Genomic DNA, 54,808 nt, shown 5'->3' with positions numbered 1-54,808 from the left:
GTCGCAGATCCTGCGTCCGTCCTCGATCTGCTTCGCGGTGACGTTGCTGAGGCCGATGTGACGGATCAAGCCCTGCTGCTGCAGTTCGGCCAGCACGGTCAGCGGCTCTTCAACCGAGCCTTCGGCCGGACCGTGGATATCGAACATGGCGCGCAGATTGACGACGTCGATCGTCTCCAGCCCCAGATTGCGCAGGTTGTCATGCACCGCCTGCGTCAGCTCGTCCCGCGAGAAGGCCGGGTTCCAGGAACCGTCGTCGCCGCGCATGGCGCCGATCTTGGTGACGATCGTCAGGTCGTCCGAATAGGGATGCAGGGCCTCGCGGATGATCTGGTTGGTGATGTGCGGGCCATAGAAATCGCTGGTATCGATATGGTCGACGCCCGCTTCGACTGCGGCGCGCAGGACGGCGATTGCCGCATCGCGGTCCTTTGGCGGCCCGAAGACGCCGGGCCCGGCCAGCTGCATGGCGCCGTAGCCGAGGCGTTTGACGGAGCGACCGCCAAGTTGGAAGGTGCCCGATTTCTGAATGTCGGTCATGCTGTCTCTCCTTTTGAAGATCCCGGTGAAGTGGTGGTGACCGCGGAGATAGCCCCTGTTCTTTCTTTCGATAATCCCGTACAGTCTGCACGGCTTGTGCGGAAAGGCGAACAATGGCGATTGATCTTGGAGATCTGAATGCTTTCGTCATCGTCGCGCGTGCGAAAGGATTTCGGGAAGGTGCGCGGGCAAGCGGCGCCAGTCCGTCGGCGCTGAGCGAAGCCGTGCGACGCCTGGAGACGCAGCTCGGCGTCCGGCTTCTCAACCGCACGACCCGCAGCGTGGCGCCAACCGAGGCGGGCGAGAGCCTGCTGTTGCGGCTGACGCCGGCGCTCAGCGAGGTGGAAGCGGCGCTCGATGTCGTCAACGGCTTCCGGGACCGGCCGGCGGGGACCTTGCGGCTGAACGTTCCCGCCAGCGCGGCGCGCCTCGTGCTGCCGCAAATCGTGCCTGCGTTTCTGGCCGCCTATCCCGACATCCGGCTGGAGATCATGACCGACGAGAGCTTCGTCGACGTGCTCGCCGCCGGCTGCGATGCGGGCATCCGCTATGGAGAGCGACTGGAGCAGGACATGATCGCCGTACCGATCGGACCACGGACACAAAGCTATGCCTTTGCGGCGGCGCCCGCCTATCTCGATCGCCATGGCCGCCCTGAACATCCTCGTGATCTCCTTGAGCACGCCTGCATCCGCCACCGCTTTCCCAGCGGCCGCGTGCCGGAATGGGAGCTCGAACGTGACGGCGAGGTGATCTTCGTCGATCCAAAGGGGCCGCTGATCGTTCAGGCGGGTGGTGCCATCGATCTGGCCGTGGACGCGGCGGTTGCGGGCACCGGCATCATCGGCCTGTTCGAAGACTGGCTGCTGCCTCACCTTGAAAGCGGCGCACTGGAGCCGGTGCTGAAACCCTGGTGGCAGCGATTTCCCGGGCCCTTCCTCTATTATCCCGGCCGCCGACTGGTGCCCGCGCCGCTTCGCGCATTCCTCGATTTTGTCAGGTCCAACCCCTTCGACCGATGACGGGCTCGTGATCGGCGAGGCAAAGACATGTTTATCCACGCAAACCTGCTTTACGTACCTCAGAATCTTGTTTAGCCTGAAATCGGGAGGAAGTTCAGGTGCATCGATCACAGACAAGGGAGACCTGCGTCTTCAGCGCAGGCATGGCTTCAACAGCCTCGGCAACGGGTGTTTGTCGATGATCGGCGCGTCTTCCGGCACGATAGCTGGCGATCCGGCGCCTGCGCTTCTCGAGGCCCGCGGCCTTTCCAAGAGTTTCGGCCCCGTCGAGGTCCTGCATGATGTCGGCCTGACCGTGCGGCCGGGCGAGGTTCACGCCATCATCGGCGAGAACGGCGCCGGCAAGTCGACGCTGATGAAGATCCTCGCCGGCAACCATGCGCCGACGCGCGGCGAGATTCTGATCGACGGCGAGCCCGTGCAGTTTTCCGGTCCTGTCGACGCCGAGCATCGCGGCATCGTTCTCGTGCACCAGGAGATCCTGCTCGCGCCGGACCTGACGGTGGCGCAGAACATCTATCTCGGCCGCGAGCTCCCGAAGGGGCTGACGGTGGACGACCGGGCGATGAACGAGGGGGCGGCGCGGGCTCTTGCCGACCTCGGCTCCGAGATCGATCCGAAGGCGATCGTCGGGCGGCTGTCGATCGCGCAGCGCCAGCTGGTGCAGATCGCCCGCGTGCTGCTGGTGCCCCACCGCGTCGTCATCTTCGACGAGCCGACGGCCTCGCTGACGCCGTTCGAGACCGAGGCGCTGCTGAAGGTCATCACCGATATCCGCGCCAAGGGCGTCGGCATCCTCTATATCTCCCACCGGCTGCCTGAGGTGAAGGAGATCGCCGACCGGGTCACGGTGTTGCGCGACGGTCATGTCGTCGCCACCCATGATGTGTCCGAAATCGAGCCGGCCGACATGGCGCGGCTGATGGTCGGCCGCGACGTCAGCAAGCTCTATCCGGACCGGCAGGCCGCGGCGGTGCAGGACAAGGTCCTGGAGGTCGAGGATTTCACTGTTCCGGGCTATGCGAGACATGCAAGCTTTCACCTGCGCAAGGGCGAGATCCTCGGCTTTGCCGGTCTCGTCGGCGCCGGTCGCACGGAACTGATGGAGGGCGTGGTGGGGCTTCGCCGCGGCAGCGGGACGGTTCGCCACCTCGGTCAATCGGTGCGGTTTGCCGATGCGCAGGCAAGCCTGAAAGCCGGCATCGCCTATCTGTCGGAGGACCGCAAGGGCAAGGGTCTGCTGCTTCTGAAGGATCTCGCGACGAACCTGACGCTCGCCTCGATCGGCACCTTCGTGCGCGGCCTGCAGATCGACCGCAAGCGCGAAAGCGAGGCGCTCGACGCGGCCATCGCCGAATTCGACATCCGCACCGGCCGCAAGGATCTGCTGGCCGGCCAGCTGTCGGGCGGCAACCAGCAGAAGCTTCTGATCGCCAAGATGATGCTGCTCGATCCGTCCATCGTCATCATCGACGAGCCGACGCGCGGCATCGACATCGGCACCAAGGAGCAGATCTACAAATTCATTGCCCGGCTGGCGGAGGAGGGACGGTCGATCATCGTCGTCTCCTCCGAAATGCCGGAGCTGATCGGCATCTGCGACCGCATTCTGGTGATGCGCTCGGGGGAGATTGTCGGCGAGGTGACGGGAGAGCGCATGACCGAGAATGACATCGTGGTGCTGGCGACCGGGGTAAACCCCGGAATGACGTCCGGGGAGGCAGCCTGAGCCATGAACACTGCCGCATCCGATACGGCCAAGCCGAAGACGTCGCGCGACTGGGACCTGCGGGCCGTGGCGCCCTTCATCGCGCTCGCCCTGCTGCTGGTGCTCGGCGCACTGGCCAACGACAACTTCATCTCCGTCGCCAACATCTCCAACGTCATCACCCGCAGCGCCTTCATCGCCATCATTGCGCTCGGCGCGACCTATGTGATCTCCTCGGGCGGGCTCGACCTGTCGGTCGGGGCGATGGTCGCCTTCGTCGCCAGCCTGATGATCCTGTTCATGAATTCAGGGGTGATCGCCGATCCGCTGCTGATGCTGATTGCCGGCATGGCGCTGGCGCTGGCCATCGGCGCGGCCTGCGGTCTCTTCAACGGCCTGATCACCACCGTCGGCGAGATCGAGCCCTTCATCGCCACACTCGGCACCATGGGCATCTACCGGGGGCTCACCACCTGGCTCAGCCAGGGCGGTGCGATCACGCTGCGCGACCGCGAGCTGCAGGCGCTCTACCGGCCGGTCTATTTCGGCGAGGTGCTGGGCGTGCCCGTGCCGATCATCGCGATCTTCGTGACAGCCGCGATCGCCGCCTTCGTGCTCTACCGCACCCGCTACGGCCGCCACCTGATCGCCGTCGGTTCCAACGAGGACGTGGCGCGCTATTCCGGCATCTCGGTCAAGCGCGTGCGCACCATCGCCTACGTGGTGCAGGGTCTCTGCGTGGCGATCGCCGTGCTCCTCTACGTGCCGCGCCTCGGTTCGACCTCGGCCACCACCGGCATCCTCTGGGAACTGCAGGCGATCACCGCCGTCGTCGTCGGCGGCACGGCGCTCAGGGGCGGCGTCGGGCGCATCTGGGGCACGGTCTGCGGCGCCTTCATCCTGGAGATCGTCGGCAACATCATGATCCTGTCGAACTTCGTCAGCGAATATCTGATCGGCGCCATCCAGGGTGCCATCATCATCATCGCCATGCTCGTGCAGCGTTCGCTGTCACGACGGTCGTGAGAAACAGCCGGGCGTCAAGGGTCGTGTCCGGCTGGGAGGAAAGACCCGAACTTGGGAGAGAGAAACATGCGCAGAAGAACATTCGGGCTTGCCGTTGCAGCACTTGCGGCTTCGGTCGCCATGGGTCCCAGCCTCGGCTGGACGCAGGAGGAAAAGAAGGTCACCATCGGGGTCTCGATCCCCGCAGCCGACCACGGCTGGACGGCGGGCGTCGTCTATCACGCCGAGCGCGTCGCCAAGCTCCTGATGGAGGAGCATCCGGGGCTGACCGTGTTGGTCAAGACATCCGCTGATCCGGCAACCCAGGCGAACGCCGTGCAGGATCTTGCCGTGCAGGGTATCGACGCACTGGTGATCCTGCCGACCGATCCGGATCCGCTCGTCAACGCCATCCAGCAGGTCAAGGATGCCGGCACCTTCGTCGCGCTCGTGGACCGGGCGCCGTCCAACAACGACAACGGCGTGCGTGATCTCTATGTCGCCGGCAACAACCCGGCGCTCGGCCGCGTCGCCGGCGAATACATCGCCGAAACGACGCCGGACGCCAAGGTCGCCATCATCCGCGGCCTGCCGATCCCGATCGACCAGCAGCGCCAGGACGGCTTCGACCAGGGCATCGAAGGCTCCAACGTCGAGATCCTGGAACGCCAGTACGGCAACTGGAACCGCGACGACGCCTTCCGCGTCACCCAGGACTATCTGACGAAATATCCGGAGATCGACGTGATCTGGGCGCAGGACGACGACATGGTCGTCGGCGTTCTGGAAGCCATCGAACAGGCCGGCCGCACCGACATCCAGTATGTCGTCGGCGGTGCGGGCTCCAAGGACATGGTCAAGCGCGTCATGGACGGCGACAAGATGGTGCCGGTCGACGTGCTCTATCCGCCGGCAATGATCGCCACCGCGATGCAGCTGACGGCCGACAGCCTCTACGACCAGATCCCGGTCAGCGGCGAGTATATCCTGGATGCGACGCTCGTCACCAAGGACAATGCCGAGCAGTTCTACTTCCCGGATTCGCCGTTCTGATCAGTCGGGCTGATAATGGGAACCCCCCTCATCCGGTCCTTCGGACCACCTTCTCCCTACGGGGAGAAGGATAATCTCCGCGACCAGGCGAAGCGGAGGCAGGTGAGGGGGCTTCCTGCCAAACAAACTTTTCAAGGAGCAAGCTCATGAAGACGATCAAGGGACCGGCCATTTTCCTCGGCCAGTTCGCGGGCGACGAAGCGCCGTTCGATTCCTGGGACGGGATCACCAAATGGGCCGCCGAGAAGGGTTACATCGGCGTGCAGGTCCCGACCTGGGCCTCCCAGCTCATCGACCTGAAGAAGGCCTCTGAATCCAAGGATTACTGCGACGAGTTTGCGGGCGTCGCACGCCAGAACGGCATCGAGGTCACCGAGCTCTCCACCCACCTTCAGGGGCAGCTGGTCGCCGTCCATCCGGCCTATGACGAAGCCTTCGACGGGTTTGCGGTACCGGAAGTGCGTGGCAACCCGAAGGCCCGCCAGGCATGGGCCGTCGAACAGGTGAAGATGGCGCTGTCGGCCTCCAGACACCTCGGCATCAAGGCGCATGCGACGTTTTCCGGCGCACTCGCCTGGCCCTATATCTACCCCTGGCCGCAGCGTCCCGCCGGCCTCGTGGAAACTGCCTTCGACGAACTCGCGCGCCGCTGGACGCCGATCCTCGACCACGCCGACTCGTGCGGCGTCGATGTCTGCTACGAGATCCATCCGGGCGAGGACCTGCATGACGGCGTCACCTTCGAGATGTTCCTGGAGCGGGTGAAGAACCACCCGCGCGCCAACATGCTCTACGACCCCTCGCACTACGTCCTGCAGTGCCTCGACTACCTGGAGAACATCGACATCTACAAGGACCGGATCAAGATGTTCCACGTCAAGGACGCGGAGTTCAATCCGACCGGCCGGCAGGGCGTCTATGGCGGCTACCAGGGCTGGGTCGGCCGCGCCGGCCGCTTCCGGTCGCTCGGCGACGGTCAGGTGGATTTCGGCGCCGTCTTCTCCAAGCTCACGGCCAACGACTTCGACGGCTGGGCCGTGGTCGAGTGGGAATGCGCGCTGAAGAACTCCGAGGACGGGGCGCGCGAAGGCGCCGAGTTCGTCAAGCACCACATCATCCGCGTGACGGAGAAGGCGTTCGACGATTTCGCCGCCGGCGGCACGGACGATGCGGCCAACCGGCGGATGCTGGGGATCTGAAACGGTACGGTGCGGTACCCCCCTCTGCCCTGCCGGGCATCTCCCCCACAAGGGGGGAGATCGGATGGAGCACAGCTTCGCCCCGATCGTCTTTTTGAGGCACGGCATCTGCGGTTGATCTCCCCCCTTGTGGGGGAGATGTCACGAGAGTGACAGAGGGGGGTGGAGCGCCGCCATTAAATTAAGGAGAATCTGTATGGCGATCGAAGGCAAGGACGAACAGGCGCGCGAGCCGAAGATCCGGCTCGGTATGGTGGGCGGTGGCGCAGGCGCCTTTATCGGCGCGGTGCACCGCATGGCGGCCCGGCTGGACGACCAGTTCGATCTGGTGGCCGGGGCGCTGTCCTCGACGCCGGACAAGGCGATGGCCTCGGGCCGTGACCTCGGCCTCGACCCGGAGCGCACCTATGGCTCCTATCAGGAGATGGCGGAGAAGGAATCGGCGCGTCCCGATGGTATCGAGGCGGTGTCGATCGTGACGCCGAACCACGTGCATTTCGAGGCCGCCAAGGCCTTTCTCGAAAAGGGCATTCACGTCATCTGCGACAAGCCGCTGACCTCCAATCTGGAGGATGCAAAGGCCCTGAAAGAGGTTGCCGACAAGGCGAAGGCGCTCTTCATCCTGACCCACAACTACACCGGCTATCCGATGGTTCGCCAGGCGCGCGAAATGGTCGAGAACGGTGATCTCGGCACGCTGCGCCTCGTGCAGGTGGAATATCCGCAGGACTGGCTGACGGAGGCGGTCGAGCAGACCGGCGCCAAGCAGGCGGTCTGGCGCACCGATCCGGCTCAATCGGGCGCCGGCGGTTCGACCGGCGATATCGGCACCCATGCCTATAACCTCGCCTGCTTCATCACCGGCCTAACGCTCGACAGTCTCGCAGCCGATCTCGACAGCTTCGTCGAAGGCCGCCGGCTGGATGACAATGCCCATGTCATGCTGCGCTTTGCCGCCAAGGGCAGTGAAAAGCCGGCCAAGGGCATGCTCTGGTGCAGCCAGGTGGCGCCCGGCCACGAGAACGGTCTGAAGATCCGCGTCTACGGCACCAGGGGCGGCATCGAATGGGTGCAGGCCGACCCCAACTATCTGTGGTTTACGCCTTTCGGGGAATCGAAGCGTCTGATCACCCGCAACGGCGCCGGTGCAGGTGCAGCCGCCGGCCGCGTCAGCCGCATCCCGTCCGGTCATCCTGAAGGTTATCTGGAAGCCTTCGCGACGATTTACACGGAAGCCGCCCACGCCATCAACGCCGCGAAAAAGGGCGTGTCGCTCGACAAGGCGGTCATCTACCCGACCGTCGACGACGGCGTGAAGGGCGTCACCTTCGTCGAGGCCTGCGTCGCCTCGTCGAAGCAAAACGGCGCCTGGGTAAAGCTGTAAATCGTGTTTGTCTCTTGTGAGGAGCCCGGTCCGGGGCTCCTCACGTCTTCCTTTGCGCTCCCCCCAAATGTCGCTATTGCCGAACGAACGACGGAGCACTAGCTAGCCGTCGATTTTATCGCATCAAAGGCGGCAGGGAATGAACAACAGAAGTGGCCTCTACATGATCATCGGGGCGCTCGTCGTCGCCGTGATCGGGCTCGGCATCTATGTCTACCAGGAAGAATCCGAGCCCTCGGGCGTCGAGATCAAGATCGGCGAAGGCGGCGTCTCCGTCGAAGAAAACTAAGAGTTTTTGCAGGCCGTCATCGGATTGCCGATGCCGGCCTGATTGCCCGCGGTCCGGGTGAACGGCCGTAGACGACAGCCTGTCCTTTTCCCAAACGACACGGGTCCCTCCATGACCGACACCAAGATCCTCGCCAGCCGCTTTCCCGCCGACTTCACCTTCGGCGTCGCGACCGCCGCCTTCCAGATCGAAGGGGCGACGAAGGAGGATGGCCGCAAGCCGTCCATCTGGGACGCCTTTTCCAACATGCCCGGGCGCGTCTTCGGCCGCCACAATGGCGATGTCGCCTGCGATCACTACCATCGGCTGGAAGACGACCTCGATCTGATCAAGGAGATGGGCGTCTCCGCCTATCGCTTCTCCATCGCCTGGCCGCGGATCATTCCCGAAGGCACGGGGCGGGTGAACGAGCCTGGGCTCGATTTCTACGACCGGCTGGTCGACGGCTGCAAGGCGCGCGGCATCAAGACGTTTGCGACGCTCTACCACTGGGACCTGCCGCTGGCGCTGATGGGCGACGGCGGGTGGACGGCCCGTTCCACGGCTTATGCCTTCCAGCGCTATGCCAAGGTGGTGATGGACCGGCTCGGCGACCGGCTGGATTCGGTGGCGACCTTCAACGAGCCCTGGTGCTCCGTCTGGCTGAGCCACCTCTACGGCGTCCATGCGCCGGGTGAACGCAACATGGATGCGGCGCTGCATGCCATGCACTACACCAATCTCGCCCACGGACTGGCCGTCGAGGCGATCCGCGACGTCAGCCCCAGGGTGCTGGTCGGGCTGGTACTGAACGCCCATTCCGTCATCGCCGGCTCCGACAGCGAAAAGGACAAGGCCGCGGCCGAGCGCGCCTTCGATTTCCACAATGGCGCCTTCTTCGGCCCGGTCTTCAAGGGCCAGTATCCGGCTTCCTTGCTGGATGCGCTCGGCGACCGGATGCCGAAGGTGGAGGAGGGCGATCTTGCCACCATCAGCCAGAAGCTCGACTGGTGGGGTCTCAACTACTACACGCCGATGCGCGTTGCTGCCGATGCCGCCGACGACGCGGAATTTCCCGCCACCAAGCCGGCGCCCTTCGTCGGCGAGACGGTGACGGACATCGGCTGGGAGGTCTGGCCGGCGGCGATGAAATCGCTCGTCGTCGACCTCTACGACCGCTACGACCTGCCGGAAATGTATGTCACCGAGAATGGTGCCTGCTACAACATAGGCATCGAGAACGGCGAGATCGACGATCAACCGCGCCTCGACTACTACGCCGACCACATCTCGGTCTGCGCCGACCTCGTCGATGAGGGCTATCCGCTGCGCGGCTATTTCGCCTGGAGCCTGATGGACAATTTCGAATGGGCGGAAGGCTATCGCATGCGCTTCGGCCTCGTGCATGTGGATTACGAGACGCAGGTGCGGACGGTGAAGAAGAGCGGCCAATGGTACCGCGATCTGGCGCTCGAATTCCCCAATGGCAATTCTACGGCCGACTGAGAGGGCAGGGCGTCATGCCCTGCTTATCGACCTGGACCTTATCCGAGCTTGACCAGCTTGATGCCGGCATCGGCTTCCTGGCGGCTGTCGAATTCCACACGGGCCGACTGGATGTGCTCATGGTGGGTGAAGACCCAGCCGCCCAGCGCCCGGATCGGTTCACCGAAAGAGCGGCCGAGATCAGTCAGTGCATATTCCACCTTGGGCGGCACGGTTGGATGCACCGTGCGCTCGACGATGCCGTCTCGTTCCAGCGCCCTGAGCGTCAGAGTCAGCATGCGCTGGGATATGCCGACCACCGATCGTTTCAGATCGGAGAAGCGCTTCGGCGTGTCGCCGAGCATCATGATCACCAGAACCGTCCATTTGTCGCCCAGCCTCGCCAGCATCTCGCTGACGGTCTGGCATTTCATCGGGTCATAGCTGTCGCACATGGTGGTCCAATCGTTCACTCGGTGTTACCTAGTATTGAAAATGTGCCTTCTTGCACAAAACATGCGGTTACGTATCTAGGCCTGGTTATTAATCGATACCAGACCCTGCCGAGCGTGCCAACTGTCATGGTGGCTTGCCGGTCCAACCAGGAGCGAGACCATGTCCGCACTCATTGAAAAGCTGAACTGGCGTTATGCGACCAAAAAGATGGACCCGTCGAAGGTCGTTTCCGAGGAGAAGGTCGAGCGCATTGTCGAGGCGGCGCGTCTTGCTCCCACCTCCAGCGGGTTGCAGCCCTTCGAGGTGATCGTCGTGACCAATCCGGAGGTCCGCGCCCGTATCCAGGAAATTGCCTGGAACCAGGCTCAGGTGACTGAAGGATCGCATCTGCTCGTTTTTGCCGCCTGGGACAATTACACTGTCGAACGCATCAACCACATGTTCGACCTCGTCAATGACGAGCGGGGCTTCAAGAACGAGGGCTGGGAAAACTACCGCCAGATGATCCTCAACCTCTACCCGCCGCGTGATGCCGAAACGAACTTCCAGCATGCCGCACGCCAGGCCTACATTGGCTTTGGCATGTCGGTCGCCGCCGCCGCCTTCGAGGGTGTCGATGCGACCCCGATGGAAGGCTTCGATGCCGACAAGCTCGACGCGATACTCGGTCTCCGCGACAAGGGTCTGCGCTCGGTCACGATCCTGCCGCTTGGTTACCGCGCCGCTGAAGGCGATTGGCTCGCGCCGCTGAAGAAGGTGCGCCGTCCGAACGAACAGTTTGTTTCCGTCGTCGCCTGACGATCCGGAAACCTGTGCCGGTGCCTCCAGGCCGGCCGCAGACAGGCCTCGTGAAACCGGGGCCTGTCTGCGATCAGATCCATCCGGAAGTTGGCTCTGCGGTTTTTGCATAACTGCTAAAACAGGCCTCTCGCCGACGACGGATTTTTAACACCCTCCTGTGCATAATCGATCCTCTATCTAAGGAAAGGTTTGCGGAATGACGTGCGCAGGATGCCGGGACGGTGAAGCCTTCGATCTCCCCTTCTCCATGGCTTTTCAGCCGATCGTCGACATGGGCACCGGTCAGGCCTTCGCCTACGAGGCGCTGGTGCGCGGTCTGAACGGGGAGGGTGCCGGAACCATTCTTTCGCAGGTCACCGATGCCAACCGCTATGCCTTCGACCAGCGCTGCCGGACCAAGGCCATCGAGCTTGCGGCAGTGCTGCGCCAGAACCCGGCGACGAACCTGTCGATCAACTTCATGCCCAATGCCGTCTACGAACCGCGTGCCTGCATCCGCATGACGCTTGCTGCGGCCGCGCGTGTCGGCTTCCCGCTCAACCGCATCATCTTCGAGTTTACCGAAAGCGAGAAGGTCGACAGCAAGCATCTTCTGAACATTCTCCAGACCTACAAGGACATGGGCTTCAAGACCGCCATCGACGATTTCGGTGCCGGATACGCTGGCCTCAACCTGCTGGCCCAGTTCCAGCCGGACATCGTCAAGCTCGACATGGACCTGATCCGCGGCATCGACACCGATCCGGCGAAGCAGACGGTGGTCAGACACACGCTGGCGATGCTGTCCGACTTCGGGATCACCGTGGTGTGCGAAGGGATCGAGACGACTGCCGAAATGGCTGTCCTGCGGGACATGGGCGTCAACCTCATCCAGGGCTACCTGCTGGGCCGCCCGGCGTTCGAGCAGTTCGCGCCACCTCTGCTGCAGGCTGCCTGACGGCGCCTGCGCATATATTTTTCCTTTTTGCGGAAATCATGGGAAACTGATGCCTCGGAATGGCGCCTGGACTGGTGCCATATGGGCCGACAATGGAAAGTCGTTCGCGCCAATGGGGTTTGAAAAGTTGAAAGCAAAGATGCTAGAGCGGTCCCGCACCGTCCGAATGTGTATGTGAGCCTGACGCTTCACGACGCATTTCGTCTTCCGCACCTTGCGGGCTTTCACTGAAGAGAATCCCATGCACCACCTATCCAGAGCCCGTGACGCCTCCCCGGGAGGCCTTCGATGACCAGCGCGGAGACGACGCTCTCGCAGACATCAGACAGCATGGTTGCGTTCGAATCCGTCACCAAGCGCTTCGGCGGAGCCAACGGCCAGCCGGCCTTCACCGCGCTCGACGGCGTCGACCTAAGGGTCGCGCGCGGCGGCATCACCGGCATAATCGGCCGCTCCGGCGCCGGCAAGTCGACGCTGATCCGCCTCGTCAACGGGCTGGAGAAGGCGAGCTCCGGCCGTGTCGTCGTCGATGGCATCGAGGTCGGGACGCTTGCCGAGACCGGCCTTCGCGACCTGCGCCGCCAGGTCGGCATGATCTTCCAGCACTTCAATCTTCTCTCCTCGCGCACCGCCTTCGACAACATCGCGCTGCCGCTCGAGATCGCCGGCATGGACCGCAAGGCGATCCGCGACCGGGTGGCGCCACTCGTCGACCTGGTCGGCCTCGGCGACAAGGCCGACCGCTATCCGGCGGAACTCTCCGGCGGCCAGAAGCAGCGCATCGGCATTGCCCGTGCACTCGCCACCGAGCCGAAGCTGCTGCTCTCGGACGAGGCGACCTCGGCGCTCGACCCGGAAACGACGCAGTCGATCCTCGAGCTCCTGAAGGACATCAACCGCGATCTCGGCCTGACCGTGCTCCTCATCACCCACGAGATGGAGGTGGTGAAGACGATCGCCTCGCAGGTGGCGGTGATCGACAAGGGCCGGATCGTCGAGAGCGGCCGCACCTTCGATATCTTTACGGCGCCGCAGCACGAGACGACCCAGTCGCTCCTGTCGGCCGCCATCGGCGCCAAGCTGCCGGAGTGGATCCGTGCGGACCTGAAACCGCAGCCGGCGCCGGGCGACCGCGCCCTGGTGCGGCTGGTCTTCTTCGGCGAGACCGCCTTCCAGCCGCTGACGGCACGGCTTGTTGCCGAAATCGGCCCGGACCTCAACATCCTTGCCGGCGCGATCGACGAGATTGCCGGCGAACCCTTCGGATCGCTGGTCGTCTCCTATGCGGCCGATCCCGGAACCCTGGAGCGGGCCGCCCGCTTCTATCAGCAGACCGGCCTGACGACGGAGGTGCTCGGCTATGGCGCCTGACATGCTCATTTCGCTTCTCTGGACGGCGCTCCTGCAGACCGTCCACATGGTGGCCGTCGCCGGCGTCATCGGCTCGCTGATCGGCCTGCCGATCGGCATTTTCCTCGCCACCAGCGGCCGCGGCGAACTCTTCCCGGCACCGACCGTCAACAAGATCGTCGGCGCCATCGTCAACGCCACCCGCTCGACGCCCTTCATCATCCTCGTCGTCGCCATCATCCCGTTCACGCGGCTGGTGGCGGGAACGTCGATCGGGACGTCGGCTGCCATCGTGCCGCTGACGATCGCGACCATCCCCTTCGTCGCGCGGCTGGCGGAATCGGCCATCCGCGAGGTCGACAAGGGGCTGATCGAGGCGGCCCGCGCCATGGGTGCGACGCCGCTGCAGATCGTCTTCAAGGTGCTGCTCGCCGAGGCGAAACCCGGCCTGACGCTGGCGCTGACCCTGACGCTCGTCAGCCTCGTCGGCTATTCGGCCATGGTCGGCGCGGTCGGTGGCGGTGGCCTCGGCGATCTCGGCATCCGCTACGGCTATCAGCGCTTCATGCCGGAGGTGATGCTCGCCGTCGTCGTCGTGCTGATCGTGCTGGTGCAGGCCGTGCAGAGCAGCGGGGACGCGCTGGCCCGCCGCTTCGACAAGAAAACCCGCAAGAACTAGAAGACCACAACACCTCAAAAGGGAGATACCCATGAAGAAGCTCATCCTGGTGGCTGCCATCGCCGCCTTCGCCGCAGGCACCGCCGTTGCGGAAACCATCAAGGTCGGCGTCACCCCCGGCCCGCACGCCCAGATCATGGAGAAGGTCAAGGAAGTGGCCGCGACCAAGGGTCTCGACATCGAGATCCTCGAGTTTTCCGACTATGTCGTGCCGAACCAGGCGCTCAACGACGGCGAGCTGAACGCCAATTCGTTCCAGCACCAGCCCTATCTCGACAACCAGGTGACGGACCGCGGCTTCGACCTCGTCAGCGTCGCCAAGAACGTCAACTTCCCGATGGGCGTCTATTCCAAGAAGGTGAAGAGCCTCGAGGAACTGGAAGACGGCGCCACCGTCTCGATCCCCAACGACCCGACCAACGGCGGCCGCGCGCTGCTGGTGCTCGCCGACAAGGGCGTGATCTCGGTCGATGAAGCCAAGGGCGTCAAGGTCGGCATCGCCGACGTCACCGAGAACCCGAAGAACATCCAGATCGTCGAGCTGGATGCTGCCCAGCTGCCGCGTTCGCTGGATGACGTCGCCGCCGCCGTCATCAACACCAACTATGCGCTGGAAGCTGGCCTCAACCCGAAGACGGATTCGATCGCCATCGAAGGCGAGAAGGCTCCCTACGTCAACGTCATCGCCGTCCGCTCCGCCGACAAGGATGCGCCGTGGGTGAAGACGCTGGTGGAATCCTACCAGAACGACGAGATCAAGGCCTTCATCGCCGACGAGTTCAAGGGCGCCGTCGTCACCGGCTGGTAAGCTCCTTCCCGACCGAACAACAGCCGCGTCTCCTCAGGAGGCGCGGCTTTTCCATGCCGAAAGCCTTCTGGTCAGCTGCCGATGTGCTTCAGGCCACGCTTCTTCGCCAGCGCGATCTGGTGCTGCCGCTGGCGGTAGCGGTCGCGGTCGGCTTCGGTGCGGCTGTCGTAGCAGTGGCTGCAGGAGACGCCTTCCTCGTAGAAGGGGGAGGTGACTTCCTCGGCGGTGATCGGGTTGCGGCAGGCGTGGCAGAGCTTGTGGCTGCCCTCCTTCAGGCCGTGCTCGACGGAGACGCGCTCGTCGAAGACGAAGCAGGCGCCCTCCCAGAGGCTTTCCTCTGCCGGCACCTCCTCCAGGTATTTCAGGATGCCGCCCTTGAGGTGGTAGACCTCGTCGAAGCCCTGTTCCTTCATGAAGGCGGTGGCCTTCTCGCAGCGGATGCCGCCGGTGCAATACATGGCGATCTTCGGCTTGTTGTGCAGGCCGGTGTTGTTCTTCACCCAGTCGGGGAACTCGCGGAAGGTCTTCGTCTGCGGGTCGACGGCGCCCTTGAAGATGCCGATCGCCGTCTCGTAGTCGTTGCGGGTGTCGATGACGATCGTGTCGGGATCGGAGATCAGCGCATTCCAGTCCTTGGGCGCCACATAGGTGCCGACGATCTTCTTGGGGTCGATGTCCTCGACGCCCATGGTGACGATCTCCTTCTTCAGCCGCACCTTCATGCGCAGGAAGGGCATCTTTGAGGCGCGGCTTTCCTTGTGCTCCAGCCCGGAAAATTCCGGCTGCGCCCGCAGGTGCGCGAGCACGGCGGCAATGCCGGCGTCGGGCCCCGCGATCGTGCCGTTGATGCCCTCGCGGGCGAGCAGCAGCGTGCCCTTGACGCCATTCTCCTCGCAGAGCGCCTGCAGCGGCTCGCGGAATTCGGCGCAGCGCGGGAAGGTGGCGAAGTGGTAGAGCGCCGCCACGCAATAGGGGCCGGAAGGAGCCGGCGTCTGGGTCACAGGATTGTCGGTCATTCCGGGGAAATACAACCAGACGGGCGCTTGCGCAACGCGCTTTGTGTCACGGGCTACCGCCGGTGCCCCGGCTTCATTTGCGCGAGGCCGCTTCCTTCCAGAGAAGCGCGATACGGGCCGCTTCCGTGTCGGCGTCGTCGGCGAAGACGAGCTTGGCCTGGGCCACCGCCTTCTCCCGCAGGTCCTGCTGGCGGGCAATGATCGCGCCGATGACGCGGGCGAGCGTCTCGCTGTCGCCGAAGAGATCCGGGTTCTCGTCCACCACCTGGGTCAGGACCGAGAGGTCGTGCTCGTGGCCGAGCATGTCGACCAGCGCCTTGGCCTCCCGCTGTTTGGCGCGCATGGCCGAGGACCAGAGGTCGGAGAGCAGCGCCAGGTGCATCCAGTAGGTCTGCCCAACCTTGCGCAGGTCGTGGAAATGCTCCGCATCGCCGCCTTCCTCGCAGGCGACCAGGTCAGCTGCCGCGCGCGACAGCTGCTTGCGCCAGGTCTTGGACAGCCGGCGGGCGGTGCGACGCGGGCTGTCGTCCAGGTGGAGGTCCTGCAGCGCGTCGATTGCCTCACGGCAGGTCTGGGCCGCCGCCGCCATCTTGGCCGGCAGGTCGCTTTCCTCGTGGGCGATCCGGTCGCGGCGCTCGATCAGCGCCTTCGAGGCGAAATGAAGCGCCGCCAGTTCGTCGGGTGGGCCGGCTTCCGAGGCCAGGTAATCGACGGTCTCCACCAGCGCCGTCGCGTCGCGAACCGCAGACAGCGACCGTGCCATGTCGCGGATGCGCTCGTTCTCGCGCTGCCGGAACTCCTTCGCATCCGGCTGGATCAGGCGGTAGAGGGCGCGCAGCCGCTTGAACTTCTTGCGCGCGTCATGGACCGCCTCATGCGGGCCATCGGGCTGGTCTTCCAGAAAATGGATGGCCTGCCGCAGCTGATGCTCGGCGACGGAGCGGAACTCCTCGGTAAAGGGGCGATCAGGCCGTATGCGAAATGCCATCGCAAAGCTCCATGCTCATATCCTCTGCAGCCATCATCTGGTTGGAGTAGCGAGGATCCCCAGTCACCTCCTTGCCGATCCAGGAGGGCAGGGCCGGATCCTGCTCCTCGTCATCCATCTCTACCTCGGCTACGACGAGACCGGCGTAGACGCCGGCATAGACGTCGATCTCCCAGACGAAGCCTTCGTGCTCCACCTCGTAGCGCGTCTTCTGCAGGACAAGGCCGAGCGCGTTGCTGATCAGCTCTTTCGCATCAGCGACAGGGATGGTGTATTCGAACTCATCGCGGCTGATCAGCCGGCGGCCGATCTTTAGCGTCATCGATGCCCGCTCGTCGTCCATCAGGCGCACCCGTAGCGAGCGGTCGTCCATGGTCACGATATAGGCCTGAATGAAATCGGATGATGAGGTGACCTCAGCACGCCAACCGTCATCCTTCACCAGAAACTTGCGTTCGATTTCCTTGGCCATGGAGGCTCCGCCGGTTAACGCCCAGAACCTATGGCAATGGCTGCGTTTGGCAAAGGTGTCATCGGTCGGAAAGGTTGATTTTTCCTCGACATCGAGGGGCGAGGGCGGTATTTGCGACCTGACCTTCAAACGTTTGAAAAACGGGAGCGCCCCATGGCCGGCAAGACTGACAACCTCCTCGCGATCCTTCGCGCGCAGCCGGTCGTTCCGGTTCTCATCGTCGACGACGCCAAGTCGGCCGTTCTCCTGGCTCGCGCTCTGGTCGCCGGTGGCCTCACGGCGATCGAGATCACCATGCGCACGCCCGCCGCACTCGACGCCGTCAAGGCAGTGGCAGAAGAGGTCGAAGGCGCAAACGTCGGTGCCGGCACCATCATGAACGCCAAGGACTTCGACGCGGCCGTCAAGGCCGGCTCGACCTTCATCGTCAGCCCCGGCGCGACGCGCGGCATCATGGAGGCCGCCAAGGGCTCCGACGTGCCGCTGCTGCCGGGTGCCGCAACCGCCAGCGAAGTGATGGCGCTGCGCGAAGAAGGTTACGACGTCATGAAGTTCTTCCCGGCCGAACAGGCCGGTGGTGCCGCTTTTCTGAAGTCGCTGTCGTCGCCGCTTGCCGGCACGCTGTTCTGCCCGACCGGTGGGGTTTCGCTGAAGAACGCCCGCGACTACCTGTCGCTCCCGAACGTTGTCTGCGTCGGCGGCTCCTGGGTGGCGCCGAAGGATTTGGTTGCCGCCGGCGACTGGGCCGGCATCACCAAGCTCGCCAGCGAGGCTGCTGCCCTCAAGGGCTGACATTTTCGTCAACGGCCCGGTGCGGCGCTCGAAGACATTGGTTTTCTACCGCAGGCTTCCTATCTCCTGACTGAATTTCATCAGCAGGAGATAGCGATGTTCGACGCCAAAAAGCTTCTTGACCAGTTCCTCGGCCCGCAGATGGGCAGCAAGGCCGAAGGCATGCTCGGGTCCGGAGGGCTGCTCGGTAAGGCTGGCCAGTTCGGCGACATGGCGAAGAACAATCCGCTGAAATCGGCCGGCATCGCCGCAGCGCTGCTCGGCACCAAGACCGGACGCAAGCTCGTCGGCAATGTCGCCACCGTCGGCGGCATCGCCGCCATCGCCGGCCTCGGCTACATGGCCTACAAGAACTACCAGTCCGGTCAGGCGCCGCAGACCGCATCCGTTCCCCAGCGGGAACCGGAGATCCTGCCGCCGCCGGCAAGCTCGCCCTTCAGCCTGGAATCGCCGGCGCTCACCAATGATTTCGCGCTGACGCTGGTGCGGGCCATGATTGCCGCCGCCAAGGCTGACGGTCATATCGACGCCAACGAACGCGCCAACATCATGGACAAGGTGCATGCCGTCGATCTCGGCTCCGAGGCTGAAGCCTTCATCGCCAACGAGTTGGCCAACCCCGTCGATATCGACGAGCTTGTCGCCGCGGCGCGCACCGAGGAGCAGAAGGTGGAACTCTACACCGCCACCCGCATCACCATCGATCCCGACACCCGCGCCGAGCGCGGCTATCTCGATCTCCTCGCCGGGCGCCTTGGCCTGCCGGACGCGCTGATCGACCACATCGACGCGACGGTGTCTGCGGCGAAGGTGCAGGCGTAAGTCACCCATGGCCAGTTGCCTTTGCCGGGTGGCTGGCCTAAGCCTCGATTGAAATTTACGAGGCGGAATTGATGCGCGATCTCAAGAATTACAAGGTCCCGACCCCCGGTCCCGTCACGCTGACGGGGCGTTTCGTGACGCTCGAGCCTTACGAGCGGGAAGCCCATCTGGGTGCGCTTTGGTCGGCGCTGGGCGGTGTGGACGGGATCAACGAACTGCTCCACTATTTTCCGCAGGATGCGTTTGTCGAGCCTGACGCCTTCGGCGACTGGCTGGCGACAACTACACGGGATTTCGGCTGGGTCACGCTCGTCTTTCGTGACAACGCCAGCGGTCGCATCGTCGGCATGGCGAGCTACATGCGGCCTGACCCGAAATACGGCGTGATCGAGGTCGGCTCGGTCGCCCATGGCCCGGACGTGAAGCGCTCGCCGCTGACGACCGAAGTGCATTACCTGATGGCGCGGCATGTCTTCGAGGATCTCGGCTATCGCCGCTACGAGTGGAAGTGCCACAACGAGAACGAGCCAAGCAAGCGTTCCGCGATCCGCTACGGGTTCAGCTTCGAGGGCATCTTCCGCCAGCACATGATCTCGAAGGGCGCCAACCGCGACACGGCCTGGTTCTCGATGATCGACGGCGAGTGGCCGCTCCTGAAGCGGGCCTTCGAGGCGTGGCTTTCGCCGGAGAACTTCGATGCGGACGGCCGCCAGCGCCGGCGGCTGGAAGACATGCGGGCAGAAATATCGGAAGGAACGGCAGCATGAGCGGCAACAACATAAGAGGCCCGGCGATTGCCGCGGCGGTGATCCTTCTCGGATTTCTGGGGCTGTTCTTCGTGATGCCGCCGATCATGCTGTGGCTGGCGGACGAATTCTCGCCCTGGATCGCCGCCGTCTTCGGAGTGCTGGCCGTGCTGTCGTTCTTCCTGGTCTTCTGGCTGAGGGCCCGCCACCAGCGCAAGCGCGACACCCGGGCCTGAGTACAGCCCTGACGTCAGGCCTGCAGAGAGGCGCCCAGCAGGGACAGGCCTATCAGGAGAATGAAGAGCGCCCCGGCGATCTCGAAGCCTGCCGTGATGCGGCCGGCGCGCACCGACCCCCTCCCGACAAATCGCATCGCGAGATCCTTGGCAGAGACCGCCATGACCGCAAGCAGCGAGACGGTGATGGCGGTGCCGAGCGACATGGCGAGCACCGACAGCAGGCCGCCGAGGTAGAGGCCGTTCAGCAGCGAGAAACTCATGACCAGGATCGCCCCGGAGCAGGGGCGCAGGCCGACGGCAACGATCGCCGACCAGGCTTCTCTTGCCCGGAACCGGCTGCCGCCGAGAAGGCGCGGGTCGGGCGCATGGCTGTTGCCGCAGGTTTCGCAGTAGCCGCCAGCATCGGCGTATTCGTGGTCAGTTACTTCCTCAGCCTGAAACCGCAGGCCGGTGGAGGAGGAGCCGCCGCCGAAGGTTGCCGTCGAGCCGAGTGCGCCAGCCTGCTGAAAGACCGGGGCGGCCACCAGTGCCTGCCTTGTCCTCAGTGAGGTGAGCTTGCGCACCAGCAGCCAGGCGCCGAAGAGGGCGATCATCGCAAAGCTTGTCACTTCCATGGCCCACGTGGCGGTGGTCATGGTGATGCCGCTGCCGCGCAGCGCATAGAAGGCGACGCCGACGAGCAGGATCGCCGTCAGCCCCTGCAGCAGGGCGGAGATGAAGGAGATCACCACGCCGCGCCTGAGTTCGATCTCGTTGGCGATCATGTAGGAGGAGATCACTGCCTTGCCGTGGCCCGGGCCGGCGGCATGGAAGATGCCGTAGGCGAAGGACAGGCCGACGAGACCGGCGAGCGCGGAAGGATCCTCGCGCATGGCCTTCAAGGCCCCTGTCAGCGAACGGTAGAACGCCTGCTGGTAGCCGTTGACCCAGGCGAAGAAGCCGCCGAGCGGGCCGCCGATGCTGAAGGCAGGCTCGGCGGATCCGACGCCGAGCGGCGACTGGGCGTAGGCGGCGCCAGCCAGGGCGACCGTGACCAGGATAACGGTGAATGCGATGGTCTTGGCCCGCATCAGCAGGTCAGCTCCAGCCGCGTTGCAAACAGTTTCGACATGTCGGTGCCCGAAGGATCGTTGAAGAAGGCTTCCGTCAGCGTGGCGCTGTTCTGGGCGATGATCTCGTCGGGATCGGGGCGAACCACCTGGTGCTGGCAGGCAGCCGCCGCCTTGCCCTGAACCACCAGGTCGCCGTCGGTGGGAAAGTCGATCGCCGTGTACATGGACGGATCGTAGACGCCGAAGGCGAGCTTGCCCTTCAGCGGCGTCGGCTTCTCCGGCTTCACCGCAAAGAACACCATCACCTGGCTGTCCTCATAGGAGACGTGGATGACGTCCGGCTTCTGGATCTTCTCGCTGGTGCCATCGACGGACATCGTCGTGAAGTAGTCGAAGTCGGCGAGCGACGCGTGCATCACCTCGCCAAGTGCTGCCAGTTCCGCCTCGTCGAGCTTGAGGTCCGTGTTCGTGTCGAAGTCCAGGAGAACGCTGGAGGAGAACACCTCGTCGAACCGCCAGACGTTGCGCAGTTCCTGCACCGTCCCGTCATCGGCCGCGATCACCTCAAGCCGCGCCTCGGCGAAGATGTGCGGGTGGGCGAGCGCGATGCCGGGTGCGGAGACGGCCAGTGCGGTCAGGAACGGAAGGGCGTGCTTCATGGTCGGGGCGCGTCTTTCATGGGAACTCATCGCCTTTCTGCTGCGCAAATGGGTCGGAATTTCGACCTCGCCTCAGGCGCGGCGGCGGAACCAGAGGGCCAGATAGTCCACGAAGCTGCGCACCTTGGCCGGCAGGTAGCGGCGGTGCGGATAGACCGCATAGATGCCGCGGTCCTTGGCGATGTAATCGTCCAGCAGCGTCACGAGGTCACCGGACAGGATGGAGGGACCGGCGACGAAATCCGGGATGATCGCGACCCCAAGGCCCGCCTTTGCCGCGCGCAGCGTCGCCTGGGGGCTGTTGACCTCCAGCGGGCCGCTCACGGGCACGGAGATGGTGGTGCCCTCCGGGCTCGAAAAGCGGACATTGTTGTGCCAGCGGGAATTGGTGTCGATGATGAAGGGGACGCGGGCGAGATCCTGCGGCGTGTCGATCGGCCCATGGCGCACCAGGAAATCGGCTGACGCGCAGGCATAGACGCGGAAATCGGCGATCTTGCGGGCGATCAGGCCGGAATCCTCCAGCTTGGTGATTCGGATCGCGAGGTCGAAGCTCTCCTCGATCAGGTCGACGAAGCGGTCCTCGGCGACGATCTCCAGCGAGACGTCGGGATGCTCCTTGGCGAAATCGATCAGCGACTGGCCGACCTCGGCATCGACGAAGGTGCGCGGCACGGAGAGCCGCAGCTTGCCCTTGAGGTCGGCATTGTTCTCGCGCACCAGGTCGGAGAGATTGTCGATCTCCTTCAGGATGTCGGCGGCCGTGCGGTAGTAGGTATGGCCGGCCTCGGTCATCGAGAACTGGCGGGTGGTGCGGTTGAGGAGGAGGGCGCCCAGGTCGTCCTCCAGCTCCTTCACATATTTGGAAAGCAGCGCCTTGGAGCGCCCGGTGCGCCGCGCCGCCGCCGAAAAGCCCTCGGCCTCGACGACGTCGATGAAGGCGCGCATGCGGGTGAGTGTGTCCATGATTTTCCTTCTGGCGCCGGTTAGTTCGACAAGCCGAGTGCGAATGCCAATGCCGCGTTGAGGCGTTGGATTTCCGCTTCGTTCAGTCGGCCGATGATCGAGCCGATCCGCCGCCGCGATACGGCAACGGGTTTGTCGGCCATGATGTCGGATCGCAGTTTCAGCCCGTTATCGCGAGAGGGATCGATCGCGACGCGGAAGTCGGCGAGGTCGTTGATGGTTGACGTCAGCTGGCAGAGCACAATGGCGTCATGACCCTCGCTGATGAGGGTATCGGACGTGATTACAACGGCGGGACGTGGTTTGCCATAGTCGCCTGAAACGGCCACCGTCACCAGATCGCCTCGCTTCATTCGCTATCCTGTTCTTCGTTGTCGAAGAGGGAGACGTTTTCAATCCAACGCATCGACTGGCGTTCGTCTTCCGGATCGAGAGCGGTAATGGCTGCCTTCACCCGTGCCCGCACATCCGGATCACCTGGGTCGGGGACAAGCAGACGCACTTCTCGAAGTGGTAAGCCGGTCCGCTCGTCCCTCAAAACGCTCTGCTTCTTTACGGTGCTCATGCCAAACCCTCTCGGCCTTCGCCTGGCAATGTAGGCTCGCGAAATCGTTTCTGCAAATGGGCGCTCTGGGCGGCCAAGACATATCCTCGATCGCGAGGCAAGTATTTTCGGTCGGGGTCAAAAAAGCGCTTGATTGTGAAGGCGAATGTTCTTATCTCCGGTGCTGCCCAAAGTCGCACGTGCCTGTGGGTGTCCGCCGACCCTCGAACTGGGATTTATCCCTAAGGTGAGGGTATCGGTAAGGTACCTGGAACTAACCCCTCCAGTCGCTATTCCGGCCAACCGGGAAATGCGAGGACATCTTGAAGCAACGACGGTGCGGGCCTTTCTAGTCTCTGCCTGCTTTCCAACAGCCGGCAATACTGAAGAGGCACACCATCATTGCCGGAAGTGCGGTCGGGTACCCCCCTCCAATCCATGGCAGACAAAGCCGAATCTTCGCTCCTGGCAGGGCGCTGATTCAAAATTCGCGCGCTTGAGCGTATTGCGGTACCGGGTCTCCACCGGCTGGTGCCTATGCGTATTCTCATTCGCCCTTTGTCCTCCGGTCCGCCGGAGCCACGATCATGAGGGACTGCAAGATGACCACCGCTCGGATTCTCGACTTCATCAAGACCCAACGTCCCGATGGCCCTTGCCTCGTCGTGGACCTCGATGTCGTGCGCGACAACTACCACGCCTTCCGCCACGCCCTGCCGGACAGCGCGATCTATTACGCCGTCAAGGCAAACCCGGCGCCGGAAATCCTGAAGCTTCTCGCCTCGCTCGGTTCGAACTTCGACTGCGCATCGGTCGCCGAAATCCAGATGGCGCTCGACGCCGGTGCGTCGCCGGAGCGGATCTCCTACGGCAACACCATCAAGAAGGAACGCGACATTGCCCGCGCCCATGCGCTCGGCATCGCGCTCTTTGCCGTCGACAGCCACGAGGAAGTCGAGAAGATCTCCCGTGCCGCTCCCGGCGCGAAGGTGTTCTGCCGCGTGCTGACCGATGGCGATGGCGCCGAATGGCCGCTTTCCCGCAAGTTCGGCTGCGTGCCGCAGATGGCCGTCGACGTTCTCGTCTACGCTCACCAGCTCGGCCTGGAGTCCTATGGCGTCTCCTTCCACGTCGGCTCGCAGATGATGAAGGTCGATGCCTGGGATTCGGCGCTCGCCGATGCCAAGCGCGTCTTCGCATCGCTTGCCAAGCAGGGCATCCACCTGCAGATGGTCAACATGGGCGGTGGCTTCCCGACGAAGTACCTGCGCGATGTGCCGTCGGCGGAAGCCTACGGGCAGGCGATCTTTGCGGCCCTTCGTTCGCACTTCGGCAACAACCTGCCGAAGACGATCATCGAGCCCGGCCGCGGCATGGTCGGCAACGCCGGCGTGATCAAGGCGGAAGTCATTCTCGTGTCGAAGAAGTCCGACAACGACAACCACCGCTGGGTCTTCCTCGACATCGGCAAGTTCGGCGGTCTCGCCGAGACGATGGACGAGGCGATCCGTTACCCGATCCGCACCGAGCGTGACGGCGACGAGATGGAGCCCTGCGTGCTGGCCGGCCCGACCTGCGATTCGGCTGACGTCATGTACGAGAAGAACATGTATCCGCTGCCGATCAGCCTTTCGATCGGCGACGAGGTTCTGATCGAAGGCACAGGCGCCTATACGACGACCTATTCGGCGGTTGCCTTCAACGGCTTCGACCCGCTGAAAAGCTACGTCATCTAAAGTCTGACAACGCCGTCCCCGTATCCAGCCGGGGCGGCACCCTCACAATTTTCATCTGACACCGTCTGAAACGGGTTTGGGTACGGGAGGCCGGGATGGCCGCTGTTCTTGATTCTGTGCGTGCATTCTTTGCACCATCCACCACTTTTACCATCGGCGCCGAGACGCCGGCGGATGTCGTCGCACGCGAAACTCTTCTCGACCATGCCATGGGGCCGGAGCGCCGCATGAAGTCGTCGGAGAAGATCCGCCGCGGCCGCCTGCCGGCCGAGGGGCTGGCGCTGGTTGCGCGCGATGGCGCGGGCCACGTGATCGGCACCGTCCGACTGTGGAACATCGAAGCTGGCATCGGGCCGGACGGCTCGGCCGTCGATGCGCTGCTGCTCGGGCCGCTTGCAGTCGACGACGCGCATGCCGGAAAGGGCATTGGCGCGGCGCTGATGCGTGCCGCCGTCACCGAGGCAGCACACCGCGGCCATGGCGCCGTGCTCTTGGTCGGCGACGCGGCCTATTACGAACGCTTCGGCTTCTTTGCCGAGAAGGCACGGCACCTCGTCATGCCCGGCCCCTTCGAGCGCGCCCGTTTCCTGGCGCTCGAACTGAAGGCCGGTTGGCTGAACGGCGCTGCCGGCATCATCGTTGCCAGCGGGCGCAAGCTCGCCTGACCGTTCGGCACCGGGGATGCTCCATTACGATCCTGGAGTGTCCCTGAGGCCCGAAACACCGCCTTCCCGATGAGGGGAGGCGGTTTTTCTTTGGGCGGCAGCACGGGCCGCCTCCCTGGCATCCGTCAATGCCGTTTGATCTGCCTCAAGTGATTGTCTGGCCGACGTAATAAACGACTCTCCGTCATATCATTTTAGTGATTTCAGGAGAGTCTCAATGAACAGGAAATGCGCGCGTATCAGCGGGCTGGCTGCGGGTCTGGCCATGCTCGGATCCACTGTTGCGGGAGCGGCGGATCTGGCACCGATCGTCGAGGCGCCGGTTGCGCAGGTGCCGGCGGCATCCAGCCCCTGGCAGATCCGCGTGCGCGCCGTCGGCGTCATCACCGAAGATAGTGGTTCGGTGAATGGTGTGCCCGGTTCGGACCTCTCCTATTCGGATTCGGTCATTCCCGAACTCGACATCAGCTACTACTTCACGGACAACATCGCCGCCGAACTGATTCTCGGTACGACCTATGCCGATATCACGGAAGACGGCGCAGTCGGCGTTCCGGTCGGTCGCAGCTGGCTGCTGCCGCCGACCCTGACGCTGCAGTACCACTTCACCGATTTCGGTGCCTTCAAGCCCTATGTCGGCGCCGGCGTGAACTATTCGATGTTCTATAACCAGAGCGAACGCGGCGGCTTCCACAACCTGGATGTGGAGAATGCCTTCGGTGCCGCACTGCAGGTTGGCTTCGATTACATGCTCGACGATCACTGGGGTGTGAACTTCGACGTGAAGAAGATCTTCCTGGAAACCGACTGGTCTGCCGATCACGATACGCTCGGGCCGCTCAGCGGCAAGGCGAAGATCGATCCGTGGCTGATCGGCGGCGGCGTCACCTACCGGTTCTGAGCGATTTGGCCCGCTCTCCTTTCGACAGAGAGCGGGCCGCTGTTCTTACGCCCGCTGGCCGGAAAATGCCGTCTGCGGTGGCGACAGCGCCTTGACCGGCTTTTCGTCGGCGTCTTCCGCCTGTCTGCGGGCCGCTTGGACACCCTTCGGGAAGCCGCTCCGGTTGCTGTAATCGCGCTCGTCGTGGGGATCGCGCGCATTGTTGCGGCTGACGCCAAGCGCTGCCGCGATATCGAGCAACGTCACTCCGGCGACCATGGCGAGAGCCATGGCGGCGTTGCCGCGTTTCGGGTTGTCGTCCTTCACCGCCGTGCTCAGCACCGCCAGATCCAGCGCATCTCCTGCGATGCGGCTGTAGAGACCGGCCTTCTTCTCGAGCGACAGCGTCAGCACACCGCTGGCGATCTCGCGGGCGCCGAAGGCGCGGATGAGATTTTCCGACTCGGGCATGCCGAGCGCACGGCTGAGGCTGCGGGCGGCGACGATCTCGGTGATGCCCAGGCCGATGCTGAACCATCCGAGGTTGCGGGCTAAGCGGTCCGAGGAGTCGAGCGAACTCGGCCCCGTCGACTGGACCCGCGGGTTGTCGCTGCGTTGAACGGCGTTTGCAATGAATGTCATCATCGCTCTCCTCTATTCATGGTTTCAGCACGACCTTGATGCAGCCGTCCTGCTTGTTGCGGAAGACCTTGTACATTTCCGGTCCGTCCTCGAGCTTCGCCGTATGGGTGATGACGAAGGACGGATCGATCTGGCCTTCCTCGATCCGGCGGACAAGATCGTCGGTCCAGCGGTTGACGTGCGTCTGGCCCATGCGGAAGGTCAGGCTCTTGTTCATCGCCGGGCCCATCGGGATCTTGTCGACGAGGCCGCCATAGACGCCGGCGATCGAGATGATACCCGCGGGACGGCAGACGTAGATCATCTCGCGCAGAACATGCGGACGGTCACTTTCCATCATGACCATCTGCTTGGCACGGTCGAGGATCGTGTCCGGCTGCCCCATCGAGACATGCGATTCCAGACCCACGGCATCGATGCACTTGTCGGGCCCCTTGCCGGATGTCAGATCGTTGAGGCGCTCCACGACGCTTTCGGTCTCGAAGTTGATGGTGATCGCGCCACCTGCCTCGGCCATCGACAGCCGCTCCGGAATGCAGTCGATCGCTACCACCTGCTTGGCGCCCAGGAGAACGGCGCTGCGGATCGCCATCTGGCCAACAGGACCGCAGCCCCAGATTGCCACCGTATCGGTCGGTTCGATCTCGCAGTTGACGGCGGCCTGCCAGCCTGTCGGGAAGATGTCGCCGAGGAAGAGCACCTGCTCGTCGGTCAGGCTGTCTGGCACCTTGATGTGGGTCTTGTCTGCAAAGGGTACGCGCATGTATTCGGCCTGTCCACCGGGATAGCCGCCCGTCAGGTGCGTGTAGCCGAAGAGGCCGGCGGTGGTGTGCCCGAAGACCTTGTCGGCCATGGCCTTATTGCGGTTGGACCGCTCGCAGACGGACATGTTGCCGCGCTTGCACTGGTCGCATTCGCCGCAGAAGATGGTGAAGGGCACAACGATCCGGTCACCCTTCTTCAGCGCACCCTTGGCGCCCGAGCCGACTTCCACGACTTCGCCCATCATCTCGTGGCCGACAATGTCGCCTGGCTCCATGGCCGGGATGTAGTTGTGGAAGAGGTGAAGATCGGAGCCGCAGATGGCGCAGCTCGAGACCTTGATGATCGCGTCGCGGGCGTCTTCGATCTCGGGATCCGAAACCGTGTCGCAGCGAATATCCTCTTTTCCGTGCCAAACCAGCGCTTTCACAGAGATCTCCTTTTCGAGGGCAAGTTGCCAGTTGTTTCGCCGTCTGCACGGCTCATCTGACCACCAGAACCGCGAAGGGCGCCTGATGTTTCCGAAGAGTTCTTTTTTCCTGCGCATTCACCTTGGCGTGACCTCGCGTCTCCGCCATTTTCGTTCCATGTTAGCGCCCTAGCTTGGCCACCATGATCACACGCCGCACCGCTCTCGCCGCCCTTCCTCTCCTCTTTACAGCCAGCCATCTGCGGGCGCAGGACCTGCCACAGGCGCCGCCTCGCGCGCTGTCTCTCGATGGCGTCCTTGACGGGGTCCGCGACCTTGATGCTCTGAAGGTCGTGCTCGTCTCCCGGGAGGGGGAGATGCTGATCGAACGGGGCTTCAACGGCCACGGAATCGGCGACTCCACCAATATCAAGTCCGCCTCGAAATCGATCATCTCGGGCATGGTCGGGATTGCGATCGACAAGGGGTTGCTTGCAGGCGTCGACCAGAAGATCGCGCCGCTCCTGGAGAGCGAACTGCCGCGCGATCCGGACCCGCGGATGGCGGAGATCACCATCGGCAATCTTCTCTCCATGCAGGCAGGCCTCGCCCGCATGTCGGGACCGAACTACGGGCGCTGGGTTTCCAGCGGCAACTGGGTGCGATTTGCGCTGACGGAACCCTTCGACGGCGAGCCGGGCGGCCAGATGCTCTATTCCACCGCCTCCACCCATCTTCTCTCCGCCATCCTCACCCGTGTCGGGGGGAAGTCGACCCTGGCGCTGTCGCGCGAGTGGTTCGAGCCCGTCGAGGGATTCCGGATCGGCTCCTGGGAGCGCGATCCGCAGGGGATCTATCTCGGCGGCAACCAGATGGCGATGACCGCCGGATCGCTGCTCGCCTTTGGCCGGCTCTACCAGAACGGCGGCAGGACCGCCGATGGCGTGCAGGTCATCCCGCAGCAGTGGATCGAACAGTCGTGGACGCCGCGCACCAATTCGCGCTTTTCGGGCGACGGCTATGGCTACGGCTGGTTCCTGCGCCGGATCGGCGGCGAGGACGTGCGCTTCGGCTGGGGCTATGGCGGGCAGATGCTCTATGTCGTGCCGTCGCTGGGCCTGACGGTGGTGATGACGTCGGACGAGACTTCGCCCTCGGCCCGCACCGGCTATCGCGACGAGCTTCACCGTCTGCTTGCCGAGATCATCGGCGCCGTCCGCTCGGCGTGATGTGGGAAAGAATGTTGCGCGGCTTAGAATGCCGCAGCCTTTTCAATGCCCGCCCGCCTTTCTTCCTTCCCCACCGTCCCCACCAGATCAAGGCTTGCGACAATGGCTGCGTCATCGGACAGGGATCGGGTCGCGAACCGGTTGCCTCCCCCGGCAAGCGCCCGGCGTCCGGTGATGGTTGCAGACGGTGGCAGACCGGCGTCAGGCCGGTCGCCACCCGAAGCGCCGGTCACCGGGAACTGACACGTCCCGCGCCGGAGTTTCGGGAACAGCCGAAAGCGATCGGGCAGGCGGAAAGCCTGACATTCACATACACACTGCGAACGCTGCCTGCCCACCCACTGGATCAGGCCGTGGCGGAGAGATCCGCCGCGGTTCTCCGTGCTGTCTGCCTGTAAACCTGCCGGATCGGATCAGCGCGTGCCCTTGACGGCCACCCAGATCATGTGGCGGGCGCCGCCGCGCTTGCCGTTGGCGCGCGTGGGAACTTCATCGGTGGTGAAGCCCGCCGTCTTCAGGCGCCGGGTAAACTGGCTGTCGGGCGCCGACGACCAGACGGAGAGAACGCCGCCGGGGCGCAGTGCCCGTTTGGCGGCGTTGAGGCCTCCCAGATCGTAGATGCGATCGTTTTCGTCCCGCGTCAGCGCTTCAGGGCCGTTGTCGACGTCGAGCAGGATGGCGTCATAGGCGTCCTTCTCGGACGCGATCAGCACGCCAACATCGGCTTCCAGAACCGTGACGCGCGGGTCGTCGAGACAGCCACGGAAGACCCCGGCCATTGGCCCTCTGGCCCAGCGGATGACGGCGGGCACGAGTTCCGCCACGACGATTTCGGCACCTTCCGGCAGTTCGGCCAGGGCGGCGCGCAGGGTAAAACCCATGCCGAGGCCGCCGATCAGGATCTTCGGTCGAGGGCGGTCACGGATCTTGTCGCAGGACAGTCGGGCGAGCGCTTCTTCCGAGCCGCTCAGCCGGCTGTTCATCAGCTCGTTGGTGCCGAGCATGATCGAGAACTCGCTGCCGCGCTGCTTCAGCCGGAGTTCGTCGCTGCCACCCGGCACGGATGCGGTCTCGATGAGGGTCCAGGGGATCATGCCGGGCTTTCGTCCTAGGCGCGGCTCAGGCCGCGATGTCGATCACGCCGCCGTCGCCGGCTTCGGAGGCGAAGGCGAGAAGCTTGCCGGTGGCGCTCCAACCCATGCCGGTGATGGCGCCCTTGCCGGGGCGGCGCAGCAGCGCCTCCTTGCCGTCGGCAATGCGGACACCGAGGATCATACCGTCGATGAAGCCGATCGCCAGAACCTCTTCGGCCGGATGGAAGGAGACGTTGGTGACCATGATGTCGGCGCGGGTGCCGAGTTCCAGCGGTGCCTTGCCCATCGGGCCGTCCTTGGCCGAGAAGGGCCAGACGATGGCGGCCGGGGCGCCGGAGGAGGCGAGCCATTTGCCCTTCACCGACCAGGACATCGATTTGACCTTGGCCGGGTAGCCGGTCATGCGCATGTGGCGCGCGTCACCCGGCTTGCCGTCGAGCTTCCAGCCGTGCAGCGCGTTTTCCTGCATCATGGTGACGAGGAAGCGGCCGTCGGGCGAGAAGGTGACGCCGGTATGGGCACCCTTCCACTCCAGATCGGCGGCCGGCGCATTGGTGCCGACCCAGTGCAGCGAGACGCCGTTGTAGCGGGCGGCGGCGATCCGCAGGCCCTTCGGCGCGAAGGCGAGACCCTCGACGCTGCGTTGTTCGGCAAACTCCTTGGTGCTGCCGTCTGCGAGCCGGACGAAGCTCGTGCGACCGTGGGCGTAGGCGACGGCACCCTGCGGTCCGCCTGCGACGACGCTGATCCACTTGCGCGGAACCTCGGCAAGTTCGGTGACGCCGCCGTCCGCGCCGATGCGCAGCACCTTGCCGTCCTCGCCGCCGGTGATCAGCGTGGCGCTGTGCGGATCACGGATGCAGGTCAGCAGGCCCTCGTGGGCCTGGCTGACCTTTTCGCCATTGTCGAGGCGATGGATGGCGCCGGCGGCGGTGGCGAAGAAGGGCACGTCGCCGAGGAAATGCGCGGCGACGACGTGACCGTCGATATCAAGAGGAGCAACAGTCGGCATCAGACGGGCGTCGCCTCGCAGGCCTTGAAGCTCTTCTCGATCTTCTCGACGTCGAGATCGCGGCCGATAAAGACGAGGCGCGATTCATGCTTCTCGCCGTCCTTCCACGGACGCTGGTGATCGCCCTCGACGATCATGTGGACGCCCTGGATGACGTAGCGTTCGGCGTCGTCCTTGAAGGCGATGATGCCCTTGAGGCGCAGGATGTTCGGTCCGTCCGTCTGGGTGATCTTCTGGATCCAGGGGAAGAAACGCTCCGGGTTCATCTCGCCACCGCGCAGCGAGATCGACTTGACCGTCACGTCGTGGATGGCAGAGGGGGCGTGGTGGTCATGGCCGTGATCGTGCCCATGGTCATGCCCGTGGTGATCATGATCGTGATCATGGTGGTCGTGGCTATGGTCATGACCGCAATCGGGGCCGCAGACATGGTCGTCGTGGCCATGATGATGGCCGTGATCCTGGTCCAGGAAGTGGGGATCGTTTTCCATCGCCCGCTCGAGATTGAAGGCGCCCTGGTCGAGCACGCGGGCGAGATCGACGCCGGAGCGGCTCGTGTTGTAGACGCGCGCCGACGGGTTGATCGCCCGCACGACATCCTCGATCTGTGCCAGCTCCTGCGGCGTCACCAGGTCGGTCTTGTTGATGATCACGACGTCGGCGAAGGCGATCTGATCCTCGGCCTCGCGGCTGTCCTTGAGGCGCAGCGGCAGGTGCTTGGCATCGACCAGAGCGATGACCGCATCGAGCTCGGTCTTGGCGCGGACGTCGTCGTCCATGAAGAAGGTCTGGGCGACCGGGACCGGATCGGCAAGCCCGGTGGTTTCGACGATGATGCCGTCGAAGCGGCCGGGGCGGCGCATCAGGCCTTCCACGACGCGGATCAGGTCGCCGCGCACGGTGCAGCAGACGCAGCCGTTGTTCATCTCGTAGATCTCTTCGTCGGATTCGACGATCAGGTCGTTGTCGATGCCGATCTCGCCGAACTCGTTGACGATGACGGCATATTTCTTGCCGTGGCTCTCGGAGAGAATGCGGTTCAGGAGCGTGGTCTTGCCGGAACCGAGGTAGCCGGTCAGCACGGTGACGGGGATGGGCTTCAGGGCGGCGGTGTCGGTGGTCTTTTCGGCCATGGGAAAACCTCGAAGGAGCTGCGGGCGCCAAGGGGCGCGGAAGATGTCGGCCCCATATAAGACCAGCACCGCGCGACTTCAAAGGGTTTTGAATGTTATAAGATCACATCGGGTCGGATGAGCTGGCAACGGCTGCCCGGATGTCCGTCTGCGCGAAGTCATTGCCGACGTAAAGCAGCGGGCAGTCGTACTCCTTGGCCGTGGCGTAGGCGAAGCAGTCGCCGAAGTTGAGCCCGGCGGGGTGGAAGCTTTTGCCCCACAGGCCGTAGGCAGCAGCGGCGTCTTTTGCGCGCTGTGGTGTAACTTCGATGACACTGCTGACATAGAGCGCCATGATGTCCTCGGCCTCTTTCAAAAGCTTGCGGCGTTGGGCGACGATGAGGAATTCGGTTAATGTCCCCGCCGACATGATGACCGAGGTCTCAGTGTTCAAAACATTTGAACACTTGTCCGACATAGGCTCGCTGGTGATGACCGCGATCAGCGCCGACGTGTCGACGACAATCATCCGGGCATGCCATCGTCATCGTAGAGGAAATCCTGACTCCTCGCCGCGTCCGTGTCCATCGGCAGGTTTTTGCGGCGAGCTTCCTCCTGGATTTCGCGGAGAAGCTTCGCCCTTTCGGCCGGCGAAAGCGGGTTTGTTTCACTCGCCAGCCTCAGTGGCTTTCGCAGGTCCGCCGGAGCGTCGTTCCTGTCGACGTCACTTTTGGCGATCACAGGCGTGAGCCTTGCCAAGGGCCGGCCATCCTGCATCAGCACGATTTCCTGTCCCTGGTTTGCCAGCTCGATCAATTCCGTGAGTTGGCCTTCTGCTTCCTCGATGGAAATGCGCATCTCCGCCTCCTTCAGGCGCTAACACGATCTTGGGAGTATGCGGTACGGGCGCCGAGCAGACAAGTAGCCTCGCCGGTCCTTGCTACTACCCCAGCTCCCCCGCATCGAACCCCGCCACGTCCCGCAGCAGTTCCACGATGCCATCGACCGCATGCGCCAGGATCGCTTCCCCCTTCTCCGCCGTGGCGGCCGCGGCCCTGCCGGCGATGCCCTGGCGGTTGAGGTCGGACATCTTCCAGCCGAAGGCATGCGGTCCGTAGGCGCGCAGGTGCCTGAAGCGGGTAGCAAACTCGCTCTGGCGCGAGGGGAAATCCGCAGCCTTGGCCATGTCCACCCGCTCCGGGCAGAGCGCCAGCATGACGGAGGTCTCGATGTCGCCGCCATGGATGTCGATCGCCTTCTCCTCCGGCGCGATCAGCCCCGGCGGCAGGCCGAAGCGGGTCCAGCTGGTGGCCACCGCCAGCATGGAGAAGTGAACGCGCGCTTCCGTCGCCACGATCGTCATCAGCGGCGCATTGCCGCCGTGGGCGTTCAGCATCACGAACTTGCGAATGCCCTGGCGGTGGAGGCTCTCGGCTATGCCCAGCCAGCGTTCCACGGCCTCGTCGAAGCGCAGCGACCGGGTGCCGGCGACGTCCATGTGCTCGATGGAGTAACCGATGGGTTCGACCGGCAGGAAGGTCACCGGCAGGTCCACGGGCAGTTTTGCGATGACCCGCTCCACGATGCCGGAAGCAATCAGCGTGTCCGTCTCGAAGGGCAGGTGGGGCCCGTGCTGCTCGTGCGCGCCAAGCGGCAGCACCGCAATCCAGTCCGCCCGGGCGGAAGGCGGCAGTGACGGGTCATTGTCCTCGAAACGCGGAAGAATATGGGGCACTGGTGATTAGTTTCTCGCTTCTATATTGGATAGGTCTGGTGTTTCACACAGCCAGGGCACGAACCGAGATTAAGACGGGAAGGCGAGGTCATGGGCAAGAAGAAGGACGGCAAAAAGAGCAAACCGGGCAAGAAGAAGGACCTGGACAGCCTTTCCACGAACGATCTTGCGAACGCGGTCACGCAGGCAGCCCGGGCGATGCGCACGGCGCTCAGCCGCAGCCTGTCGGAAAGCGGCCTCTACGCCGGCCAGGACGGCGTCATCCTGGCACTGTCGGGCGAAGACGGGCTGACGGCGGGAGATCTGGCAAGCCGCCTTGGCGTCAAGGCGCCGACCATGACCCGGACCATCAGCCGGATGGAAGCGCAGGGCTTCCTGGAACGCCGTAACGATGGTGAAGACGGACGGCTGACGGTGGTGTTTCTTACCGAACAGGGGCGGGCGACGGTGGAGCAGATCGGCCGGAGCGTTGCCGACTGCAGTTCTGCGGCCGTGCGGGATTTCTCCGACAAGGAGGTGAAGTCCCTGCTGCGCCTGCTGAAAGCCATGGACGCCAACCTGCAGGGCGCCGCGGCGGACGACTAGTTGCGTCGTGAACCTACAAGCGGTTGCGAAATCTCCTTAAAGAATTTAAACGGGTTTAAAGCCGGCGGAAAGCCGGCGCTTGCCTGGTCGGAGGGGACGTGGCGCAAAAGATCAAGCTGTCGACAATTGCCGAAAGCCTCGGCCTTTCCACCGCGACCATATCGCTGGCGCTGCGCGACAGCCCGCTGGTGGCCTCCGATACGCGCGAGAAGATCAAGGAACAGGCCCGGGCTTTGGGCTATATCTACAATCGCCGCGCCGCCAGCCTCAGAACCTCGCGCTCCGGCATCATCGGCGTCGTCGTCCACGACATCATGAACCCCTTCTACGGGGAAATCCTGAAGGCGATCGAAAGCGAACTCGACCGCAGCCGACAGACCTTCATCCTTTCCAACCACTATGATTCGGTCGAAAAGCAACGGACCTTCATCGAGACCCTGCTGCAGCTTGGCGGCGACGGCGTCATCATGTCGCCGGCGATCGGCACGCCCGTCGAAGATGTCAGGCTTGCCGAGGCCAACGGCATGCCGGCGATCCTAGTTGCCCGCTCCATGGAAGGCGTCAGCCTGCCGACCTATCGCGGCGACGACAGTTACGGGATCTCGCTTGCCACCAACCATCTGATCGGGCTCGGGCATCGGGTGATCGCCATGATCGGCGGTACCGACCAGACCTCGACCGGGCGCGACCGCTACCAGGGCTATGTGAACGCGCTGCGCAAGGCGGGGATCGAGGTCGATCCGGACCTGCGCATTCCCGGACCGCGCTCGAAGCAGGGCGGTTTCGAGGCGGCGGTGCATTTCCTGTCGCTGCCGCAGAAGCCGACCGCGGCCGTCTGCTGGAACGATCTCGTGGCGATCGGCCTGATGAACGGCATCGGCCGCGCCGGCCTCGTTCCGGGCGTCGACATCGCCGTCACCGGCTACGACGACCTTGAGGAGGCGTCGATCGCCACGCCGGCGCTGACCACCGTCTGGAACGGCCAGAGCGAAGTCGGCCGTCTTGCGGCGCGTGCGCTGCTCGACCGGCTCGACGGCAGCCATGATCCGGACGGCATCCATCTCATCAAGCCGGAAATGCGTATCCGGCAGTCCACCGGCCTCTACCGGCCCCGAAGCTAACATCCTGCGAGGAGACACTCATGTCCGATCAAACCACTGCCGTACTCGTTCCCGGCCGCATCCATCCGCGCGTTCTCGAACGCCTCAACCAGGCCTTCGAGGTCGTGCCGGTGCCAGCCGGCCCGGTCACCGAGATCGACCCGGCGCTGCGTGAGCGCATCCGCGGCGTTGCGATCTCCGGCGCGCTCGACAACGGCTGGATCGAGAGCCTGCCCAACCTGCAGATCGTCTCGAACTTCGGCGTCGGTTACGATGGCGTCGACACGAAGAAGGCCCTGGAACACGACATCATCGTCACCCATACGCCGGACGTGCTGAACGACGAAGTGGCCGACACGACGATCGCGCTGCTGCTCAACACGGTGCGCCAGTTCCCGCGCGCTGAAATCTACCTGCGCGAAGGGCGCTGGAAGAACGAAGGCCCGTATCCGCTGACGCCGCTCTCCCTGAAGGGCCGCAAGGTCGGCATTCTGGGGCTCGGCCGCATCGGCATCGAGATCGCCAAGCGCCTGGAGCCCTTCAAGGTGGAGATCGGCTATCACACCCGCAGCCGTCGCGACGATGTGTCCTACACCTACTACGCGTCACTGAAGGAGATGGCGGAAGCCGTCGACACGCTGATTTCGATCGTTCCCGGCACGGCGGCGACGCACAAGATCTTCACCTCCGAGATCTTTGCCGCACTGGGTGCCAACGGCGTCTTCATCAACGTCGGCCGCGGCACGAGCGTTGACGAGGATGCGCTGGCATCGGCGCTGCGCGACGGCACGATCGCGGCGGCCGGCCTCGATGTGTTCTATGACGAGCCCAACGTCCCGGCGGCGCTCCTGGAGTTCCCCAACGCCTGCCTGCTGCCGCATGTGGCCTCGGCCTCGATCCCGACCCGCAACGCCATGGCGGATCTGGTCGTCGACAATCTGATCGGCTGGTTCCGCGACAAGACGGTGATCAGCCCCGTGCCGGAAACGCCCGTCAAGGGCTGAGGCGCGGGCTCGAAGGGGAGGGCGGCGCGGTGCCGCCCTCGATACTGTCGTTTCAGCGAACGGCGGCGAGCGGCGTCGGGCCTGTGTCCGCCGATGCCTTCCCGGCGGCGTAATCGCGCACGGCATCGCCGAAGGCCTGGAACAGCGCCCGCGACGGCGTGTCGGTCTCGGCCCAGTATTCGGGATGCCACTGGACGCCGACCGCGAAGTTCTTCGCGTCGATCACCGAGACCGCCTCGATCGTGCCGTCCTCGGCTGTCGCCTCGACCTTGAGCCGCGGCGCCGTCTCGGCGATCGCCTGGCGATGCAGCGAGTTCACCTGCACCTCGCCTGAAAGCCCGAGATATTGCGCGATGCAGGAGCCTTCCTCGACGAAGACCGGCTGGCGGATCGCGAACATGTGGTCGCGCTCGGCTACGTTCGGCTTGCGGTGGTCCCAGATGCCGGGCTGCTCGTGGATTTCGGTCGCCAGCGTGCCGCCGAGCGCAACGTTCAGTTCCTGGATGCCGCGGCAGATCGCCAGCATCGGAATGCCGCGCTCCAGGGCACGGCGAATCAGCGGCAGGGATGTCGCATCGCGGGCGGGATCGAAGGGACCGTCGGCCTCCGTCGCAGGCCGGCCGTAGAGCGAAGGGTGGACGTTGGTGGCCGATCCGGTGACCAGCAGTCCGTCGACCCGATCGAGAATGGCATCCACCTCGTTGCCGTCCTCGAAGGCGGGGACGATGAAGCTCATCACCTCCGCCACCTTCAGCGCAGCCTTGAGGTACTGATTGGGGCTGGCATGCCAGACCGCACCTTCCACTTCGCGAATATCGGCAGGCACGGCAACGATGGGTTTGGGCATGGGCAATCTCCGCAGATCGAGCCCGTTTGTCGCGCCGGATCGGACGCAGGTCAAGCGCCCTTGCCAGAGGCTTTTCCGCCTAATGTTTGAGCACCGTCGGCGGGGCATGCGCCGGATGGCTAATCTTCGCACAGGTTGCGGAATTCCTTGAAGAATTTGCAAGGCCACCACTAAGGAATTAGTCGCAGGATGCTTGCCAGCCTCAAGGGGACATGGTTACTTCGGGTGATGCCGGGGGAAGGGGAGAAAAGCTGTCCCGCGGTTTGTCTTCACGGGAGGTTATTCATGGATCGTCGTTCATTCTTCAAGAAAGCTGCAGCAACGGGGGCGGGCGCTGCCGCGGCCACCGCGCTTGCGGCCCCTGCCATCGCGCAGGAAAACCCCAAGATCACCTGGCGTCTGACGTCTTCGTTCCCGAAGTCGCTCGACACCATTTACGGCGGCGCCGAAGACATCGCTGCCCGCGTGTCGGAAGCCACCGGCGGCAATTTCACCATCCAGACCTTCGCAGCGGGCGAAATCGTGCCCGGCCTGCAGGCGGCGGACGCCGTCAGCGCCGGCACGGTCGAAATGTGCCACACCTGCTCCTATTACTACGTCGGCAAGGATCCCACCTTCGCCATCGGAACCGCAATCCCCTTCGGCCTCAATGCGCGGTTGACCAACTCCTGGTTCTACCAGGGCAACGGCAACACGCTGCTCAACGAGTTCTACGCGACCCACAATCTCTACGGCATGATCGCCGGCAACACCGGCGCCCAGATGGGCGGCTGGTTCCGCAAGGAGATCAACACCGTCGAAGACTTCAAGGGCGTCAAGATGCGCATCGCGGGTCTTGCCGGCAAGGTGGTCGAGAAGCTCGGTGTGGTGCCGCAGCAGATCGCCGGCGGTGACATCTATGCGTCTCTCGAAAAAGGCACGATCGATGCCGCCGAATGGGTCGGTCCCTACGACGACCAGAAGCTCGGCTTCTACAAGGTCGCCAAGTACTACTACTATCCGGCCTTCTGGGAAGGCGGCCCGGTCATCCACGCCTTCGCCAACCTGGAGAAGTTCAACAGCCTCCCGAAGAGCTACCAGGCGGCCCTCATCGATGCCTGCGCCTACGCCAACACCAACATGATGGCGAAGTACGACATGAAGAACCCGGGTGCGGTCAAGCAGCTCGTTGCCGACGGCACGATCCTGCGTCCGTTCAGCCAGGAGATCCTCGAGGCCTGCTTCAACGCGGCCCAGGAGGTCTACGCCGAGATCTCTGGCTCGAACGAGTGGTTCAAGCGGATCTACGAAGACCAGGTCGCCTTCAAGCGCGAAGGCTATCTCTGGATGCAGCTGTCGGAATACACATTCGACACCTTCATGATGATCCAGCAGCGCAACGGCAAGCTCTGACCGTTCCCGTCCCTGCCGACCAGAAAAAGGCCCGGATCGCAAGATCCGGGCCTTTTCCGTCATGGGTTCATCGGGGGCGGCTGGCTGAGGTCCGGTGCCGCCGGCTGTGCGGGCGCGGGCGGCTGGCTGCCAGCTGGCGCCGGAGGATCGCCGCCGAGGTTCAGTGGCGGCAGCCCGAAGGCGGGCGGAGCGGCCGGGGCGGCGGGCGCCTGTTGGCCGGTGGCCGCAGGCTGCTCACCGCCGAAGTTGAGCGGCGGCAGGCCGAAGGCCGGCGGGGCTGCCGGGGGCGCGGCACTGCCACTCCCGCCGGAGCCGGTCTGGCCGCCGATCGGCGGCAGGCCGAAGTTCGGCATGGTATCGCTCTGCCCGCCGAAGCCGGGGATGTCGATGCGGATCTCGCCCGGATCGACGGTCGGCGTATCGGTCTTGTAGTGCATCACCAGGCCGGGGAAGAAGATGACCACCAGGATCATCGCGAACTGGATGACGATATAGGGGAAGACGCCCTTGTAGATGTCGGTCGTCTTCATCGCCGGCATCGTCTTGTTGGTCACCTTGTCGAGCCACGGCGAGGCGGGCGCGATGGAGCGTAGGAAGAACAGCGAGAAGCCGAAGGGCGGCGTCAGGAACGAGGTCTGCAGGTTGATGCTGAGGATGATCCCGAACCAGACGAGGTCGATGCCATGGGCTTCGGCCACCGGCGCCAGGAGCGGCACCATGATGAAGGCGATCTCGAAGAAATCGAGGAAGCAGCCGAGGATGAAGACGATGATCGTGACAACGATCAGGAAGCCGTAGTCCCCGCCCGGAAGCGCCAGCAGCAGTTCCTCGATCCAGACGTTGCCGTTGATGCCGTAGAAGGTGAGGCCGAAGACGCGGGCGCCGATCAGGATCATCATCACGAAGGCTGAGAGCTTCGTGGTGGCGTCCAGCGCGTTCTTGACGATGCCGAAGCTCAGGCGGCGCTTGGCCAGGGCGAGGAGCAGGGCGCCCGTCGCACCCATGGCGCCCCCTTCCGTCGGCGTGGCGATGCCGAGGAAGATCGTGCCGAGCACGAGGAAGATCAGCGCCAGCGGCGGCACCAGGACGACGATGACCTGTTCTGCGAGCCTCGAGATGATCTTCTTCTCGATCCGGCTGTTGATCAGCGCGACGACATAGGCGGTTCCCACCGCAAACGCCATGGAAGTGACCAGCTGCCATTCCGGGCTGCCGATGCCCGCAAACAGCACGTGCATGCCGAGATAGTAGAGGGCGATCGACAGGAGCAGCATGACGCCGAGCGACGTCACGCCATTGCCGAGCGTGCGGGCTTCCATCGGAAGCGCCGGCGCCCAGTGCGGCTTCACCATCGAGATCGCGAAGATGTAGAGGCAGTAGACCGCCACGATCAGAAGGGCCGGGTAGAGGGCGCCGACATACATGTCGCCGACGGAGCGGCCGAGCTGGTCGGCCATGACGATGAGCACGAGCGAGGGCGGCACGATCTGGGCCAGCGTGCCGGAGGCGGCGATGGTGCCGGCGACCAGCGGCCGCTGGTAGCCGTAGCGCATCATGATCGGCAGCGAGATCAGGCCCATGGCCATGACCGATGCGGCAACGACCCCAGTGGTGGCGCCCAGCAGCGCGCCGACGAGGATGACGGCATAGGCAAGGCCGCCGCGGATCGGACCGAACAACTGGCCGATCGTGTCGAGCAGGTCCTCGGCCATGCGCGACCGCTCCAGGATGATCCCCATGAAGGTGAAGAAGGGGATGGCCAGAAGCGTATCGTTGTACATGATGCCGTAGATGCGCTCCGGATGGGATTGCAACAGCGGCCAGAAGAGCCTGATCTCGGGCGAGATGGCCGAGAGCTCGACGCCGATGACGAAATACAGCAGGCCGCCGGCGGCGAGCGTGAAGGCAACCGGATAGCCAAGCAGCAGCATCAGCATGACGCTGGAGAACATCACCAGCGGCAGATTGTGGGCAATGAAATCGATCACGCTCATACCTCCGTCGCAGCCGGCGGCATTTCGCCGACGGTGTCTTCACGCGGATCGGCGATGCGTCCGGTGATGACGGCAATGCGCTTGATGATCTCGGAGACGGCCTGCAGCAGCAGCAGGCTGAAGCCCAGCAGCACGACCAGCTTGGCGGGCCAGATGGTCAGGCCGCCGGCGTTGGACGAAATCTCGCCGGAGTTGAATGACAGCCAGAACCACGGCCAGGCGAGATAGGCCATCAGCGCTGCGAACGGGATGAGAAAGATGGTGTGCAGGACGACGTCGATGATGTCGCGCGTCCGCTTGGTCCACATGGAGGAGAGGATGTCGATGCGCACATGCTCGTTCTTCAGCAGCGTATAGGCGGCAGCCAGCATGAAGACGGTGCCGAACAGATACCACTGCACCTCGAGCCAGGCGTTGGACGACATGTCCAGCGTCTTGCGCAGGATCGCGTTGCCGGTGCTGATGAGAACGGCCGCCAGAAGCAGCCATGAGACGGATTTTCCAATTGCCGTGGTCACGGCATCAATCACGCGACTCAGCGCGAGCAGCACAGCCATTCTTGGTCCCCTCCTGCAGAAACCTGCGGCGCTCCTGCCGCCCACAAGGATCAGGGTCTGTGAGAGGGCGCCACATCGGTTCTTGGTTGGCGACCTCTATTGGCTAGCGTGGTAAAAATCAATCGGTCCATGCGGAGAATGTACTTGATTTGCAGGCGCTGCGGCCTTTTACCCGATGGTCTGTTGTCCTCGCGGGTACAGGGCGAGCTGACGAGCCCCGCTTCGCGAGGGCGCGCTTCATTCCCTGCTCAATTTCCGCCAGTTGTTTTTCGGGTGGGTTGTTTGGCAGTTGTTAAGCAAAGCGTGAAAAACCCCTATAGTCTGAAGGGTGAAAGATTCGGGTCATCACTGAATTTTAAGAGGTCCGGCGAAGGGTGGCGCAGAATCAAGGGTCGAAGCAATGATGGCGCGCGAGGCGAGCGGGCTGCCGACAGATGTCTATCTGTCGTTCGTCAGCTCGCTGTTTGGAAATCGTGGAACGCTTTTCACAGGGATGGTCGTCCATATCCTGTCGTGCTTTCTCGTGTACGGCTATTCCGGCGCAAACTTCTATCTCTGGTTGGCGGCGGTCTTTGCCTCCGTCTTCGTCTACAGGCTCTTCTGGTTCCGGCGCTTCGACCAGCTGGACAAGAGTGAGCTGTCCTTCAAAGATATTGCTGCCTGGGAAGTGAGCTACGTCTACGGCGCTGCCGCAACGGCACTGCTGCTGGGCATTGCCAGCGGCTATGCCGTGATGGTGCTGCGCGATACCTTCGCCGCATTCATGTGCATTGCCGTGACGATGGCTTCGATGGTCTCCATCGTCGGTCGCAACTACGGCTCCCAGCTGGCGGTCACTCTGCAGACGCTGGGCTGCTGCGTGCCGATCATCGTCGCCTGCCTGTTCACACGCCAGGTACACCTCATCCTGATGTCTCTGTTGCTGATACCCTACGGCCTGACGACGCGGTCGATGGCAAACGGCGTGCGCGAGTTCCTCTACAAGAACGTTTTGGCGTCGCGAGACCTTGCACGCATCGTCGACCGGTTCGACACGGCGTTGAAGACGATCTCGCACGGCCTGATCATGGTGGATGAAGCGGGCGCTATTCAGGTTTTCAACCGGCGCGCACCGGACCTGCTGCGACTCGAAGCCGGTGAGCAGATCGAGGGGAAGGCGTTCTTGCCCCTGCTGCAGCAAAGCCTGGGCCCCTCGTTCAACAAGATCAGGACCGCTCTCGACAAGCTGACCGGCAGCGACCAGGTGCAGGCTGTCGTACAGCTTCCGGACGCCTCCTATCTCGATTTCACCGTGAGCCGCCGGTCCGACGGCGGCCTGGTCCTGGTCTTCGAAGACGTCACGTCGCGCATCATGGCCGACGAGCGAATAAGGCTCATGGCGCGGTATGACGGGCTGACGAACCTGCCCAACCTCCATTACTTCACCGAGCTCTGCCAGGATCACCTGGAGGGCTCCGTCAGCCAGGCGGGCCTGCTCCTGCTCGACGTCGAGGGCTTCCGGCACGTCAACGATGTTCGCGGTCACCGGATCGGCGATGGATTGCTGCAGGCGATCGCCGATCGGCTGATGGCTGAAGCAGGCGATGATTCCGTCGTCGCCCGCATGATCGGTGATCGCTTCGCCGTTCTGGTCAGTGGGGCTGCAGATGTCGATCCCTACAGCCGTATCCACGAGTTTCACGCTGCCGTTCAAGGGACCTATTCCATCGGTGATCACAGCCTGCTTGTCTGCGTCAGTGGCGGCTACCTGATCGATCCGGCGCAGGAGTTCGACATGGAGCGTTGGCAGATCAAGGCTGACCTCGCGCTCAACGATGCGAAGCTGTCGGGGAACGGCCGGCTGAGCTCCTTCCTGCCGGAGATGGATGCCGTCTATCTCGAAGGGCAGAAACTGCGCGCCGATCTGCGACAGGTACTCCGCGACAAGGGACTGCAGGTCGTCTATCAGCCGATGTTCCGGCCCGACGGCTCGGTGATCGAATGCTGCGAGGCGCTGGTGCGCTGGAACCATCCGGACAAGGGCGCGATCGCTCCCAACATTTTCGTGCCATTGGCCGAAGACATGGGACTGGTCTCGGAAATCACCCGTTACGTTATCGACCGTGCTTGCCGGGAATGTGCCGGCTGGCCGAGCACTGTTGCGGTGTCCGTCAATCTATCCGTCAACGACTTGCGCAGCGACGAAGTCGTCAGCTGGGTTTCCGACGCGCTTCGCCGCTACGGGCTTCCCGCGAAGCGCCTGCATGTCGAGGTGACGGAAAGCTTCTTCATGGATGAGCCTGCGGCGGTCTGCGCCATCCTGGAGCAGTTGCGGACGATGGGATTGACGATCGCGATCGACGATTTCGGGACAGGCTTCTCCAGCCTCAGTTATCTGGACTCCCTGCCGCTCGACGTGGTGAAGATCGACCGCGCCTTCGTGCGCGATATCGCCAGCCAGCCGAAACGCTTGAAGCTGCTCCGGGGCATCGTGCAGCTGACCCGCGAACTGGGATTGAGGATCGTGATCGAGGGCGTCGAGACGAAGCAGCAGCTCGCCCTCATCAACAAGCATAGGCTCGCCGACCTCGTCCAGGGTTATGTGTTTTCCCAGCCAGTCACGAACGAGGCTCTCTGGCATCTCCTGGCCGAGCGGGACGCCGGAGGTGAGGCCGCGGGAAGCGCCTAGGCGCCGTCGCCGCTGGACGCGTTCAGAAGCACAGCTTCGTTCGGCGAGCTCACCCACGGCCGCGCCATTAACCACGTTTGTTACTATTTCGGTAACTTTTACCGCAGATGTTGCGGAGCTTTTCATAATCAGCGTTAACTCCCCGTAAATGTCAGGAGTATTGCGTTGTCATGGACCAGGTCCTTTCTGAGGGCAGCTTCAGCCAGAAACTTTTAAACGTGCTGGATCACATCGAGTACCGGCGGATCGAGGATCAGGAGGATTTCGAGGCCATCGCCCGGCTTCGATTCAAAGCCTACAAGGCGCGGGATGTGCTTCCGGTGTCAGCCGTCAACATGCTCGAGGCGGTGGACTTCGATTCGCAGGCCTACGTCTTCGGTATCTACTACTACGAGGAGTTGATCAGCACGCTGCGCGTCCATCACGTCACGCCCGACCACAGGGTCTGCCAGTCGAGCGGCATCTTCCCGGATGCGGTGAACGCATTTCTCGATGCAGGCATGTCGCTGATTGACCCTGCCCGTTTCGCCGCCGATCCGGATGTCGTCGGCGAACTGCCCTCGATCTCCTACCTTACACTTCGTCCAAGCATCATGGCGGCGATCTATTTCGATGCGGATCGGGTGCTGCAGCATATCCGTCCAGCGCATGCCGCCTTCTACCGGCGGGTCTTCCAGGCCGATACCATCGTGCCGCCGACGATGACCGACACCTATGGGTTCGAGCTGACGCTGCTTGCGTCGCGCCCACGGGAGGTGCGCCCGAAGCTCATGCAGCGTTACCCCTTCTTCGACTCGCAGCCCTACGAGCGCCGCATGATGTTCGATCGCTCGCCGCCGAGCGGCATGCCGCCGCTGACGATCCTGCCGACGGCGAGGTCTGCTCAGGCAAGCTCCCGCCAGCTTGTGCGCACGGGTTGAAAGTCCGACTGGCGGCAACTCGAGAGGCCGCCTGCGCCATAAGGTGCCATTGCGCTTCGAGGTGGCTTTGTGTAAGGCCTGAAGTAGGGTCCGACCGGCCGCTTGACGCGGTTCGGGACGGGTGAGATCAGGTTTTCGAGGGCCGTTGCTGCGCTTGATCGGCGCATGTGCGGCCTGCGCAAGGGAGACGACAGATGGACAACCACAGCACCGGGCCGATCGAAACGGGCGCCCAGATGGATTATGTGGAACATGAGAGAACCTACGAGAGGTTCCTCGTCATTTCCAAGTGGGTCACGATGCACCTCGTCGTGCTGATGATCGCCATGGCCGCCGGCTTCTTCGGCGGCGCCGGTTTCTTCGGCGCCCTGATCATCTTCATCGTCCTCAACGCTGCCGGCTTCTACCTGCTTCGCTGATTTCTGCGCCAGCTGAGGTCGGGGAGGGTGGACGCGATACGGTCGGGTCCACGGGTTGAGACTGAGAGGGGCGTATTTTGGCGAAGATGATCTTTATTCCCCGGGAGGGGGAAGCAGAGCGGCGGGTCGCGGCATCCGCCGACACCGTAAAGCGTCTGACCGGCCTGGGCTTTGCCCTCGTCGTGGAAGCGGGCGCCGGTGCAGGATCGGGCATTCTCGACAGCGACTACGAAACAGCGGGCGCGCGCATCGGCACTCTTGCCGATGCCGCATCGGCGGACATCGTGCTGAAGGTGAACCGTCCGGGCTCGCAAGAGATTTCCCGCTACAAATCGGGCGCGGCAGTGTTTGCCAGCATGGACCCCTATGGCAACGAGGCGGCGCTTGCCGCCATGGCGAGCGCCGGTCTCACCACGTTTGCCATGGAACTGATGCCGCGCATCACCCGCGCACAGTCAATGGACGTCCTGTCGTCGCAGGCCAATCTTGCCGGCTACCGCGCCGTCATCGATGCCGCGCATGAATACGGCCGCGCCATGCCGATGATGATGACGGCGGCCGGCACCGTGCCTGCCGCCAAGGTCTTCGTCATGGGCGCCGGCGTTGCCGGCCTGCAGGCGATCGCCACGGCGCGCCGCCTCGGCGCCGTCGTAACCGCCACGGACGTGCGCCCCGCCGCCAAGGAGCAGGTCGCCTCCCTCGGCGCCAAGTTCATCGCCGTCGAGGACGAGGAATTCAAGGCTGCCGAGACCGCCGGCGGCTATGCCAAGCAGATGTCGGGCGAGTATCAGGCAAAGCAGGCGGCGCTGGTTGCCGAGCATATTGCCAAGCAGGACATCGTCATCACCACGGCGCTCATTCCCGGCCGGCCGGCGCCGCGCCTCGTGACGCGCGCCATGCTCGCCGCCATGAAGCCCGGCTCCGTTGCCGTCGATCTCGCCGTCGAGCGCGGCGGCAATATCGAGGGGTCGATCAGGGGCTCCGTTGCCACGGTCGAGGGCGTCACGGTGATCGGCTACGACAACGTGCCCGGCCGCGTCGCGGCATCGGCGTCTGCGCTCTACGCCAAGAACCTTTTTGCCTTCCTGGAGACCATGGTCGACAAGGAGACGAAGACGTTTTCGATCAATCCCGAGGACGAACTGGTCAAGGCGACCATGCTGACCCACGGCGGCAAGGTGGTGCATCCCAATTTTGCCGCGGCAGTGCTTGTGGTTGATGGCGCTCCTGCCGCAGCGGCGGCGGAACCTGCTGCAGCCGAGCCCTCGCAGGACCCTTTGACGGGCCCAGCGATGCCTGCGGACGACGCCGGCAAGCCGAAGCGGACACGCAAGGCACCGGCGAAGGCTGGAACGGACAAGAAGGAGGAGCTGTGATGGCGAGCGACCTGATGAATTCCGCGCTGGAGCAGCTCGATCAGGCGGTGCAGTCCGTTCGGGTTGCAGCCGAGCAGGCGCCGGATGCCGTGGCCATGGCGGCGCATGGCGTCTCCGGCGGCGCCATCGATCCCTTCGTCTTCCGGCTGGCGATCTTCGTGCTGTCGATCTTCGTCGGCTACTACGTCGTCTGGTCGGTGACGCCGGCGCTCCATACGCCGCTGATGGCGGTCACCAACGCGATCTCCTCGGTCATCGTCGTCGGCGCACTGCTGGCGGTCGGCATTTCCGCCAGCGGCTATGCCACGGGCTTCGGCTTCGTGGCGCTGGTGCTCGTCTCGGTCAACATCTTCGGCGGCTTCCTGGTCACCAGCCGGATGCTTGCCATGTACAAGAAAAAAGAACGCTGAGGGTCCTGGGAACATGTCACAGAACCTCGCAGCCTTCCTCTACCTCGTCTCCGGCGTCCTCTTCATCATGGCGCTGCGCGGCCTCTCCCATCCGACCACCAGCCGCCAGGGCAATGTCTACGGCATGGTCGGCATGGGGATTGCCATCGGCACGACCCTGCTGCTCGCCACCCCGAGCTTCGGCGGCCTCGTCTTGATCGTGGTGGCGCTCGCCATCGGCGGCGGTGCCGGCGCCTATATCGCCCGCACCATCCCGATGACGGCCATGCCGCAGCTGGTCGCCGGCTTCCATTCGCTGGTCGGGCTTGCCGCCGTCATGGTGGCGGCCGCCGCACTCTACGATCCGGTTTCCTTCGGCATCGGCGCCATCGGCGAGATCCACGGCCAGGCGCTCATCGAGATGGCGCTCGGTGCCGCGATCGGCGCGATCACATTCACCGGATCGATCATCGCCTACCTGAAGCTCGACGGACGGATGTCCGGCAAGCCGATCATGCTGCCCTACCGGCACTGGATCAACATCGGCCTGCTCGTCGCGATCGTCGTCTTCATGATCGGCCTGACGCAGACTGAAAGCCACGCGCAGTTCTGGCTGATCGTGGTGCTGGCGCTGGCGCTCGGCGTGCTGCTGATCGTGCCGATCGGCGGCGCCGACATGCCGGTGGTCGTCTCGATGCTGAACTCCTATTCCGGCTGGGCAGCCGCCGGCATCGGCTTCACGCTCGGCAATCTGGCGCTGATCATCACCGGCGCGCTGGTCGGCTCGTCCGGGGCGATCCTCTCCTACATCATGTGCAAGGGGATGAACCGCTCCTTCGTCTCGGTCATCCTCGGCGGCTTCGGCGGCGAGGCGGCAGCCGCCGGTGCCGACGACGGGGTGCAGCGGTCGGTGAAGCAGGGATCGGCCGAAGACGCCGCCTTCCTGATGCAGAACGCCCAGAAGGTGATCATCGTGCCGGGGTACGGCATGGCGGTCGCCCAGGCACAGCACGCGCTGCGGGAACTTGCCGACGCGCTGAAGGAACATGGCGTCGAGGTGAAGTACGCAATCCATCCGGTGGCAGGCCGCATGCCGGGCCACATGAACGTGCTGCTGGCCGAAGCCAATGTCCCCTATGACGAAGTCTTCGAGCTGGAAGACATCAATGGGGAGTTCGCGCAGGCGGATGTCGCCTATGTCATCGGTGCCAACGACGTGACCAACCCGGCGGCGCGCGACGACAAGTCCTCGCCGATCTACGGCATGCCGATCCTCGACGTCGACAAGGCCCGTACCTGCCTCTTCGTCAAGCGCTCGCTCGGCTCCGGCTACGCCGGCATCGACAACACGCTGTTCTACAAGGACGGCACGATGATGCTGCTCGGCGACGCCAAGAAGATGACCGACGACATCGTCAAGGCGATGAAGCACTGATTGATCGCCGGCGAGTAGCAACAGCGAATGCGAGCAGCGAGTAGCGGAAAGCCCGGCTGTGCCGGGCTTTTCTGTCTGGCGGGATCGTGCAACACTGCCATTAACGGAGGTCAGCATGGCAAGCTTGACGATATCACTTCCAGACGCGGCCAAAGACTGGATCGATGAACAGGTTCGCAGCGGCCGCTACGCCAGTGCGGATGAGTATCTGAGCGAGCTCGTGGTTCAGGAACGGGTTCGGCGCGGAGAAGAGCTTTCGGTCGATGAACTGCGCGATCTTCTGGCTGCCTCCCGCGGCAGCGGCGTGAGTTCACGCACCGTCGCGGAGATCCTGGACGAAGCGAAGTCCATCGCCTCGCAGCGGAAGGCCGGTCGTGCCTGAATTCAGGCTGACGCAGCAGGCTGACAGGGACCTGCTGGATATCTTTATCTATGGACTGGAAGTTTTCGGCGTAAGTCAGGCTGAACATTACGGCGACGGACTGAACTCCTGCTTTCAGCTATTGGCCGACAACCCGCGAATGGGGCGTCTGGCGCCGACGCTCGGGGAGCAGGTGCGTCGACATGAGCACCACAGCCATGTGATCCTTTATGAAGAGACAAGCTTCGGTATCCTCATCCTTGCGATCATCCACAGCCGCGTTGTCCAGCGCCTGAAATCTCTTTGAGCGGGGAGCGAACAGCAGGAGATTTTCGGCGCCGTTCAGCATCCGTGAACGATCCGTCTCACCCCAGCCCCTGACGGGCGACAGTGCGGCGTGCCATATACGGGGACAGACATTCCCGCGTCCCCGCAAGGAGCACCCCATGAAGAACATCGGTTTCCTCTCGTTCGGCCACTGGTCGCCGTCGCCGCAGTCGGGCACGCGCTCGGCCGGTGACGCGCTGCTGCAGTCGATCGATCTTGCCGTCGCGGCGGAAGAACTGGGGGCCGATGGCGCCTATTTCCGCGTCCACCATTTCGCCCGCCAGCTCGCCTCGCCGTTCCCGCTGCTCGCCGCGGTCGGTGCGAAGACGAGCAAGATCGAGATCGGCACGGGCGTCATCGACATGCGCTACGAGAACCCGCTCTACATTGCCGAAGACGCCGGCGCCGCCGACCTGATTTCAGGGGGACGGCTGCAGCTCGGCATCAGCCGCGGCTCGCCGGAGCAGGTGATCGATGGCTGGCGCTATTTCGGCTATGAGCCGCAGGACGGCCAGAGCGATGCCGACATGGGTCGCCGCCATGCGGAGGTGTTTCTAGACGTGCTGAAGGGCGAGGGTTTTGCCAAGCCCAACCCGCGGCCGATGTTCCCGAACCCGCCCGGCATGCTGCGGCTGGAGCCCTTTTCCGAAGGCCTGCGGGACCGGATCTGGTGGGGCGCCGGCTCGAACGCGACGGCCGTCTGGGCGGCAAAGCTTGGGATGAACCTGCAATCGTCGACGCTGAAGGACGACGAGACGGGCGAAGCCTTCCACATCCAGCAGGCCAAGCAGATCCGCGCCTATCGCGACGCCTGGAGGGAGGCCGGCCATGCCCGCGCGCCGCGCGTCTCGGTGTCGCGGTCGATCTTCGCCATCGTCAACGACATGGACCGCACCTATTTCGGCCGCAGCAAGGATCAGGATTCGATCGGCTATCTCGACGCCAGCACGCGCGCCATCTTCGGCCGGTCCTATGCGGCGGAGCCGGAGGTGCTGATCGAGGAGTTGCGGCAGGACGAGGCGGTGGCGGAGGCCGATACGCTGCTTCTGACCGTGCCGAACCAACTGGGCGTCGACTACAACGCCCATGTGATCGAGGCGATCCTCACGCATGTGGCGCCAGCTCTCGGCTGGCGCTGAGGCGTTTCAACCGCGCAGCAGGTCGAGTGCCAGGAGCGTCAAGCTGAGAGGCCGGACGCCTCTCAGCTTCCGCGGGTGCGCGAAAGGCCGTCCTTGGCCGGCTGGTAGTTCGGGTCGAGGCCGACCGCATGCGAATAGGAGCGGGCGGCGCGCTGGGTGTCGCCGCGGCGCTCGTACACGAGGCCCTGATTGGTCCAGGATTCGGCCAGCTTGTCGTTCAGCTCGATCGCATGGTTGATGTCGGCGAAGGCGTTCTCGTCGTCGCCGAGCGCCAGATAGGAGACGGCGCGGCCGTTGTAGGGTTCGGCGGCCGTCGACGACAGCGAGATCGCCTTGGAGAAATCCTCGATCGCCTGCGCGTGCTGGCCGCGCAGCTGGTAGATCAGGCCGCGGTTGTGGTAGGCGCGGCCATCGGTGGTGTCGAGCTCGATGGCGCGGTTGAAGTCGTTGAAGGCTTCGTCGTTGCGACCGGCCTGGCGGTAGATGTTGCCGCGGCCGATATAGGCGACGTCGTAGTTGGAATTGATCTGCAGCGAGCGGTTGTAGTCGCTGGCGGCTTCGACCGGCTTGCCCATGTTGCGGTAGACGAGGGCGCGGTTCGCATAGGCCTGGTAGAACTGCGGGTTCAGCTGGATCGCCTGGTTGAAGTCGTCGAGCGCACGGCGGAATTCGCCGGCGCGGCCGTAGGCGGAGCCACGAACGTTGTAGCCCTCAGGGTCCTGCGGATTGCTGGCGATGACGGAGGTCAGCGAGGCGATGTTCTGCTCCGATCCCTGGGCGCGATCGACGGTGATCAGGTCGGTCGTCTGGGACGTCGTGGAGCAGCTGGCGAGGAGCACCGTCGACGCCAGTGCCAGGGCCGAGAAAGTGGTCCTGCTACGGATCGCCGCGGTGAGAGCCGAAATGCCGAATGTTGCGGAAGAAGCAGCAGCAGTCTTGAAGGCCATCAGGCGCGGTTCCTCGAGTTTGGGCGAAGCGGACAGGTCTATCCGGAAAAAGTAAGGACGGCGACGACCAAGTCGCCCCCGCCCCATAAGCACTCAAATAACGTCGAAAAAACGGCCGATTAACGGCTCGCGCTCGGTGCCGGACGGGCCGGAGCAGCGATCAGGCCTTCGCGCTGCATGCGCTTGCGGGCCAGCTTGCGAACGCGACGAACGGCCTCGGCCTTTTCGCGAGCACGCTTTTCGGAAGGCTTTTCGTAGTAATCGCGCATCTTCATTTCCCGGAAGATGCCTTCACGCTGCATCTTCTTCTTGAGAGCGCGGAGAGCCTGATCAACGTTGTTGTCGCGGACAAGTACCTGCACGTGAAATCCCGTTCCTTCGGTTTGTTGCTCGCCGGGACTGAATTCCGGGCGAAAGAAAAATTTCGCAAGGCGCGCAGCCGAGCGATTGACTCAGGCAGATATCAGAAAGAAGGCCGCAAGTCCATATGGCATAGGGGTTCTGGCCTCTAAAATCTTGCAGGCCGACGCCCCGCCTTTCAAGGCACATGAGAGACACTATATCGGGATCACGAACATGGCGGCCTCTGCGGTCGCGTTGTCAGAAAAAGGAGATCCCGATGATCAGAGCAGCCCATTCCCGATTTGGCGATCCGGCAGAGGTGCTGGAGGTCCGCGAGGCGGATCTGCCCGTGCCCGCAGCCGGGCAGATCCGGGTGAAGATGGTGATGGCCTCGATCCACAATCACGACCTGCTGACGGTCAGCGGCGACTACGGCTACAAGCCGGAATTGCCGGCAGCGGCGGGAACGGAAGCCATGGGCGTGGTCGATGCGCTCGGCGACGGCGTCACCCACCTGAAGGTCGGCCAGCGCGTCGCGGTCTCGGGGGCCGGAACATGGGCGGAGTATTATCTCGCCTCCGCGGCCATGGCCGTTCCGCTGCCGGATGGAATTTCGGACGAGGCAGGTGCGCAGCTCATTTCGATGCCGCTCAGCGCGCTGGTCCTTCTCGACTTTGCCGGAGTGGAGCGCGGCGGCTGGATCGTCCAGAATGCCGCCAATGGTGCCGTCGGCAAGGCCTTGGCGCTCTTTGCCAAGCCGCGCGGTATCAACGTCATCAACCTTGTCCGGCGGGAGGAGGCGGTCTCCGAGCTCCAGGCGCTCGGCATCGACAACGCCGTCTCCACATCCTCGGACGGCTGGCGGGAGAAGATCGCATCCCTGACCGGCGGCGCACGCATCGGGGCCGCAATCGACGGCGTGGGAGGGTCTTCGGCCGGCGAGCTCTTGTCGCTGCTGGGCGACAAGGGGCTGCTGGTGTCCTTCGGCCTGATGTCGGGACGGCCTCTGGAGCTTTCCGCCAGCGACCTGATCTTCAAGGAGGCGGTGGTGAAGGGCTTCTGGCTGTCGAAGATCGCGCCGACGCTTGGGCCGGAGAAGCTGATGGCGCTGATTTCCGAGATCATCCAGGGCGTGATGGCGGGCGAGATCAAGCTGACGGTCTCGGAGGTCTTCGCGCTTGCCGACGTCAAGCAGGCGGTTGCCGCTGCCGCGCAATCCGCCCGAAAGGGCAAGATCCTGCTCAGGGCATAGGACAGGCAAGACACGCCCCGCTGCTTGCGGCGACGGGGCGTGTCGAAACAAATTGTCGTGGCGTCGCAAAACAGCCATTGCGGGCCAAGTTGATTTGCGATGGGTATGTCTCTAACAGACCTCCGATCTTCGAGGGAGATGAAGGCGACATGCGCAAATATTCGGTCTTCGCCGTGGCCCGCGAGGCGCTTCGGGGCCACAAGGGCTGGCAACCGCAATGGACATCGCCAGAGCCGCGGTCGAGCTATGACGTCATCATCATCGGCGGTGGCGGGCACGGGCTGGGGGCCGCCTACTACCTTGCCAAGGAGCACGGCATCACCAATGTCGCCGTCCTCGAAAAGGGCTGGATCGGCGGCGGCAACACCGGGCGCAACACGACGATCATCCGCTCCAACTATCTCTACGAAGAGAGCATGGACATCTACGAGCACTCGCTGAAGCTCTGGGAGGGCTTGAGCCAGGATCTCAACTACAACGTCATGTATTCGCCGCGCGGCGTGATGATGCTGTCGCACAACACCCACGACCAGCAGAGCTTCAAGCGCCACATCAACGCCAACCGGCTCTACGGGATCGACAACGAGTGGCTGACGCCGGAGCAGGCGAAGGCCTATTGCCCGCCGCTCGATATCTCCAAGACCGCCCGCTATGCCATCAACGGTGCCGCCCTGCAGCGGCGCGGCGGCACGGCCCGCCACGACGCGGTCGCCTGGGGCTATGCGCGCGCGGCGTCCGACCGCGGCGTCCACATCATCCAGAACACCGAGGTCACCGGCATCCGCCGCGGGGCGAACGGCGAGGTGACCGGCGTCGAGACCAACCGCGGCTTCATCGGCGCCAAGAAGATCGGCGTTTCGGCGGCCGGGCACTCCTCGGTGGTGATGCAGATGGCGGGCGTTCGCGTGCCGCTGGCATCGAACCCGCTGCAGGCGCTGGTCTCGGAGCCGCTCAAACCCATCTTCCCCTGCGTCGTGATGTCGAACACGGTGCATGCCTATATCTCGCAGTCCGACAAGGGCGAGCTGGTGATCGGCGCCGGCACCGACCAGTACAACTCCTACAGCCAGACCGGCGGGCTGCAGATCATCACCCATACGCTCGACTCCATCTGCGAACTCTTCCCGATGTTCCGGCGGGTGAAGATGATGCGCCAGTGGGGCGGCATCACCGACAATACGCCGGACCGCTCGGCGATTCAGAGCGTGACGCCGGTCCAAAACCTCTTCGTCAACTGCGGCTGGGGCACCGGCGGCTTCAAGGCGACACCGGGCTCGGCGGATCTCTTTGCGCATCTGATCGCCAAGGGCGAGCCGCACCGGCTGGCGTCCGGCCTCACCCTCGACCGGTTCCGCACCGGGCGGTTGATCGACGAAGCGGCGGCTGCCGCGGTTGCGCATTGAGGGGGGTGAGATGATGGATAGTCTCGCTCAGCGCTCACGTTGGACTCTTATCCAGATTTTCGAGCGGTCACATGTGACGGAAGG

The 54,808-nt window shown here is 63.9% G+C and carries 59 protein-coding genes (1 of these 59 cut by a window edge); 36 read left to right on the top strand and 23 right to left on the bottom strand.

Annotated features, from left to right (window positions below; translation table 11 throughout):
• Positions 1 to 540, bottom strand: the 5' portion of a protein-coding gene (locus M1E10_RS21920) for an aldo/keto reductase family oxidoreductase (RefSeq protein ID WP_499174886.1). The gene continues 336 nt to the left of window position 1, outside the view; 540 of the gene's 876 nt are visible here — the first part of the coding sequence; the start codon lies at positions 538 to 540; the stop codon falls past the left edge of the window.
• A gap of 113 nt (positions 541 to 653) precedes the next feature.
• Between M1E10_RS21920 and M1E10_RS21915 the strand changes: the two genes are divergently transcribed.
• The 8 genes from M1E10_RS21915 (at position 654) to M1E10_RS21880 (ending at position 9,685) form a co-directional block, all read left to right on the top strand.
• On the top strand, positions 654 to 1,562 hold the full coding sequence (locus tag M1E10_RS21915) for a LysR family transcriptional regulator (RefSeq protein ID WP_499174885.1): 909 nt from the start codon (positions 654 to 656) through the stop codon (positions 1,560 to 1,562).
• Between the two features lie 178 nt (positions 1,563 to 1,740).
• Entirely contained in the window at positions 1,741 to 3,291 is a 1,551-nt protein-coding gene (locus tag M1E10_RS21910) for a sugar ABC transporter ATP-binding protein (protein WP_499174884.1), read from the top strand.
• Between the two features lie 3 nt (positions 3,292 to 3,294).
• Positions 3,295 to 4,296: an ABC transporter permease gene (locus tag M1E10_RS21905; protein WP_499174883.1), complete on the top strand. Its 1,002-nt coding sequence runs from the start codon at positions 3,295 to 3,297 to the stop codon at positions 4,294 to 4,296.
• A gap of 66 nt (positions 4,297 to 4,362) precedes the next feature.
• A complete protein-coding gene (locus M1E10_RS21900) occupies positions 4,363 to 5,328 on the top strand; it encodes a type 1 periplasmic-binding domain-containing protein (protein WP_499174882.1) in 966 nt (321 codons plus the stop codon).
• Positions 5,329 to 5,474: 146 nt separating this feature from the next.
• Positions 5,475 to 6,527, top strand: coding sequence for a sugar phosphate isomerase/epimerase family protein (locus tag M1E10_RS21895; protein WP_499174881.1), 1,053 nt, complete (start codon positions 5,475 to 5,477; stop codon positions 6,525 to 6,527).
• A 196-nt stretch (positions 6,528 to 6,723) separates the two neighbouring features.
• Entirely contained in the window at positions 6,724 to 7,911 is a 1,188-nt protein-coding gene (locus M1E10_RS21890; RefSeq protein WP_499174880.1) for a Gfo/Idh/MocA family protein, read from the top strand.
• Positions 7,912 to 8,050: 139 nt separating this feature from the next.
• Positions 8,051 to 8,200, top strand: coding sequence for a hypothetical protein (locus M1E10_RS21885; protein ID WP_499174879.1), 150 nt, complete (start codon positions 8,051 to 8,053; stop codon positions 8,198 to 8,200).
• A gap of 111 nt (positions 8,201 to 8,311) precedes the next feature.
• Positions 8,312 to 9,685, top strand: coding sequence for a beta-glucosidase (locus M1E10_RS21880; protein ID WP_499174878.1), 1,374 nt, complete (start codon positions 8,312 to 8,314; stop codon positions 9,683 to 9,685).
• Between the two features lie 38 nt (positions 9,686 to 9,723).
• Here the strand turns inward: M1E10_RS21880 and M1E10_RS21875 are convergent, their stop codons facing one another.
• Positions 9,724 to 10,119: a winged helix-turn-helix transcriptional regulator gene (locus M1E10_RS21875; protein ID WP_499177265.1), complete on the bottom strand. Its 396-nt coding sequence runs from the start codon at positions 10,117 to 10,119 to the stop codon at positions 9,724 to 9,726.
• 160 nt (positions 10,120 to 10,279) lie between these two features.
• Here M1E10_RS21875 and M1E10_RS21870 point away from each other — a divergent pair, with 160 nt between their 5' ends.
• From M1E10_RS21870 to M1E10_RS21850, 5 genes are all read left to right on the top strand, one after another.
• Positions 10,280 to 10,918, top strand: a complete 639-nt coding sequence (locus M1E10_RS21870; protein WP_499174877.1) for an NAD(P)H-dependent oxidoreductase — start codon at positions 10,280 to 10,282, stop codon at positions 10,916 to 10,918.
• A gap of 199 nt (positions 10,919 to 11,117) precedes the next feature.
• Positions 11,118 to 11,858: an EAL domain-containing protein gene (locus tag M1E10_RS21865; RefSeq protein WP_499174876.1), complete on the top strand. Its 741-nt coding sequence runs from the start codon at positions 11,118 to 11,120 to the stop codon at positions 11,856 to 11,858.
• Between the two features lie 330 nt (positions 11,859 to 12,188).
• On the top strand, positions 12,189 to 13,229 hold the full coding sequence (locus M1E10_RS21860; RefSeq protein ID WP_499177264.1) for a methionine ABC transporter ATP-binding protein: 1,041 nt from the start codon (positions 12,189 to 12,191) through the stop codon (positions 13,227 to 13,229).
• Positions 13,219 to 13,887, top strand: a complete 669-nt coding sequence (locus M1E10_RS21855) for a methionine ABC transporter permease (protein WP_029616637.1) — start codon at positions 13,219 to 13,221, stop codon at positions 13,885 to 13,887. Before M1E10_RS21860 ends, M1E10_RS21855 begins: the two co-directional genes overlap by 11 nt.
• A 31-nt stretch (positions 13,888 to 13,918) precedes the next feature.
• Positions 13,919 to 14,695 carry a MetQ/NlpA family ABC transporter substrate-binding protein gene (locus M1E10_RS21850; protein ID WP_499174875.1) on the top strand — a complete coding sequence of 259 codons (777 nt, stop codon included), beginning with the start codon at positions 13,919 to 13,921 and terminating at the stop codon, positions 14,693 to 14,695.
• Positions 14,696 to 14,766: 71 nt separating this feature from the next.
• Here M1E10_RS21850 and trhO read toward each other — a convergent pair whose 3' ends face one another.
• The 3 genes from trhO to M1E10_RS21835 all read right to left on the bottom strand — a co-directional run bounded on the left by trhO (position 14,767) and on the right by M1E10_RS21835 (position 17,171).
• Complete coding sequence (gene trhO / locus M1E10_RS21845; RefSeq protein WP_499174874.1) at positions 14,767 to 15,711, bottom strand: rhodanese-related sulfurtransferase; 945 nt, start codon at positions 15,709 to 15,711, stop codon at positions 14,767 to 14,769.
• A gap of 73 nt (positions 15,712 to 15,784) precedes the next feature.
• Entirely contained in the window at positions 15,785 to 16,699 is a 915-nt protein-coding gene (locus M1E10_RS21840; RefSeq protein WP_499174873.1) for a CHAD domain-containing protein, read from the bottom strand.
• Positions 16,677 to 17,171 carry a CYTH domain-containing protein gene (locus tag M1E10_RS21835; protein WP_499174872.1) on the bottom strand — a complete coding sequence of 165 codons (495 nt, stop codon included), beginning with the start codon at positions 17,169 to 17,171 and terminating at the stop codon, positions 16,677 to 16,679. The genes M1E10_RS21840 and M1E10_RS21835 overlap by 23 nt, the downstream gene beginning before the upstream one ends.
• A 153-nt stretch (positions 17,172 to 17,324) precedes the next feature.
• Between M1E10_RS21835 and M1E10_RS21830 the strand changes: the two genes are divergently transcribed.
• The 4 genes from M1E10_RS21830 (at position 17,325) to M1E10_RS21815 (ending at position 19,767) form a co-directional block, all read left to right on the top strand.
• A complete protein-coding gene (locus tag M1E10_RS21830) occupies positions 17,325 to 17,963 on the top strand; it encodes a beta/alpha barrel domain-containing protein (protein WP_499174871.1) in 639 nt (212 codons plus the stop codon).
• A 96-nt stretch (positions 17,964 to 18,059) separates the two neighbouring features.
• Positions 18,060 to 18,785, top strand: a complete 726-nt coding sequence (locus tag M1E10_RS21825; RefSeq protein WP_499174870.1) for a tellurite resistance TerB family protein — start codon at positions 18,060 to 18,062, stop codon at positions 18,783 to 18,785.
• A gap of 71 nt (positions 18,786 to 18,856) precedes the next feature.
• Positions 18,857 to 19,552, top strand: coding sequence for a GNAT family N-acetyltransferase (locus tag M1E10_RS21820; protein ID WP_499174869.1), 696 nt, complete (start codon positions 18,857 to 18,859; stop codon positions 19,550 to 19,552).
• Positions 19,549 to 19,767 (top strand): hypothetical protein, encoded by a 219-nt coding sequence (locus tag M1E10_RS21815; protein ID WP_499174868.1) that lies wholly within the window; start codon positions 19,549 to 19,551, stop codon positions 19,765 to 19,767. The genes M1E10_RS21820 and M1E10_RS21815 overlap by 4 nt, the downstream gene beginning before the upstream one ends.
• A gap of 14 nt (positions 19,768 to 19,781) precedes the next feature.
• Here M1E10_RS21815 and M1E10_RS21810 read toward each other — a convergent pair whose 3' ends face one another.
• The 5 genes from M1E10_RS21810 to M1E10_RS21790 form a co-directional block, all read right to left on the bottom strand.
• On the bottom strand, positions 19,782 to 20,840 hold the full coding sequence (locus M1E10_RS21810) for a nickel/cobalt transporter (RefSeq protein ID WP_499174867.1): 1,059 nt from the start codon (positions 20,838 to 20,840) through the stop codon (positions 19,782 to 19,784).
• Positions 20,840 to 21,481, bottom strand: coding sequence for a DUF1007 family protein (locus M1E10_RS21805; RefSeq protein ID WP_499177263.1), 642 nt, complete (start codon positions 21,479 to 21,481; stop codon positions 20,840 to 20,842). Before M1E10_RS21805 ends, M1E10_RS21810 begins: the two co-directional genes overlap by 1 nt.
• 72 nt (positions 21,482 to 21,553) lie before the next feature.
• Positions 21,554 to 22,447, bottom strand: coding sequence for a LysR family transcriptional regulator (locus M1E10_RS21800; RefSeq protein ID WP_499174866.1), 894 nt, complete (start codon positions 22,445 to 22,447; stop codon positions 21,554 to 21,556).
• Positions 22,448 to 22,467: 20 nt separating this feature from the next.
• Positions 22,468 to 22,800: a type II toxin-antitoxin system PemK/MazF family toxin gene (locus M1E10_RS21795; protein WP_499174865.1), complete on the bottom strand. Its 333-nt coding sequence runs from the start codon at positions 22,798 to 22,800 to the stop codon at positions 22,468 to 22,470.
• Positions 22,797 to 23,012 carry an antitoxin MazE-like protein gene (locus M1E10_RS21790; RefSeq protein WP_499174864.1) on the bottom strand — a complete coding sequence of 72 codons (216 nt, stop codon included), beginning with the start codon at positions 23,010 to 23,012 and terminating at the stop codon, positions 22,797 to 22,799. Before M1E10_RS21790 ends, M1E10_RS21795 begins: the two co-directional genes overlap by 4 nt.
• A gap of 581 nt (positions 23,013 to 23,593) precedes the next feature.
• Between M1E10_RS21790 and odc2 the strand changes: the two genes are divergently transcribed.
• The 3 genes from odc2 to M1E10_RS21775 all read left to right on the top strand — a co-directional run bounded on the left by odc2 (position 23,594) and on the right by M1E10_RS21775 (position 26,293).
• The gene (odc2, locus tag M1E10_RS21785; protein WP_499174863.1) at positions 23,594 to 24,727 is read left to right on the top strand and encodes a type III PLP-dependent enzyme; all 1,134 of its coding nucleotides are present in this window, start codon (positions 23,594 to 23,596) and stop codon (positions 24,725 to 24,727) included.
• A gap of 95 nt (positions 24,728 to 24,822) precedes the next feature.
• On the top strand, positions 24,823 to 25,392 hold the full coding sequence (locus M1E10_RS21780) for a GNAT family N-acetyltransferase (RefSeq protein ID WP_499174862.1): 570 nt from the start codon (positions 24,823 to 24,825) through the stop codon (positions 25,390 to 25,392).
• A gap of 217 nt (positions 25,393 to 25,609) precedes the next feature.
• Positions 25,610 to 26,293: an OmpW/AlkL family protein gene (locus M1E10_RS21775; protein WP_499174861.1), complete on the top strand. Its 684-nt coding sequence runs from the start codon at positions 25,610 to 25,612 to the stop codon at positions 26,291 to 26,293.
• Between the two features lie 45 nt (positions 26,294 to 26,338).
• On the opposite strand, the gene M1E10_RS21770 is transcribed toward M1E10_RS21775, so the two are convergent.
• Both M1E10_RS21770 and M1E10_RS21765 read right to left on the bottom strand, forming a co-directional pair.
• Positions 26,339 to 26,914 (bottom strand): hypothetical protein, encoded by a 576-nt coding sequence (locus tag M1E10_RS21770; RefSeq protein ID WP_499174860.1) that lies wholly within the window; start codon positions 26,912 to 26,914, stop codon positions 26,339 to 26,341.
• 16 nt (positions 26,915 to 26,930) lie between these two features.
• The gene (locus M1E10_RS21765; RefSeq protein ID WP_499174859.1) at positions 26,931 to 28,106 is read right to left on the bottom strand and encodes a zinc-dependent alcohol dehydrogenase; all 1,176 of its coding nucleotides are present in this window, start codon (positions 28,104 to 28,106) and stop codon (positions 26,931 to 26,933) included.
• A gap of 182 nt (positions 28,107 to 28,288) precedes the next feature.
• Between M1E10_RS21765 and M1E10_RS21760 the strand changes: the two genes are divergently transcribed.
• A complete protein-coding gene (locus M1E10_RS21760; RefSeq protein ID WP_499174858.1) occupies positions 28,289 to 29,314 on the top strand; it encodes a serine hydrolase domain-containing protein in 1,026 nt (341 codons plus the stop codon).
• A 413-nt stretch (positions 29,315 to 29,727) separates the two neighbouring features.
• On the opposite strand, the gene M1E10_RS21755 is transcribed toward M1E10_RS21760, so the two are convergent.
• The 6 genes from M1E10_RS21755 to M1E10_RS21730 form a co-directional block, all read right to left on the bottom strand.
• Positions 29,728 to 30,408 carry a spermidine synthase gene (locus tag M1E10_RS21755; protein ID WP_499174857.1) on the bottom strand — a complete coding sequence of 227 codons (681 nt, stop codon included), beginning with the start codon at positions 30,406 to 30,408 and terminating at the stop codon, positions 29,728 to 29,730.
• A gap of 25 nt (positions 30,409 to 30,433) precedes the next feature.
• The gene (locus tag M1E10_RS21750; protein WP_499174856.1) at positions 30,434 to 31,420 is read right to left on the bottom strand and encodes a WD40 repeat domain-containing protein; all 987 of its coding nucleotides are present in this window, start codon (positions 31,418 to 31,420) and stop codon (positions 30,434 to 30,436) included.
• Entirely contained in the window at positions 31,420 to 32,553 is a 1,134-nt protein-coding gene (locus M1E10_RS21745; protein ID WP_499174855.1) for a CobW family GTP-binding protein, read from the bottom strand. The genes M1E10_RS21750 and M1E10_RS21745 overlap by 1 nt, the downstream gene beginning before the upstream one ends.
• 103 nt (positions 32,554 to 32,656) lie before the next feature.
• Complete coding sequence (locus tag M1E10_RS21740; RefSeq protein WP_499174854.1) at positions 32,657 to 33,061, bottom strand: type II toxin-antitoxin system VapC family toxin; 405 nt, start codon at positions 33,059 to 33,061, stop codon at positions 32,657 to 32,659.
• Positions 33,058 to 33,390, bottom strand: a complete 333-nt coding sequence (locus tag M1E10_RS21735) for a type II toxin-antitoxin system Phd/YefM family antitoxin (RefSeq protein ID WP_499174853.1) — start codon at positions 33,388 to 33,390, stop codon at positions 33,058 to 33,060. The genes M1E10_RS21740 and M1E10_RS21735 overlap by 4 nt, the downstream gene beginning before the upstream one ends.
• 85 nt (positions 33,391 to 33,475) lie before the next feature.
• Positions 33,476 to 34,258, bottom strand: a complete 783-nt coding sequence (locus M1E10_RS21730) for a creatininase family protein (RefSeq protein WP_499177262.1) — start codon at positions 34,256 to 34,258, stop codon at positions 33,476 to 33,478.
• 99 nt (positions 34,259 to 34,357) lie between these two features.
• Here M1E10_RS21730 and M1E10_RS21725 point away from each other — a divergent pair, with 99 nt between their 5' ends.
• The 3 genes from M1E10_RS21725 to M1E10_RS21715 all read left to right on the top strand — a co-directional run bounded on the left by M1E10_RS21725 (position 34,358) and on the right by M1E10_RS21715 (position 36,956).
• Positions 34,358 to 34,852 (top strand): MarR family winged helix-turn-helix transcriptional regulator, encoded by a 495-nt coding sequence (locus M1E10_RS21725; protein ID WP_499174852.1) that lies wholly within the window; start codon positions 34,358 to 34,360, stop codon positions 34,850 to 34,852.
• Between the two features lie 98 nt (positions 34,853 to 34,950).
• Positions 34,951 to 35,973: a LacI family DNA-binding transcriptional regulator gene (locus tag M1E10_RS21720; protein ID WP_499174851.1), complete on the top strand. Its 1,023-nt coding sequence runs from the start codon at positions 34,951 to 34,953 to the stop codon at positions 35,971 to 35,973.
• 20 nt (positions 35,974 to 35,993) lie between these two features.
• Entirely contained in the window at positions 35,994 to 36,956 is a 963-nt protein-coding gene (locus tag M1E10_RS21715) for a 2-hydroxyacid dehydrogenase (RefSeq protein WP_499174850.1), read from the top strand.
• Between the two features lie 52 nt (positions 36,957 to 37,008).
• On the opposite strand, the gene M1E10_RS21710 is transcribed toward M1E10_RS21715, so the two are convergent.
• The gene (locus tag M1E10_RS21710; RefSeq protein WP_499174849.1) at positions 37,009 to 37,803 is read right to left on the bottom strand and encodes a gamma-glutamyl-gamma-aminobutyrate hydrolase family protein; all 795 of its coding nucleotides are present in this window, start codon (positions 37,801 to 37,803) and stop codon (positions 37,009 to 37,011) included.
• Positions 37,804 to 38,088: 285 nt separating this feature from the next.
• On the opposite strand from M1E10_RS21710, the gene M1E10_RS21705 reads away from it, so the two are divergent.
• Positions 38,089 to 39,195, top strand: coding sequence for a TRAP transporter substrate-binding protein (locus M1E10_RS21705; protein WP_499174848.1), 1,107 nt, complete (start codon positions 38,089 to 38,091; stop codon positions 39,193 to 39,195).
• A gap of 59 nt (positions 39,196 to 39,254) precedes the next feature.
• On the opposite strand, the gene M1E10_RS21700 is transcribed toward M1E10_RS21705, so the two are convergent.
• Positions 39,255 to 41,183 carry a TRAP transporter large permease gene (locus tag M1E10_RS21700; RefSeq protein ID WP_499174847.1) on the bottom strand — a complete coding sequence of 643 codons (1,929 nt, stop codon included), beginning with the start codon at positions 41,181 to 41,183 and terminating at the stop codon, positions 39,255 to 39,257.
• A gap of 2 nt (positions 41,184 to 41,185) precedes the next feature.
• Positions 41,186 to 41,746, bottom strand: coding sequence for a TRAP transporter small permease subunit (locus tag M1E10_RS21695; protein WP_499174846.1), 561 nt, complete (start codon positions 41,744 to 41,746; stop codon positions 41,186 to 41,188).
• Positions 41,747 to 42,146: 400 nt separating this feature from the next.
• Here M1E10_RS21695 and M1E10_RS21690 point away from each other — a divergent pair, with 400 nt between their 5' ends.
• The 9 genes from M1E10_RS21690 to M1E10_RS21650 all read left to right on the top strand — a co-directional run bounded on the left by M1E10_RS21690 (position 42,147) and on the right by M1E10_RS21650 (position 50,780).
• The gene (locus tag M1E10_RS21690; RefSeq protein ID WP_499174845.1) at positions 42,147 to 44,414 is read left to right on the top strand and encodes a putative bifunctional diguanylate cyclase/phosphodiesterase; all 2,268 of its coding nucleotides are present in this window, start codon (positions 42,147 to 42,149) and stop codon (positions 44,412 to 44,414) included.
• A gap of 170 nt (positions 44,415 to 44,584) precedes the next feature.
• Positions 44,585 to 45,334 (top strand): N-acyl amino acid synthase FeeM domain-containing protein, encoded by a 750-nt coding sequence (locus M1E10_RS21685; RefSeq protein ID WP_499174844.1) that lies wholly within the window; start codon positions 44,585 to 44,587, stop codon positions 45,332 to 45,334.
• Between the two features lie 194 nt (positions 45,335 to 45,528).
• On the top strand, positions 45,529 to 45,753 hold the full coding sequence (locus M1E10_RS21680) for an aa3-type cytochrome c oxidase subunit IV (RefSeq protein WP_499174843.1): 225 nt from the start codon (positions 45,529 to 45,531) through the stop codon (positions 45,751 to 45,753).
• A gap of 77 nt (positions 45,754 to 45,830) precedes the next feature.
• The gene (locus M1E10_RS21675) at positions 45,831 to 47,129 is read left to right on the top strand and encodes an NAD(P) transhydrogenase subunit alpha (protein ID WP_499174842.1); all 1,299 of its coding nucleotides are present in this window, start codon (positions 45,831 to 45,833) and stop codon (positions 47,127 to 47,129) included.
• Entirely contained in the window at positions 47,129 to 47,539 is a 411-nt protein-coding gene (locus M1E10_RS21670; protein WP_367570954.1) for an NAD(P) transhydrogenase subunit alpha part 2, read from the top strand. Before M1E10_RS21675 ends, M1E10_RS21670 begins: the two co-directional genes overlap by 1 nt.
• Positions 47,540 to 47,552: 13 nt before the next feature.
• A complete protein-coding gene (locus tag M1E10_RS21665; protein WP_499174841.1) occupies positions 47,553 to 48,953 on the top strand; it encodes an NAD(P)(+) transhydrogenase (Re/Si-specific) subunit beta in 1,401 nt (466 codons plus the stop codon).
• Between the two features lie 115 nt (positions 48,954 to 49,068).
• Positions 49,069 to 49,335: a ribbon-helix-helix domain-containing protein gene (locus M1E10_RS21660; protein ID WP_499174840.1), complete on the top strand. Its 267-nt coding sequence runs from the start codon at positions 49,069 to 49,071 to the stop codon at positions 49,333 to 49,335.
• On the top strand, positions 49,328 to 49,621 hold the full coding sequence (locus M1E10_RS21655) for a type II toxin-antitoxin system RelE/ParE family toxin (RefSeq protein WP_499174839.1): 294 nt from the start codon (positions 49,328 to 49,330) through the stop codon (positions 49,619 to 49,621). Before M1E10_RS21660 ends, M1E10_RS21655 begins: the two co-directional genes overlap by 8 nt.
• A gap of 139 nt (positions 49,622 to 49,760) precedes the next feature.
• On the top strand, positions 49,761 to 50,780 hold the full coding sequence (locus M1E10_RS21650; protein WP_499174838.1) for an LLM class flavin-dependent oxidoreductase: 1,020 nt from the start codon (positions 49,761 to 49,763) through the stop codon (positions 50,778 to 50,780).
• A 62-nt stretch (positions 50,781 to 50,842) separates the two neighbouring features.
• Here the strand turns inward: M1E10_RS21650 and M1E10_RS21645 are convergent, their stop codons facing one another.
• Together M1E10_RS21645 and rpsU are read right to left on the bottom strand one after the other, a co-directional pair.
• Positions 50,843 to 51,727: a tetratricopeptide repeat protein gene (locus tag M1E10_RS21645; RefSeq protein ID WP_499174837.1), complete on the bottom strand. Its 885-nt coding sequence runs from the start codon at positions 51,725 to 51,727 to the stop codon at positions 50,843 to 50,845.
• 119 nt (positions 51,728 to 51,846) lie between these two features.
• A complete protein-coding gene (gene rpsU, locus M1E10_RS21640; RefSeq protein WP_029616687.1) occupies positions 51,847 to 52,089 on the bottom strand; it encodes a 30S ribosomal protein S21 in 243 nt (80 codons plus the stop codon).
• Positions 52,090 to 52,346: 257 nt separating this feature from the next.
• On the opposite strand from rpsU, the gene M1E10_RS21635 reads away from it, so the two are divergent.
• Entirely contained in the window at positions 52,347 to 53,321 is a 975-nt protein-coding gene (locus tag M1E10_RS21635) for a zinc-binding dehydrogenase (RefSeq protein WP_499174836.1), read from the top strand.
• A 149-nt stretch (positions 53,322 to 53,470) separates the two neighbouring features.
• Positions 53,471 to 54,724, top strand: a complete 1,254-nt coding sequence (locus M1E10_RS21630) for a sarcosine oxidase subunit beta family protein (protein ID WP_499174835.1) — start codon at positions 53,471 to 53,473, stop codon at positions 54,722 to 54,724.
• Positions 54,725 to 54,808: the final 84 nt, after the last annotated feature.

It is taken from the genome of Rhizobium sp. PK7-22, assembly GCF_056530405.1.
This window is presented reverse-complemented; position numbering and strand designations above follow the sequence as displayed.

Coding starts and splice junctions, on each gene's coding strand:
- M1E10_RS21915 (WP_499174885.1), top strand. CDS start 654: ATGGCGATTGATCTTGGAGATCTGAATGCTTTCGTCATCGTCGCGCGT.
- M1E10_RS21910 (WP_499174884.1), top strand. CDS start 1,741: ATGATCGGCGCGTCTTCCGGCACGATAGCTGGCGATCCGGCGCCTGCG.
- M1E10_RS21905 (WP_499174883.1), top strand. CDS start 3,295: ATGAACACTGCCGCATCCGATACGGCCAAGCCGAAGACGTCGCGCGAC.
- M1E10_RS21900 (WP_499174882.1), top strand. CDS start 4,363: ATGCGCAGAAGAACATTCGGGCTTGCCGTTGCAGCACTTGCGGCTTCG.
- M1E10_RS21895 (WP_499174881.1), top strand. CDS start 5,475: ATGAAGACGATCAAGGGACCGGCCATTTTCCTCGGCCAGTTCGCGGGC.
- M1E10_RS21890 (WP_499174880.1), top strand. CDS start 6,724: ATGGCGATCGAAGGCAAGGACGAACAGGCGCGCGAGCCGAAGATCCGG.
- M1E10_RS21885 (WP_499174879.1), top strand. CDS start 8,051: ATGAACAACAGAAGTGGCCTCTACATGATCATCGGGGCGCTCGTCGTC.
- M1E10_RS21880 (WP_499174878.1), top strand. CDS start 8,312: ATGACCGACACCAAGATCCTCGCCAGCCGCTTTCCCGCCGACTTCACC.
- M1E10_RS21875 (WP_499177265.1), bottom strand. CDS start 10,119: ATGTGCGACAGCTATGACCCGATGAAATGCCAGACCGTCAGCGAGATG.
- M1E10_RS21870 (WP_499174877.1), top strand. CDS start 10,280: ATGTCCGCACTCATTGAAAAGCTGAACTGGCGTTATGCGACCAAAAAG.
- M1E10_RS21865 (WP_499174876.1), top strand. CDS start 11,118: ATGACGTGCGCAGGATGCCGGGACGGTGAAGCCTTCGATCTCCCCTTC.
- M1E10_RS21860 (WP_499177264.1), top strand. CDS start 12,189: ATGGTTGCGTTCGAATCCGTCACCAAGCGCTTCGGCGGAGCCAACGGC.
- M1E10_RS21855 (WP_029616637.1), top strand. CDS start 13,219: ATGGCGCCTGACATGCTCATTTCGCTTCTCTGGACGGCGCTCCTGCAG.
- M1E10_RS21850 (WP_499174875.1), top strand. CDS start 13,919: ATGAAGAAGCTCATCCTGGTGGCTGCCATCGCCGCCTTCGCCGCAGGC.
- trhO (WP_499174874.1), bottom strand. CDS start 15,711: ATGACCGACAATCCTGTGACCCAGACGCCGGCTCCTTCCGGCCCCTAT.
- M1E10_RS21840 (WP_499174873.1), bottom strand. CDS start 16,699: ATGGCATTTCGCATACGGCCTGATCGCCCCTTTACCGAGGAGTTCCGC.
- M1E10_RS21835 (WP_499174872.1), bottom strand. CDS start 17,171: ATGGCCAAGGAAATCGAACGCAAGTTTCTGGTGAAGGATGACGGTTGG.
- M1E10_RS21830 (WP_499174871.1), top strand. CDS start 17,325: ATGGCCGGCAAGACTGACAACCTCCTCGCGATCCTTCGCGCGCAGCCG.
- M1E10_RS21825 (WP_499174870.1), top strand. CDS start 18,060: ATGTTCGACGCCAAAAAGCTTCTTGACCAGTTCCTCGGCCCGCAGATG.
- M1E10_RS21820 (WP_499174869.1), top strand. CDS start 18,857: ATGCGCGATCTCAAGAATTACAAGGTCCCGACCCCCGGTCCCGTCACG.
- M1E10_RS21815 (WP_499174868.1), top strand. CDS start 19,549: ATGAGCGGCAACAACATAAGAGGCCCGGCGATTGCCGCGGCGGTGATC.
- M1E10_RS21810 (WP_499174867.1), bottom strand. CDS start 20,840: ATGCGGGCCAAGACCATCGCATTCACCGTTATCCTGGTCACGGTCGCC.
- M1E10_RS21805 (WP_499177263.1), bottom strand. CDS start 21,481: ATGAAGCACGCCCTTCCGTTCCTGACCGCACTGGCCGTCTCCGCACCC.
- M1E10_RS21800 (WP_499174866.1), bottom strand. CDS start 22,447: ATGGACACACTCACCCGCATGCGCGCCTTCATCGACGTCGTCGAGGCC.
- M1E10_RS21795 (WP_499174865.1), bottom strand. CDS start 22,800: ATGAAGCGAGGCGATCTGGTGACGGTGGCCGTTTCAGGCGACTATGGC.
- M1E10_RS21790 (WP_499174864.1), bottom strand. CDS start 23,012: ATGAGCACCGTAAAGAAGCAGAGCGTTTTGAGGGACGAGCGGACCGGC.
- odc2 (WP_499174863.1), top strand. CDS start 23,594: ATGACCACCGCTCGGATTCTCGACTTCATCAAGACCCAACGTCCCGAT.
- M1E10_RS21780 (WP_499174862.1), top strand. CDS start 24,823: ATGGCCGCTGTTCTTGATTCTGTGCGTGCATTCTTTGCACCATCCACC.
- M1E10_RS21775 (WP_499174861.1), top strand. CDS start 25,610: ATGAACAGGAAATGCGCGCGTATCAGCGGGCTGGCTGCGGGTCTGGCC.
- M1E10_RS21770 (WP_499174860.1), bottom strand. CDS start 26,914: ATGACATTCATTGCAAACGCCGTTCAACGCAGCGACAACCCGCGGGTC.
- M1E10_RS21760 (WP_499174858.1), top strand. CDS start 28,289: ATGATCACACGCCGCACCGCTCTCGCCGCCCTTCCTCTCCTCTTTACA.
- M1E10_RS21755 (WP_499174857.1), bottom strand. CDS start 30,408: ATGATCCCCTGGACCCTCATCGAGACCGCATCCGTGCCGGGTGGCAGC.
- M1E10_RS21750 (WP_499174856.1), bottom strand. CDS start 31,420: ATGCCGACTGTTGCTCCTCTTGATATCGACGGTCACGTCGTCGCCGCG.
- M1E10_RS21745 (WP_499174855.1), bottom strand. CDS start 32,553: ATGGCCGAAAAGACCACCGACACCGCCGCCCTGAAGCCCATCCCCGTC.
- M1E10_RS21740 (WP_499174854.1), bottom strand. CDS start 33,061: ATGATTGTCGTCGACACGTCGGCGCTGATCGCGGTCATCACCAGCGAG.
- M1E10_RS21735 (WP_499174853.1), bottom strand. CDS start 33,390: ATGCGCATTTCCATCGAGGAAGCAGAAGGCCAACTCACGGAATTGATC.
- M1E10_RS21725 (WP_499174852.1), top strand. CDS start 34,358: ATGGGCAAGAAGAAGGACGGCAAAAAGAGCAAACCGGGCAAGAAGAAG.
- M1E10_RS21715 (WP_499174850.1), top strand. CDS start 35,994: ATGTCCGATCAAACCACTGCCGTACTCGTTCCCGGCCGCATCCATCCG.
- M1E10_RS21710 (WP_499174849.1), bottom strand. CDS start 37,803: ATGCCCAAACCCATCGTTGCCGTGCCTGCCGATATTCGCGAAGTGGAA.
- M1E10_RS21705 (WP_499174848.1), top strand. CDS start 38,089: ATGGATCGTCGTTCATTCTTCAAGAAAGCTGCAGCAACGGGGGCGGGC.
- M1E10_RS21695 (WP_499174846.1), bottom strand. CDS start 41,746: ATGGCTGTGCTGCTCGCGCTGAGTCGCGTGATTGATGCCGTGACCACG.
- M1E10_RS21690 (WP_499174845.1), top strand. CDS start 42,147: ATGATGGCGCGCGAGGCGAGCGGGCTGCCGACAGATGTCTATCTGTCG.
- M1E10_RS21685 (WP_499174844.1), top strand. CDS start 44,585: ATGGACCAGGTCCTTTCTGAGGGCAGCTTCAGCCAGAAACTTTTAAAC.
- M1E10_RS21680 (WP_499174843.1), top strand. CDS start 45,529: ATGGACAACCACAGCACCGGGCCGATCGAAACGGGCGCCCAGATGGAT.
- M1E10_RS21670 (WP_367570954.1), top strand. CDS start 47,129: ATGGCGAGCGACCTGATGAATTCCGCGCTGGAGCAGCTCGATCAGGCG.
- M1E10_RS21665 (WP_499174841.1), top strand. CDS start 47,553: ATGTCACAGAACCTCGCAGCCTTCCTCTACCTCGTCTCCGGCGTCCTC.
- M1E10_RS21660 (WP_499174840.1), top strand. CDS start 49,069: ATGGCAAGCTTGACGATATCACTTCCAGACGCGGCCAAAGACTGGATC.
- M1E10_RS21650 (WP_499174838.1), top strand. CDS start 49,761: ATGAAGAACATCGGTTTCCTCTCGTTCGGCCACTGGTCGCCGTCGCCG.
- M1E10_RS21645 (WP_499174837.1), bottom strand. CDS start 51,727: ATGGCCTTCAAGACTGCTGCTGCTTCTTCCGCAACATTCGGCATTTCG.
- M1E10_RS21635 (WP_499174836.1), top strand. CDS start 52,347: ATGATCAGAGCAGCCCATTCCCGATTTGGCGATCCGGCAGAGGTGCTG.
- M1E10_RS21630 (WP_499174835.1), top strand. CDS start 53,471: ATGCGCAAATATTCGGTCTTCGCCGTGGCCCGCGAGGCGCTTCGGGGC.